Raw genomic sequence first — 57,671 nt, forward strand, 5'->3', positions numbered from 1 at the left:
AGTTGCAGGGATCACTCCGTTTAACTTCCCTGCCATGGTGCCATTATGGATGTATCCAATGGCTATTGTTTGCGGCAACTGTTTTGTCTTAAAACCATCTGAGCGTGATCCGAGCTCGACCTTATTTATTGCTCAGTTACTTAAAGAAGCGGGTTTACCAGATGGCGTAATGAACGTCGTTAATGGTGATAAAGAAGCGGTTGATACCTTATTGCATGATCCACGTATTCAAGCAGTAAGTTTTGTTGGATCAACCCCAATTGCTGAATATATTTACTCTACGGCGGCAGCTAACGGTAAACGTTGTCAAGCATTAGGCGGTGCGAAAAACCATGCGATCATTATGCCTGATGCGGATTTAGATAACGTGGTTAACTCGTTATTGGGCGCAGCTTTTGGATCTTCTGGCGAGCGTTGCATGGCATTATCGGTGGCGGTTGCAGTAGGTGATCAGGTTGCTGACGAGCTAATCGAGCGTATGCAGGTTGCGATGCAAGGCTTAAAAGTAGGTGTGTACTCAGAAACCAGTAATGATTTTGGTCCAGTAATTACCCAGCAGCATCAGCAAAAAGTGATTGGCTATATTGATAGTGCTGAGCAGCAGGGTGCAAAAATTGTGGTTGATGGGCGTAACTTGCAGCCAGCTGGTTATGAGCAAGGTTTCTTTGTCGGTGCAACCCTGATTGATCAGGTAACCCCAAAGATGACTAGCTACCAAGAAGAAATTTTTGGCCCAGTCCTACAAATTGTGCGCGTTAGCACCATGCAGCAAGCCATGCAGCTGATTAATGATCATGAGTACGGTAACGGTACTTGCATTTATACCCGCGATGGCGAAGCAGCACGTTACTTTACTGATCAAATTATGGTGGGCATGGTTGGCGTTAATGTACCGTTACCGGTGCCAGTGGCGTACCACAGCTTTGGTGGTTGGAAGCGTTCATTGTTTGGTGACTTATATGCTTACGGTCCGGATGGTGTACGTTTCTATACCCGTCGTAAAACTATTACTCAGCGTTGGCCGAGTGCTAACGTACGTGAAGGTGCGCAGTTCTCAATGCCTACCTTGAACTAAGGCTGGATTTAATAATTGCTCGCCAAGCTAAGCGAGCAATTATTTTTTAGTTTTCGTTGAAACTGCAGCTTTCTACCAGTAACTGGCTCAGTTCTTGAGCGGCTAGCTGTAACTGCGGAACAAATGCTTGTAAATCAGTTAATGACTTTCGAATCGTTGGCGCATGTGTGAACAAGCTAGCAAAATATTGTCCGTCAGGATTTAGAATGGGTACTGAACAAGCCACCATCCCAGCAATAAATTCTTCGTTATCAATTCCTACGCCAGATTCGGCAATTTTGCTCAGACTCGCTTCTAACTGATGCTTTTCAGTTAGCGTATTACCAGTCATCGCCTGTAATGGCATATTTTTTATTAGTCGCTGACGTTGCGCTTTTGGTAAAGAACTTAAATAAAGCTTGCCACTTGAAGTACACCAAACGGGTACATTTGCACCTATTGGTAAATAAATTTGTAGTGGCCAGTTACTTTGTACGCGATCGGTATACATCATCTCCAAGTTATGGGGGATAGCGATGCCGCAGGTTTCACCTATTTCAGTGGCTAGGCGTTGAAGAATTGATAGGCGTAAGCTTTCCAAAGTATTGCTGGTTAAAACACCGACTGCCGTTTTCACTAAACGCCCGCTAGGCACAATGAGACCTCGCCAATCCGTTTGTACAAAGCCATCTGCTTCTAGCTGTTGCAGGAGACGGTGAATACTCGGTTTGGGAATATCTAAGCTAATCGCAAGATCAGCTGGCGATAAGGGGCGCTCACTGATGGAGACTAGTTCAATGATTTCTAAGACTCGATTAATAGATGAGCCTTTGCTGCGTTTTACAGAAATGTTAGTCATGATTTGTTAGCTTGTTTGATTGCGGCAACTGCGTGAATAGCATTTTCGGCAAGGTGCTTGGGAGTAATGGTGCCTATCACCGCACTGGTAACGCCCGGCTGGTTAAAGATTAGTTCAAAGCTAGCACGTACTGGATCAATCGCAGGATCTAAGCAAATATGACCGCTCGCCAGGGCCTTTTTAATCAAAATGGCTTTGCCTTGCTTGGCTGCTTGTTCAATCACTGGCAGCTCGTGCTGTTCATTTAGGTTAAAGGTCACCATCGCACAGTCGCCTTGCTCAAGTGCCATTAAGCCTCCAGCAACGGTTTTTCCGGAGAAACCAAATTGACCAATTTTCCCCTCTTGCTTAAGCGCAGCAAGGGTTTGGTAAACCTCATGCTCTTGTAAAATAGCCAGATCATTGCCGTCAGAATGTACCAATACCATTTCTAAGTGATCGGTTTTGAGGCGTTGTAAGCTGCGCTCGACCGAAAAGCGCGTATGTTTAGCCGAGAAATCAAACCAAGATTTTCCCTGCTCAAACTCTTCGCCAACCTTGCTGACAATGACCCAGTCTTGACGTTGTCCTTGCAGTAATTGGCCTAAGCGCTGCTCACTGAGGCCGTAGGCAGGCGCTGTATCCAGTAGGTTAATGCCTAGATCTTGCGCTTGGGCTAAGAGGTTAAGCGCTTGCCGATCATCGGGAATGCGAAAACCATTGGGGTATTTAACGCCTTGATCGCGTCCTAGTTTTACGGTGCCTAAACCAAGAGCCGAAACCAAGGGGCCATCTTGGCCAAGTGGGCGATAAAAGTCATGTAGGCTACGAGTCAAAATAAAGTCTCCCAAGCAGGCTGCGCAACTACAGGGCGCGGTAAATCAGGATAAGTTTGCGCAGCCGTTGGCTGGATCGCGTGTTGCGTTAAATGATGCAATACGCGATCGCTCAGATCAGGTGCCAACGCCAGTTTAGTCGGCCAGCCTACTAATAGTCGATCGTGCTCGGCTAAAAAGGCATTATCCGGACGCACTAAGCCCGATTGAGCCGGTTCGGCACGATTAACCCTCAGGGTTTGCCAACTGAGTTGGGTTTGATCAAGCCAGGGTACTAACTCAGCTAATTCCTGTTGGGCGTGGCTAATTTGCTCGTCTGCTGAGCGTGAAACACCATCGGCTTCGGCGAGGTTACCACCTAAGTACCACACCCACTCACCATCAGTTGTAGGATGAGTAGTAATGGTGATCCGCGGTTTACTGCCGCCACCTAAACAGTGGGCATACAACGATTTTAGGGCTTGGCCTTTAACCAGCACCATATGTAATGGGCGCAGTTGTTGCTTGGGCTGCTGTAGTTGCAATGCGTTCAGGAGCTCGGCAGTGCCTTCACCCGCGCAGAGCACTACCCGTTGGGCTTGCACCAGGTAGTTATCAGCCTGCAGGCCGATCAGTTGTGCCTGATTGTTGTACAGCGGCTTCAGTTGCTTAGCTTGTAATAAGCTATCGCCGGCCAACTCAGCTAAGCGTTGAATCAAGCTGGGGACATTCAGCACTAGCTCAGCTAAGCGATAAACTCGGCCTTTAAATTGCGGATGTTGTAGCGCTGGGGGAAGTGCTGCGCCCTTAACTTGATCAACGCGGCCACGCATGGCTTTACTGGCAAAAAAGCTGGTGATGTTGCCGGCAATCGAACCAGGTGACCATAAGTAGTGGGCGTTAGATAAGAGTTCTACTCCTTGTAAGTCGAGCTCGCCGGTGCCATTGAGCGCGGCTCGCCAGCGCTCGGGCATGTTAGCAATGGCTTCAGAGGAGCCCGTCAGCGCGCCTTGGAGTGCATATTTAGTGCCACCGTGGATAATCCCTTGGGATTTAACTGTTTGTGCGCCACCTAGAGACTGCTGTTCGATGAGTAAGGTGTTATAGCCTTGTTGGCGTAAGCGCGCGTTGAGCCATAAGCCGGCAATCCCGCCGCCGACAATGAGCACATCCGTAGTTAATAATTGGGACATAGCAGCCTCTGGTAAAAAAACTACCGTTAGTATAGCTGACTCATGCTAAGGGCTGAATGTTATCGGTTAGCAGTTTTCTGCCCCTAAATCTGTCGATTGTCTTTATAATGCTGCGCCATCAGCTAAGCAGGTAACGCCTGACTTAGCACTCTTCCTTTATTGTGTCAGCGCTTAGGTGATCTCTAGGCTTGGCAAATATTATATTTTTCACTACAAAGTGAATGCTTTGAGGTCGTTATGGTGCAGTCAACTAACAGCGGGCACGCGCTCAGTTTATGGGCAAAATGGGTGCAAATAGATTTGTAGAAGAAGATCTTTATAGGTTTGGCCTTGGGGTTAGTGTTAGGGATTACCTTGAACCAAACGGGGTATACCGAGTATGCGGAAAAGATTAAGCCACTAGGCGACTTATTTATTAACGGGATCAAAATGCTGATTGTACCGTTAATTTTTGTTTCTTTAGTCAGCGGTATTACTTCGTTAAAAAGCATGGCCACCATGGGCCGCTACAGTGTCAAAACCATTATGTGGTATCTATTAACCACTGCCGTAGCGATTACCATTGGCTTGATTTTAGGAGCTATTTTTCAGCCCGGTGTCGGGGTAGATTTAGGCGCTGCAGCCGCGGCTACCGCGAAAGAGGCACCAAGCTTAGTTTCAACCATTGTGGCTATGGTACCGGTCCACCCTATTGCTTCAATGGCTGAGGGAAATATTCTGCAAGTAATTGTGTTTGCAGTTTTTTTTGGCGTATCCATCACCTTGGCAGGCGATGCAGCTAAACCGGTCAAAGATTTAATGGATGGCTTAGCAGAAGTGTTTTATAAGCTGACCAATATTATTATTTCCTTTGCCCCCTATGGTGTTTTTGCCTTGATTACTTGGGTGTCGGGCACCTACGGCTTAGATATGCTCATGCCGTTGGCTAAAGTCATTGGCGTGGTGTATTTAGGTTGCGTCATCCACGCGGTAGTTACTTATATGGGCTTGATTAAGTTTGTCGCTAAGCTCAATCCAGTTCGTTACGCGCAAGGTGTATTAGAGCCAGCAATTGTTGCCTTTAGTAGTGCGTCCAGCGCTGGCACCTTGCCAGTGACGATGATGTCTGCGGAGCGTAACTTAGGTGTTTCGCGTAGTGTCTCGAGCTTTGTATTACCATTGGGTACCACGATTAATATGGATGGTACGGCGCTCTACCAGGGCGTGTGCGTGCTGTTTATTGCCCAAGCCTATGGCATTGATTTATCAATGGCGCAGTACATCACGATTATTTTGACTGCGACTTTGGCTTCAATTGGTACCGCTGGGGTGCCTGGTGCTGGCTTAATTATGTTGTCGCTGGTGCTAACCTCGGTTGGTTTACCGTTAGAAGGGGTGGCGATTATTGCTGGAATTGATCGTATTCTAGATATGGCTCGCACCACTTTGAATATTACTGGCGATAGTGCGGTAGCAGTGCTGATAGCTAAGAGTGAAGGTCAGCTTGATCAAGCGCTTTATGATACGCCCCACGTGCTAAAAACTGTGGATATTCGCAATAGTTAAGCGGCTGTAGCCTCTTAATTGCTGCAACTGTTTATCGCCGCTCAATTGAGCGGCGATTTTTTTAGCGAATATTTTATCGTTTTTGGCGTCTGATACAGGGTAAAAGTTAAAAGATTAAGGGGTTGGCCGACTAACCCGCAGGAGCGCAAGATGACACCTGAGCAAAAAAATCAATGCCGTAAAATTATTCACTCATCAGCCGTGCTAGTGGGTGCAGGTAACTTAGTGCCAGTCCCTGGCTTAGGCTTTGCAGCCGATACAGCAGCTTTAACCACTATGGCGGTACGCCTGGCGGGCGTCTTTGGCAGCAGTCTAACTCGCAGCGCTGGAAAAGCGATGGCCTTAGCAGCGCTCAAGCGAGCGATGTTGCAACAGCCGATTAAGATGGTAGGTAAAGAGGTTTCTAAGTTGGTGCCGGTGTTGGGTCAATTAGTGGCACCAACCATTTCAGTGGCGATTTTAGAAACTACGGGGTGGGCACTGGCTGCTGAGCTGGCGGGAGAAGCCACGTTAGGCAGCTAATAGAGCTAAGATGAGGGGCAGACTGACAAACATGGCTCCTAGCACGGCAAGACACTAGAAGCCAATAATTGTGGTTTACTCAATGACTCCGGTAACCCGTACTCGGCGATCTGCCGCACTGGCTTCTGGTGTGCTTTGCACGCTGCGGGCAGCAATAAAATCATCAATCGCATTTTTTAGAGCGATTAATAAGCCCAGTACAATAAAAGCCCCTGGTGGCAAGATCGCCAATAAAAAACCTTGATAGTTAGGAAAAACCACCCAGCGCCATTGTTCCGCTTGGCCACCCAGTAGTAGGTGCATATTATCAAACAGCACGCCTGTTCCCAGTAACTCGCGGGTAGCGCCAATGATAATAAGCACTAGCCCAAAACCAACGCCCATAATAAAACCATCATAGCTAGCACTAAGCACATCATTTTTTGCGGCAAAAGCTTCAGCACGACCTAAAATAATGCAGTTGGTTGTAATCAGCGGAATAAAAATCCCTAAAATTTGGTACAGCTCATAGGTAAAGGCTTGCATCAATAATTCGATACAGGTGGTAAGTGCAGCAATAATCATCACAAAAGCAGGCAAGCGTACCGCAGGCGTTACCGAGTGGCGAATTAATGATACTGCAGCGTTAGAGAACATTAAAACTAGGGCAGTAGCAATCGCCAGTCCAAGGGCATTCACTGTTGAGTTGCTGGTGCCTAACAGCGGGCAAAGTCCTAGTAGTTGCACTAAGCCTGGGTTGTTATGCCATAGGCCGTTTAGCGTGAGCTGTTTAAAGTTGACGCTCATATTATTCCTCCTCAGGCACCCCTTGCTGGGCTAAATAGGTGTTGAAAATATCCTGTTGGCGCTGATCAAAAAACACTAGCGCTTGTTGGGTGGCCTTAACCACTGCACGTGGCGTAATGGTTGCACCGGCAAACTGATCAAATTCACCTTGATCTTTTTTAACGCCCCAGTGCTCGATAGCGGGCTGGGTGAGGCTTTTACCATTAAAGCTTAAAATCCATGGGCTTTTAGCTAACTCGATTTTATCCCCTAGGCCTGGCGTTTCTTTATGTTGAATGACCCGCACGCCACTGATTTGGCCGTTGGCCAGCACCGCAATCAGTAAACGAATCGAGCCGCTGTAACCATCTGGCGCAGTGGCATTAAACACCAAAGCACTAGGCTTACCGTTTAGGGTGGCGACATATAGGGGGGAGGGCTGAGTGTTGCTGAGCAGCGGATCATCCACCAATGTCATCGAATCGAGCAACGCATTATCGTATAGACTCGGTGGTAATACCTCAGCTAAGGCCAGCTCACGGGCTTGTTGGATGGATTGCTCGATACGCTCGGCAGTTGAAAGTTGGGTAAAAGCGACTACGGCCACGGTAATTGCGGCAAAGACAGCTAATACGCTGCTGTTTTTTAGCATAGAGCGGCTCAGTTCTGGCAACATTATTGCTCTCCTGAGGTGTTAAAGCTGCGCTTAGCTTGGGTGTGCCCGTAAGTGCGCGGCTTAGTAAAGTAATCAATGGTTGGAGCGCACATGTTCATTAAGAGTACGGCAAAAGCAAGGGCATCTGGATAACTGCCCCAGGCACGGATGATGTACAGCAAGATACCTACCCCAGCACCAAAGATAAGGCGACCTAAGTTGCTGGTAGCACCTGATACGGGGTCAGTAACAATAAAAAAAGCCCCGAGCATGGTGGCGCCGGTTAGTAGATGAAATAAAGGTGAGCCATGGGAAGCAGAGCCTGTTCCATTCCAGAACACTAAACTCATTAGGCTAAGGGCGGCTAGCATGGCGATGGGAGCCTGCCAACGAATAATATTTTTAGCCAGTAATAAAATACCACCGACTAAAAAAGCAAGGTTAACCCACTCACTGGCAACCCCACCCCAATGGCCAAAGGCTGAAGATTGTTGCTGAAGTTCAGCGATGGTTAGGCTTTGATTGGTTTTTAATACATCTAAGGCGGTGGCTTGGCTCCAGCCATCAATGACTGGGGCTAAGCCCAAGCTATAGGTAAGACCGCTGTGCCAATCACTGTTGCTGTGGGGCCAGGTGGTCATTTCAATCGGAAACGAGACCAGCACCACCACATAGCCCAACATCGCAGGGTTAAATGGGTTTTGACCAAGGCCGCCAAATAAATGTTTACCGATTAATAGCGCAAAACCTACCGCCACTAGTACCAGCCACCAAGGAGCGTAGGGGGGGAGTGCCAGCGCTAGCAGCAGTGCGGTGACTAGGGCGCTGCCGTCGGAGAGAAAAAATCGAATGGGTCGTTGCCGTATTGCTAATACCGTAGCTTCAAAAGCGAGCGCAAATACACTGGCGAACAGAAGATTAAGCAGTGGTCCAATGCCATAAAAATAACATAGGGTGAACAGCCCGGGTAAGGCAGCAGCTAGCACCCATAGCATCACGCGTTGGGTTCGGTTGCTGTTTTTAGCATGGGGTGAGGTGATTCGTGGCAAGGCCATTGAAACTCCAAAAATATCAAAAGCACCGTAAAGTCAGGGTGCAGCAGGCATTACGGTGTTAGCTCGGTTAAACGCCGTTCGGCCTGGGTTAGTTCTGTTTGTAATTGCGTTAACGTCTCGGCATCGGCTTGATTGCGTTCAGCTTTGCGCAGATTAGCCTTGGCCATGGCCATGGCAATTTTTGCTTGCTTGAGCGGATCGGCTGCTGAGGGCTTGCTAGCGGTGTCGGCACTAGGGGTTGTGTTGACTGGCGCACTGTGTCGCTTCAGTTCGGCCTCGGCTGTATTGAGTAATGTTTGCAGCCCAGTTATTTCTGCAGGATCTGCTTCGGCCCGCTCGGCTTTACGCAGATTGGCTTTAGCCATGGCGACTTCAATTTTGGCTTTTTTTAGGGCATCTGTTGTTGCATTGGTGGCCTTTGGCTGAGGTGTTGCCTCAGTGGTGGTCAGCGCCTTTACTTGCTGTTCGGCTGCTATAAGAGTTTGGCTTAAAGAATCAAGGGTAACTTGATCAGCGTTAGCGCGTTCAGCTTTGCGTAAGTTGGCTTTGGCCATTGCCAGATTAATTTTGGCTTTTTTCAAGGTCGCATCGTCTTGACTGGTAATGCTGGCTTTAGCTGTGGTAGCACTGGTGCTGGTCAGAGCGGCTAAGGCTTGCTCTGCTTGATCAAGTAGCTGTTGTAGTGGGACTAGCTCTTCTGCGGGCGCCTGATTGCGTTCGGCTTTGCGCAGATTGGCTTTGGCCATGGCTACATCGATTTTAGCTTTTTTCAACTCAGCATCTGACGGTGACTGGCTGCTGGGCGCTGCGCTTGGCTGTTTAGCCGCTGCTTGTTGATAAGCTGCTTGGGCCGCGCTGGCTACCTGTTCGAGCTGTTGCACTTGCGCCTGTAGCGCTTCGGTGCCATGTTCGGCAAGCTGTTTTTGCGCTTTAGTGAGAGCTACCCGAGCCATGCTGGCTTCAATTTTTAAGCGCTTAAGCTGCTCATCATGATCGGTGCTAGGTGCTTGACTGGCCGTGGGTGCCACTTTGCTGCTTGCCGCACGGGCTTGAGCGGCCCGTTCGGCACGGGCTTGGCGCTCAGCTTCTTTGCGCTCTTCTTCTAAGCGTAAGCGTTCTTGGCGCTGCTCAAAACGAATGCGGGCATGTTCGGCTTTTTGTAGTTTACGTTCGGCATCGCGAATCTCGGCTTTAGCTGCACGATAGTACTGCACCAAAGGAATGCTCGAGGGGCACATGTAGGCACAGGCTCCACACTCAATGCAATCAAAGAGATCATGGGCTTGCAGTTGTTCGTGGTCATTACCTAGTGCATAAAAATGTAGCTGCTGGGGCAAGAGGCTCACAGGGCACACCTGCGCACAGTCACCGCAACGAATACAAGGCATAGCAGGTGCAGGAGCAGGTAGTTCGTCAGCGGTAGCGGCCAGTAAACAGTTAGTGGTTTTAATGACTGGAGCCTGAGTATTAAGCAGTGTAAAGCCCATCATTGGGCCGCCCATGATCAAACGATGTAAACGTTGTTGATTTAAGCCGGCAAAGTTCAGCAGGTGCTCAATCGGGGTGCCGATTAAGGCTTCAACGTTGGTGGGGCTGTAAAAGGCGTCACCGGTTAAGGTAGTGATCCGCGAGATTAAGGGCTTGCCCTGATTGATCGCTTCAGCAATGGCGACCGCTGTTCCCACATTTTGACAGAGCACGCCAATATCCGCAGGCAGTTGACCATGGGGCACTTCTTGACCGAGCAGAATTTGAATCAGCTGTTTTTCTCCGCCGGATGGGTATTTAGTTGGAAAACTCACCACCTGTATGGGGCGCTCTGCCACGGCGGCGCGGACTGCAGCGATAGCCTCAGGCTTATTGTCTTCGATTCCCAACAGAATCTGCTGGGGCTCAATTAAATGGGCCAAAATCTCAATGCCTTGCACTAATAAGTCCGCACGCTCACGCATTAAGCGGTCATCCGCGGTAATGTAAGGTTCGCACTCAGCACCATTGATAATCAGGGTATGGATCGGCTGGCTACTGGCGACTTTAACGGCCGTAGGAAAGCCTGCACCACCCAAACCACTGATCCCGGCCCAACGGATTCGCTCAAGTAACTCGGCTTTATCGAGCCGCTGATAATTAGTAATAGGCTGTAACTCGGCCCACTGATCGTGGCCATCGGCATCCAACACAATGGCCAAGCTGTCCTCGCCAGAGGGATGTGGGTAAGGGCGCGCTTCAATGGCCTGAATTGTACCTGAGGTTGGCGCATGGGCGGCAGCACTGACTAAGCCATTGGGCGTGGCCAATAATTGACCTTTGAGTACTTTCTGACCAACGGTGACACAGGGTTTAGCCGGTGCACCGAGGGATTGCTGTAAAGGAATAATATAGTGTTTAGCCAAGGGTACCGGCTGAATGGGGGCATGATTGGACAGTGTTTTACGTTCGGGCGGATAAATGCCGCCGGTCAGGGGATACGTTTTCATTGAATTACTACTGGCTACACTCATAACACAGCCTTATCGGTCGCAATTAACTGACCGGGCGCTAAAGGTTGCTCCCATTTCCAAGAGTGCAGAGAAACACCCACTGGGATCATATCAATACAGTCGACCGGGCAAGGCTCGACACAGAGATCGCAGCCCGTGCATTCGCTGACAATCACGGTATGCATTTGCCGTGCTGCGCCCAAAATAGCGTCTACTGGACAGGCCTGAATACATTTCGTGCAACCAATACATTCCGCTTCACGAATATAAGCCACCATTTCGGGCTTTTCACCTTCAACTGCATCCAGAGGTTCAGGCTCTACGTCTAATAAATCGGCCAAGGCTTGAATGGTTGCTTCGCCGCCAGGGGGGCACTTGTTAATTTTATCGCCTGCGGCAATTGCTTCGGCATAGGGTTTGCAGCCAGGATAACCACACTGGCCACACTGGGTTTGTGGTAACAGGGCGTTGATCTGTTCAGCAATCGGATCGCCTTCGACTTTAAAGCGAACGGCAGCAAACCCTAGAATAGCGCCAAAGATCAGACATAGACCCACTAGGGCCAGCACTGCGATCAGTAACAAACTCATAGCTTAATTAACCCACTAAAGCCCATAAAAGCTAATGACATTAGGCCTGCTGTGATCATGCCGATCGCTGCCCCTTGGAAGGGTTTAGGCACATCGGCAATCGCAATTCGTTCACGCATCGCAGCAAATAACACTAACACCAGTGAGAAGCCTAAGCCTGCGGCAAAGCCATTTAGGGTGGCGGTAACGAAAGTGTATTCGCTGTGATTGGCATTTAATAAAGCGACCCCTAGCACAATGCAGTTGGTGGTAATCAGTGGTAAGAAAATACCGAGTACGCGATACAGCATCGGGCTGGTTTTGTTTACCACCATTTCGGTAAATTGCACTACCACGGCAATCACTAAAATAAAGCTAATGGTTCGTAAAAATTCGATATTCAAGGGCTTGAGCACGTACTGTTGTAGCAAGTAACTACTCATCGCCGCCAAGGTGAGCACAAAGGTAGTGGCAAGAGCTAAGCCAATCGCGGTTTCTACTTTTTTAGATACGCCCATAAAGGGGCAAAGACCTAAAAACTGCACCAGTACAAAGTTATTTACCAGAATGGCACTGATCATTATCAGAGCAAGTTCAGTCATGCTGCGCCTGTCTATCAAAGCAAAATTAAATAAAGAGTGGCCATTATCCTGCAGCCCTAGAAGGGGTACAAGGGATAAGCCGTGATTAAGCTATTTCTGTCAGTACTCATAACCACTGCCAAGGGCAACTGCTGTTGAAGCGAGTTAACAGGTGTAACAGATTGATACATTGGTCGCATTATTCGACCAAGGTCGGCTGCATCTAACCCTTGCAGGAATTACATTTGCAGCTTGTTACCTATACCCAGTGTTGCCCTAGTTTTAGTGGCGATAAATCTGTTTTCAGTTAAGGAGTACTGACCGACCCACAGCACATTTATTTCGCTTATCCAGCGATAACTCTAGCCATTAATAAAAAGCTGAATGCTGTTCACCGCAGCCTTATTCAGAAACAAAAGGCAATCGTTTGCTCATCATGGCAGACGAAGCCCCAAAAAGGGAAACATTGTTATGCAAAAAGACATTGTAGCAGAGGTGCTAAAACACCCTAAATATCACGAGCTAGTACAGAGACGCACTCGCCTAAGTAACCTGTTTTTTGGTATCGCGCTGGCGTTATATGCAAGCTTTATTTTAACGCTTGCCTATATGCCACATATGTTTGCACGCCCAGTGGCTGCAGGCTGGACCATGAGTATCGGGGTATTACTCGGTGTATTAATTATTGTGGTGGCAGTCATCATGATTGCGATTTATGTGTACTTCTCTAATAAGGTATTTGATCCTTTATTAGACCAGGTGGTGAGGGATGTAGAATGAAAAAATCTCTAGTGGTGACCAGTCTACTCGCCTTATTCTCGACACCTGTATGGGCTGAATCCGGCAGTGCGCAAGCTAACACTTCAGCCATTGTCATGTTTTTATTATTTATTGCCGGAACCATGGTTATTACTTGGTGGGCCGCCCGTAAAACTCAAACTACGTCGGATTTCTATACGGCCGGTGGCGGTATTTCGGGCTTCCAAAACGGCTTAGCGATTGCTGGTGACTATATCTCGGCGGCTTCGTTCTTAGGAATTGCCGGTATGGTCTACGTCAGTGGTTTTGATGGCGTAATTTATGCGATTGGCTTCTTGTTTGGTTGGCCAGTGGTTATGTTCTTGGTCGCAGAGCGGCTACGTAACCTGGGACGTTTTAACTTTGCGGATGTAACGGCATTCCGTTTAAAGCAAACCCCGATGCGCATTTTAGCTGCCAGTGCTTCGTTGCTGATTATTGCCCTGTACTTAATTGCGCAGATGGTAGGTGCCGGTAAATTGATCGTGCTGCTGTTTGGTATTGAGTACAAGATGGCAGTAGTGATTATCGGCGCGCTGATGATGATTTATGTATTCTTTGGCGGTATGACAGCGACTACTTGGGTACAAATCATTAAAGCGGTACTGATGCTGTTTGGTGCTACCTTACTGTCAGCGCTGGTGCTCTACGCCTTTAACTGGAGTCCAGATGCCATGTTGGCGGAAGCGGTGCGAGTACACCCAACCCATAGCGAACTAATGGCCCCTGGTGCGGCGGTGAGTAGCAATCCTTTGAATGCTTTGTCATTAGGTATTGCCTTAGCCTTCGGTACAGCAGGTTTGCCGCACATCTTAATGCGCTTCTTCACCGTATCCAGCGCGCAAGAAGCACGTAAGTCGGTAATTTGGGCGAGTGGTTTCATTGGTTACTTCTATGTACTTACTTTTATTATTGGTTTCGGTGCGATTGCGTTATTAGTACGTCACCCTGAGTACTTCCATACCGGCCCTGATGGTTCTTTTGATCTGATCAACGGCTTGATTGGTGGAACCAACATGGCGGCCGTACACTTATCCAACGCGGTGGGTGGTAGCTTGTTATTAGGCTTCTTAGCGGCTGTTACTTTCGCTACCATTGTTGCAGTAGTCGCTGGGTTAGCCTTGGCTGGTGCGGCAACTATTGCCCATGACCTGTATGCCAACGTGATTGCCCGTGGTCGTTCAACTGAAGCGCAAGAAATGCGGATTTCTAAAATCTCGATTCTGGTGTTAGGTGGATTAGCCATTTTGTTAGGTATCGTGTTTGAAAACCAAAACGTTGCCTTCATGGTGGGCTTAGCCTTTGCTATTGCTGCAAGTGCTAACTTCCCAGTGCTGGTGCTGTCGATCTCATGGCGCGGTTGTACGACTCGTGGAGCCACTATCGGCGGTTTCTTAGGCTTAATTTTCGCTACCGTATGGGTAGTATTAAGTAAAACCGTGTGGGTGGATGTATTTGGTAATGCTGAGCCAATCGCACCTTTCCCGAATCCTGGTATCTTTTCGATTCCATTAGCTTTCTTAGCTATTTGGTTCTTCTCAGTAACTGATAAAGGTAAGAGTGCCCAAGCCGAGCGTGATGCCTTTGATGCACTGACCGTGCGTAGTCAAACTGGTATTGGCCGAACTGGAGCGGTTGATCATTAATCATCAGTAACTTAAACCGTAAAAGGGCGATCCATGGGTCGCCCTTTTTTATGGGCACTATTTATTAGCGAATCTAATTAAGATTGGTTTGCATTTGTAATTAACTGCTGGTAGATTTTGTCGGGTAAATTATTCTTATTCACAAGTAGGACTTGTTATGAAAAAAATGCTTAATACTGCAGTGCTCGCAGCAGGTTTAATGATGGGTGCAGGTGCCGTGGTTGCAGATGATCGCGTGGATCATTTTAAAGGTGAGCCATCACCTACCTTAGAAGCTGCAGTAAAGAACTTCTCTGAGTACAACAATCGCCTAGAAGCTATCGTTAAAAAAGGTGAGTACACAGATGAAGATCTAGTGCAAATTCATCAGTTAACCTACACCTTAGAAGTGGCTTTAGAGAAAATGGAAGAAGAGCTGGATGATCTAGCTGATGTATTAGAAGAAGTGCACGTTGCTTCTGAAACCTTCGACCGTGAAAAGCTGAAAAAGAACGCGCCTTTGTACTTAGAAACTTCGCGTAAAATCGTTAAGTAAGTTTTAGGCTTGCGAGCTTATTACTGCGCGTTTAACAAAGCCCTGGTAGGTGACTATCAGGGCTTTGTGCATTTTGCAGCAGGTATTAACCTGGCTGTTTGGGTGCAGATAAAGTGTTAGGTGGGTGTAATTACCTGCTAAATATGGTAAAACGCACAGCGAACTGTTAACAGTTCAAACGTTCTCAGGGCGGGGTGTAAGTCCCCACCGGCGGTAAAGTCTTAGACTCAGCCCGCGAGCGCTTGCTTCCCCAGCAAGGTCAGCAGATTTGGTGAAAAGCCAAAGCCGACGGTTATAGTCCGGATGAGAGAGAGCGGGAAAAATCAGCAAGGTGTGCTTAACCAGTGCTGCCGGTTGATGCCAGCAGTGAAGGGTGAGTAGAGCCGAGCGAATTTCCCTTTCGATCCAATTTTGCCCTGTTTTATTAAACAGGAGATCGATAGATGTTTACTGGAATAATTGAGGCCGTTGGCCAAATACGTAGCATTACGCCGAAAGGTGGAGACGTGCGTGTAGAAGTCGCCACAGGAAAGCTTGATTTATCAGATGTGAAGCTTGGCGATAGCATTGCGGTAAATGGGATTTGCTTAACAGCGGTCGCGTTACCAGGTGATGGTTTTGCCGCTGATGTAAGCCGCGAAACCTTAGAGCGCACAGGCTTTGTTAATCTTAAGCAAGGCAGCCAAGTCAATTTAGAAAAAGCCCTAACTCCCACCACTCGTTTAGGGGGACACTTAGTCAGTGGCCACGTCGATGGTGTGGGTGAAATTATTAGCCGTGAAGACAATGCGCGCGCGATCCAGTTTAAGGTACGGGCACCCAAAGAACTGGCGCGTTATATCGCGATGAAAGGCTCGATTACTGTCGATGGTGTGAGCTTAACGGTGAATGCAGTCGATGGCGCTGAATTTGAGCTGACGATAGTGCCCCATACCTTGCAAGAAACCATTATGGGCGAATACCGCAGTGGCAGCTTGGTTAATCTAGAGATTGACCTGATTGCTCGCTACCTTGAGCGGTTATTATTGGGTGATAAAGCTGCAGAGCCTGCAGGCTCTAGTACTTTATCCCAAGCTTTTTTGGCTGAGCATGGATTTTTGTAGCGCACCTAGGCAGTTTAGGTTCACTAAGTGTTAATTTTATTTGAGTAATTGAGAGCATTTCATGGCGTTACATAAACCAGAAGAAATTATTGAAGATATTCGTCAAGGCAAAATGGTGATCTTGATGGATGACGAAGATCGTGAAAATGAAGGCGATATTATTATTGCCTCGGAATTTGTCACCGCAGAACACATTAACTTTATGATCAAGCATGCCCGCGGCTTAGTGTGTATGCCGATGACCCGCGAGCGCTGTGAAACCCTAGAGTTGCCGTTAATGGCGCAACGTAATGGTTCAGGTTTTGGGACTAACTTTACCGTCTCGATTGAAGCTGCTGAAGGCGTCTCGACGGGGATTTCTGCAGAAGACCGCGCCCGCACAGTACAAGCGGCAGTAGCTAAAGATGCAGTGGCAGCCGATATTGTTAGCCCTGGCCATATTTTTCCATTGATGGCGCACCCAGGTGGCGTGCTAGCGCGAGCAGGTCATACTGAAGCGGCCTGTGATTTAGCGCGCTTAGCAGGTTGTGAGCCGAGTGGGGTGATTTGCGAGATTATCAATGATGATGGCAGCATGGCACGCCGTCCTGAGTTAGAAGTGTTTGCCGAGCAGCATGGCTTAAAAATTGGCACCATTGCGGATTTAATTCATTATCGCTTGATTCATGAGCGTACGGTTTCGCGCGTTTCTGAACAGCCATTAGACAGTGAGTTGGGTCAGTTTAATATGGTGACCTACCGTGACTCGGTGGATGGTGATGTGCATTTAGCCATTACCTTAGGTGAGTTTGAAGCTGATGAACCCGTTTTGGTTCGTGTGCACAATATGGATCCATTACGCGATTTACTGTTGCTCAAACAAAGTGAGCGTTGGAGCTTACGTGCTGCCATGGCGGAAGTCGCCAAGGCAGGTAAAGGAGTTGTGCTGCTGTTAGGCAACGCCGTGACCGGTTCAGAACTACTGAATCAAATTGAATTACAACTCAATCCAGAAGAAACCCGTAAGCCCAAAGCCCCAGGTACTTACAGCATTGTAGGCGCCGGTTCGCAGATTTTGCGTGACCTAGGTGTACGTAAAATGCGCTTAATGAGTAAGCCGATGCGCTTTAATGCTATATCCGGTTTCGACTTAGAAGTTGTAGAATACATTTCCCCACAAGCCTAGCTTGGGTGGCGAGCGATTAATTGCTCGCCATCGCTCTTTATTTTTAGGACGGTTTCATGACAATTAAATCCATCGAAGGCACCTTTATCGCATCGGCTGGCAAGTACGCACTGGTAGTTGGTCGTTTCAATAGCTTTGTAGTTGAAAGCTTAGTGAGTGGTGCGATTGATGCCTTAGTACGTCACGGCGTACAAGAAGACGATATTACGATTATTCGTGCGCCGGGTGCTTTTGAGTTGCCTTTAGTGGCACAAAAAGTAGCGCAGCGTGATGAGTTTGACGCCATTATTGCTTTAGGTGCGGTGATCCGTGGCGGTACGCCACACTTTGAGTATGTGGCGGGCGAGTGCACCAAAGGTTTAGCACAGGTGTCCATGAGCTATGATGTGCCAGTATCTTTTGGTGTGTTAACCGTAGACTCGATTGAGCAAGCCATTGAGCGCTCAGGCACTAAAGCCGGTAACAAAGGTGCAGAAGCTGCACTGTCTGCCTTGGAAATGGTTAGCCTGCTGGCGCAGTTGGAGGCCAAGTGAGCTTAAATCATGACGATTGTGGTGATGAGTTACCACCGTTAGCAAAAGGTAAAATTGCCAAACGCCGCGTGGCTCGTACCTTAGCTATGCAAGCGCTGTATCAGTGGAGCGTAGCTGAGCAATCGATGGCAGCGATTGAGGCACAATTTCGCGTAGATAATAATTTTGATGGGGTTGATGGGCCTTACTTTCACGATATTTTGCACGGCGTGGCCAGTCAAAAAGCGGACTTGACCGATAAGTTAGTGCCTTATCTTGATCGTGCGGTAGAGGAGCTAGACCCTGTTGAGTTAGCTATTTTACGTTTAGCCGCTTGGGAGTTAAGCAACCGAGTGGATGTGCCTTACAAAGTGGTAATCAATGAAGCGGTTGAGTTAGCCAAAGTATTTGGGGCAACTGATGGGCACAAGTTTGTAAATGGGGTGCTTGATAAATTAGCACCGCATTTACGCGGTCCTGAAGTGCGTGCTGAACGTTTAGGCAAACAACAGTAACTGAGCTATCAGATGGATGAATTTAAACTGATTCATCACTACTTCGCTACTGCGGGCTGTGCTCGCGGTGGCGAATCTATTGCCTTAGGGATAGGCGATGACTGTGCCTTGTTGCAGCCTAGCCCTAACCATCAATTAGCCATTTCAACCGACAGTTTGGTTGAAAGGGTACACTTTCCTGTGCAGGCCGATCCCGCGCTATTAGCACAGCGAGCTTTAGCGGTGAACCTGAGCGATTTGGCGGCAATGGGTGCTGAACCGCTAGGTTTTACTCTAGCCTTAACCTTACCCAGCGCTGATCAACAGTGGCTCACGGCTTTTGCTGAGGGACTTAATCAAGCCGCCTTACAGCATGCTATTAGTTTGATCGGTGGCGATACCACTCGCGGACCTTTAAGCCTCACTCTGACGGTGTTGGGACAGGTACCGGTCGGGCAGGCGTTAGTACGTAGTGGCGCCCAAGTAGGGGATCTGCTGTGTGTCAGCGGCGTGTTAGGCGCGGCAAACTTAGCTTTGCCCTGGGTATTGCAGCCCTCTACCGCTGAGTCGGCGCAGACTTCGCAGTTGTTAACTGCTTACTGGCAACCCCAGCCACAATTAGCATTGGGCCGAGCGCTGCGACAGCGGGCTACGGCTGCGCTAGATATTTCTGATGGCTTGCTAGCGGATGCAGGGCATCTGGCTAAAGCATCTGGGGTCGGTCTAGTGATTGATGCCCATTTAGTGCCCTGTGTAGTGGATCTTCCATTAGCGCAGGCATTACCTGCCGCCTTAACCGGTGGCGACGACTATCATTTGGTATTCACCTTACCGCCGCAGCACTTAGCAATTATTCAAAGCGCCTTTCCCAATGTTCGAGCGATTGGTCAGGTGGTCGCCGGAGCAGGAGTGGAGTTGATCAATTTTGCGGCTGCAACGGATGTTAAGGTGCAGCCAGGGTACACACATTTTTAGGAGTTCCTATGTCCAGTGCCAACCCAAGAGTCTGGCGTAACCTATGGCATTTTCTAGCCTTTGGCTTCGGCTCAGGTTTGGCGCCTAAGGCTCAAGGTACTTGGGGTACGGTGGTAGGTTTACTCTTTGTGCCAGTGCTGTCTCAGCTATCTTTGACTTGGTTAGCCATTTTTTTGCTTGCCGCAACGCTCTTTGGCTGCTGGCTGTGCGGCAAGGTGGCTAAGGACTTAGGCGTGCATGACCACAATGGCATCGTCTGGGATGAGTTTGTTGGAATATGGATTACTTTTTTTGCTGTGCCCCTCACCTGGTATTGGTTAGTGCTGGGTTTTGTATTATTTCGTGTGTTTGATATAGCCAAACCTTGGCCAGTGAGTTGGGCGGATCAAAAGGTTGGTGGCGGGGTCGGAATTATGCTGGACGATATTCTTGCTGGAATAATGGCAGCAGGCGTTCTACAGCTGGTGTTATTTATTGTGGCGGTGTAGCACGCCAAGCAATCTAAAAGGAGTGAGCCCAATGAAATTAGGATTTAAAGCACTGGGATTAGTGTTAACCATGAGCCTAGTCGGCTGCCAAACCGTTAATACCACCAGTGGCGACAGTGTCGGTGTGCAGCGTAAACAGTATATGTTTAGCCTGTTGAGTACCGAGCAAATTAACCAAAGTTCGGCTTTGCAGTATCAAGAAATGATTCAAGCTGCAGCCAGTAAGGGCATGGTTGAGCGCAATACCCCCAATGCGCGGCGTTTAGAGGTGATTGGCCAGCGCTTAATTAAGCAGGCACCTTATTACCGCGCTGATGCAGCAAGCTGGCCGTGGGAAGTTAACCTGATTAAATCGCCTGAGCTAAATGCTAGCTGCATGCCTGGTGGTAAAATTATTTTCTTTAGCGGTATTATCGAAAAACTGCAGCTCACGGATGATGAAATCGCGGCAATTATGGGCCATGAAATTGCCCATGCTTTACGTGAGCATAGCCGTGAGGCGATGTCTAAAGCCTATGCCTTAGAAGTGGGTAAATTAGGTTTGGTTACCTTGCTGGGTTTGGGCGAGCAGGGTATGCAGTTGACCAATGCGGCAGTGGAATATGGTTTAACTTTACCTAATAGCCGCAGCGCTGAAACCGAGGCTGATCTACTGGGGATTGAGTTGGCCGCGAGAGCCGGTTATAACCCACAAGCGGCAGTGACGCTTTGGCAAAAAATGGCCCAGGCCAGTAGTGGTGCGCCTCCTGAGTTCTTAAGTACGCACCCTGCTTCCACATCACGGATTAACACCTTGCAAGCTGTAGTACCTAAAGTGCTGCCAATTTATCAGCAAGCAAAAAATCGTTATTAATCTGGCTAGCTGGCGCTGAGGCGGTCAGTTTGCCGCTTAATTAACAATTAGACGGCTAAATCTGGTACCTTAAGCGCCTTTTTAACGCACCACACTCTTTTAAATGACGAGTGCCATTAACTTAAACAGCCATTGGAGCAGTCATGTGCGACGCTATTGCTAACAACTACCGCGAGATTCTTCAGCAATTAGGAGAAGACCCTGAGCGGGAAGGATTACTAGATACCCCCCAACGTGCCGCGAAAGCGATGCAGTATCTATGCAACGGCTATGGTAAAACCTTAGACGAGGTAGTTAATGGTGCGCTGTTTGAGTCAGATAGCGATGAAATGGTAATTGTCCGTAACATTGAGCTGTACTCTTTATGCGAGCACCATATTCTGCCGTTTATTGGTAAGGCGCATGTGGCCTATATTCCTACCGGTAAAGTGATTGGCTTATCCAAGGTCGCACGGATTGTCGATATGTTTGCTCGGCGGTTACAGATTCAAGAAAACCTCACTCGACAAATTGCCGATGCGATTCAAGATGTTACCCAAGCGGCGGGTGTTGCTGTGGTGATTGAAGCGCAGCACATGTGCATGATGATGCGTGGGGTGGAAAAGCAAAACTCAGTGATGACTTCCTCAGCAATGTTAGGTGCGTTCCGTAATTCCGGTACCACCCGCCAAGAGTTTTTGCAGTTGATCCGTGACTAACCTCTTGGGTTAACCTGTGCGCTACTCACTGAAAGGTGTTAGGACGTCCTAGCACCTTTTTTATTGCCGCTGATTAATGGGCTGTCTTACGGCAACTAGCAACTAGTTGCGCGGTTTAGCCCGTGCCGTTGGCTCAGCGAGTAAAGGATTATCCGGCCAATAATGCTTAGGGTAGCGACCTTTTAAATCTTTTTTTACCTCGTGGTAGGTGGTTTGCCAAAAGCTGGCTAAGTCCATCGTTACCTGTACTGGGCGTTGGGCCGGTGACAACAAGTGTAATTTAAGTGGCTGTAACCCTTTTGCTAATTTCGGCGTTTGCGCTAAACCAAATAACTCTTGTAAGCGTACGGCAAGTACTGGGGGGCGCTCGAGGTAATCAATCCGTTTATTAGAACCAGAGGGTACTTGAATGTGAGAGGGACAGAGCTGATTGAGTTGCTGTTGTTGCTCCCAGGAAAGAAGCGAGTGCAGGGCATGGCCCAGCTCGATTTTGGCTAGTTGCGCTTGACGCTGAACACCTTGCACAAAAGGCAGCAGCCAATGTTCCAGTGAATTGATTAGCGCGGCTTGGCTTACATCGGGCCATTTTTCTTCGCTAGTTAGTTGCCCTTGTTGCTGTAAATCATGCAGCAACTGAACCCGCGCCAACCATTGTTGGTGTTCCGGTGTCCAGGGTAAACAGCTGAGTTGTTGCTGGCGTATATAACTGATTAAGGTTTGTGCAATTAACGACTGATCAATGGCGGCATGGGCTTGCGTACTTAACGTCAGTGCTCCGACCTTAACCCGCTGTTGAGCAATAAAACCACCGGCATCAGCTTGCCATGCACATTCACTCACGGTGTCCACCAGTGAGGCTAGACAGCCAGCAAATAATGCCGCGGATAAAGGTAGGGCACGTTGAATAATATCGTGGCTGCGACCTTGCACCGAACCCAGCTCAGCAATAACTAGCCACTCTGACTGTTGCAACGAGTCGGGCTGATAAAATTGCGCGGCGCGGCCATTGGCTAGCTTGTAGCTTTGTTGGTTGGTGCGCTGGGCAATTCGCTCGGGAAAAGCCAGGGCTAGGGCTGCGGCCAAGGCCAGATCAGGGCTTGGCATCTCGCCCACCCTAAGCGGCTGCTTAGGTAGTAACTGATGGTAGCGTTTAGCTTGTTGCTTAATGCGCTGGGCACGTCCTTGCTGAGAGCGTTCAATTTGGTAATCGCCTTGTAACGCCTCAATACGCAGGGATAAATCAGCGCCTTGTTCTGGCAAAATATCACGCTCGCCTAATAGGGCCGCTAATAAACAGGCGGTCTCTGTGGCGTTAAACGCTTGTCCGTAGAGTAATAAACAGGCAATTCGTGGCTCAACCGGAAGCTGTAGCATCGCCTGACCTTGTGCGGTTAAACGTCTTTGCTGATCAATCGCACCTAGTTGCTGTAATCCTATTAAGGCCTGCTGGTAGGCGCTGGGTTTAGGCGGATCGAGCCAAAATAACTCATCAGGCTCTGTCCCCCATTGTACTAACTGCAGTGCTAACGAGGATAAATCCGCTTGGCTGATAGCGGGGGTGGAAAAAGCAGGTAATTGTTGATGCTGCTGCTCTGACCATAATCGATAACAGCGCCCAGGTTCGATACGGCCGGCTCGGCCTGCACGCTGTGCGGCAGAGGCTTGGCTAATGCGCTGGGTGGTTAGTCGCTGGGTCTGAGTGGTTAAATCAAATAAGGGCACTCGCTCTAACCCGCTATCAATCACCTCGGTAATGCCTTCAATAGTAATACTCGACTCGGCAATATTAGTGGCTAAGACGATTTTTCGTAGCCCAGCAGGAGGTGGCTGGATTGCTCGTTGTTGTTGCTCAAGGGATAGCTCGCCATACAGGGGAGCGATCAGCGTATCTGCCAGTTGCGCTTGGTTAAGGGCCTGCAACAGTTGTTGAATTGCCTGTTGTCCCGGTAAAAATACCAGCAGATTGCCGCTTGATTTCCTCCAGCAGTGTAGTGTGGTTTGTAGCAGACTCGGCAGCAAAGGCTCATTTAACTTGCGCGGCTCCCCCCAATGAATAGTGACTGGAAACTGGCGACCTTGGCTTTCAATAAAGGGCGCTTGGGGAAACTGTTGGCGTAAGCGCTGGCTGGGCAAAGTCGCCGACATAATTAACAGGCGCAGTGGAGTATCTCGCAGTAATTCACGGCCATTGAGCATTAAGGCAAGGGCCAGATCGCTGTCTAGGCTGCGCTCATGAAACTCATCAAAGATGACTAGTCCCACACCTTCTAGGCTAGGATCTTGTTGCAACATGCGTAAAAAAACGCCTTCGGTCACGACTTCAATTTGGCTGGCAGCGCTTACTTTAGTTGCCATACGCATGCGATATCCCACACGTTGACCAACGGTTTGTCCTAGTTGCGCAGCTAAGCGTTCAGCTGCATTGCGTACCGCTAAGCGTCTTGGCTCAAGGAGGATGATTTTTTGGCCGGCCAGCCAAGGTTGATCTAGCAGGTATAGCGGCACCTGAGTCGTTTTACCTGCGCCGGGTGCTGCTTGCAAAATAACTTCGGTATGTTCACGCAGCGCTTGGAGTAGGGGTTGATAAACCGCATAAATCGGCAAGTCAGTAGCAAACACGAGGGAATTCCATTGAAAGGCAAGTGCGCACTGTAGCAGATTTTATTTGATCGCTGTTAGCCGCAGTCTGACTGGAAAAAAAGCCCTTTTACTGTATACTTATACACCTTTGTTACCCAGCTTAATTTAAGGTTGTTACGTGCGGAACCAGAAAAAAACGCCCTACGGTGTGCGCAAACGTCGTTCGTGGTGGTGGCTGCCCTATTCCTTGAGTCAGTGGCACTTTATTGTTGGCAGTACTTTATTAATCGGCGCACTGGGTTTGTATCAACATTATCTGGGTTACCTGATATTTATTGATGGCTGGCAACCGTTATATCCCTTGTACTTTGTTGATTTTCAGCAGCTCAAAGCCGAGTTGGGATTTAATTTAGCTTATTTAAGCCAGTTGTATGTTTTTCCACAGCTGGCATTAGGCTTATTGCTGGGGCCGTTTAAGCGCTTTAAGCGTACCCAGGTCGCCCGTAAAGTGGCGAGTGCTCGTTCGGCAAAAAAAGCCTTGCAGGGCTTAAGTTGGCAGGAATTTGAAGTGCTCACCGCCGAAATTTTCCGCGAACAAGGCTACAGCGTTGAAAACACCGTGGAAGGAGCTGACGGTGGTGTGGATGTTATTGCGAAAAAGAAAGGCGAAATCTATGTGATCCAGTGTAAGCATTGGAATAGTCGAGTAGGGGTCGCTATTATTCGCGAAATGGCCGGTATTGTAGCTGCCAGTGGCGCGGCTAAAGGTTATGTTGTGGCCTCAGGTGGTTTTACCTTAGATGCGATTGATTTTGCCCGTAGCGCCGGTGTTGAGCTAATGGCTGCCGAAGATATTCTGCACGCCCTGGGGCGTTAACAGGCCTGCTACAAGTAATAGCTGTAGCAGGCTCTACATAGCGTGGTTAAATAATCCCCACTGCAATAACAGGGAATAAATAGACCAAGACTAAGGCTAAAAACATCACAAAGAAGAAGGGAATGACCCCTTTAGAGACTTCGGCCAATGAGCCTTTGCCAACGGCTTGGATTACAAAAAGATTCATGCCAACCGGCGGAGTGATAAGAGCAAACTCAATCAAGATCGCAAATAAAATACCAAACCAGATGCGGTCAATGCCCATGGCATTCAGTGCAGGTAACAGGATTGGCATCATCAGCATCAGTAGCGAAACAGACTCTAAGAACAATCCCATGATCAACACAATGACACCGACGACCAATAAAAAGCCAGTGGGAGTGGAGAAGGTGTGGACAATGGCCGCAGTAATAACTTGGGGAATATCATAGAGTGCAACCGCGTGGCTAAAGAGTTTAGCGCCAACAATAATCAAAAATAAGGTTACCGTAGTGCGTAGACTGTCCATACAGGCCAGTTTAAAGTCGCTCCAGGAAAGGCGCTTCATCAGCAGTACTATGGCTAAGGCCGCCACCGTACCAACACCGGCGGCTTCGGTGGGGGTAAAAGCACCCGAGTAAATGCCGCTGATAATCAGTAATGCCAGTGCCATTGAAGGCAGTGCACGTAGACTCAAGCGTAGGCGCTGCTGGCGCGAGGCTTTAGCTACTGGGACGGTGTGCTGATCAAACAGTGCATGGATAAAGCAGTAAGCGACAAATAGAGCAGTCAGTAACAGTCCTGGAAGTAAACCGGCTAAGAAGAGATCTACGATCGAGTCTTCAGTAATTGAGCTGTAAATAATTAGCGGAATCGAAGGCGGGATTAAGATGCCTAAGGTACCGCCGGCGGCTAATAAGCCAAATACAAAGCGGCGCTGGTAACCGCGCGAGGTCATTTCATGGATCGCCACGTTGCCAATGGTGGCAGAGGTGGCCACAGATGAACCGCAAATAGCGGAAAACAGCGCGCAGGATAAAATGGTGGCAATTCCTAAGCCACCTTTCCAGTGCCCAACCCAACTTTGCATGGCAGCAAATAAATCGCGGCCAATGCCACCTTTAAGCAAAATATTCGACATTAATAAAAATAAAGGTACCGATAACAAAATAAAGTTATCTACCCCGCTAATCAGCTGAATCGGCACTGCCGCTAAGGGAATGTCGATATACCACAGCATAGCCATGGCCACTGCGGTAAAACTAAAAGCAATCGGCACTCCGACTAACAGTAGTACCCACAACAGTGCAAGAATAATTAAACTACTGGTCATGGACGCGGCTCCGCGGTGATCGGCTGCTTAACTAGTTGCAGCATGTGTAACAGGGCTTGTACTAACAATAAAGAAAAGCCAATCGGTAACGACAACTCGACCAGCCAACTGGGTAACACTAATAAGCTGGCGGATGCTCGCTGCTGGGCTAAGCTTTCTAACAGCGACTCAACTGACAATACAATAATCAGCAGCGCACAAGCAGCAATCACGATTAAGCCTAACCATTCGCTGATTTGCTGGCCGAGCCGACCAAAGCGTTCAGCGACTAACTCAATGCGCAGCATAGCGCGGCTTTGCAGCACATAGGCCATGCCTAAATAGGTGGCCCAGACTTGCGCCAATAAGCTCAACTCTTCCACCCAGATTGACGGTGAACCCAGCAAATAACGAGAAATAACTTCATATAGGATTGCAAACGCAACCAGCACAAACAGCGCAGCACCTAGCTTGGCGGCGGCTTGACTGAGGATGGTAACCAGTGCTGGAGAAGAGGGTTGATTAGTTGGCATGCTGCGCCTCACGGATCTGTTGGTTAACTTGGTCGACGGCGGTTAACAGCTGTTGGCCGAGTTCCCCCGTGCGCTGTAAAAAAGCTTCGCGTACTGGCGCGGCAGCAATGCGCCAGCTGTCGCGCTCGGCATCGCTCAGTTCAATTACTCGGGTATTGGGTTGCGCGGCAACAAAGGCTTCAGCTTCGCGTTCTAGACGTGGAATATCATGCCGCAGTTGGTTTTCGGCATATTGCGCTGCTTGGCGTAAAATAGCTTGTTGCTGTTCGGTTAAAGTCTGCCAGCGCTGCTCATTAACTAGCGAAACAAACTCAACATCTGCATGGCGAGTGAGGGTAATAGACGGCATCAGCTGATACAGTTTGCGTGATTTGATGGCTAGAATCCCGCTCAATCCGGCATCGACTGTTCCCCGCTGATAAGCGAGATATTGTTCGGCACCCGACAGCAGTGTGGGCCCCGCACCGACTGCGCTAATAAACTCGCCCACGGTTTTACCAAACACACGCACCTTGCGCCCGGCTAAATCTTTAGGGGTGCGGACTTCATGGTGCGACATAATGACCGTGCTGCCATAGGGTTGCCACCACATCACCCGGGTTCCAGTCTGGCGCATTGCCTCATCTAAGGGCGCGCGTACTGGGCTGTTGGGGGCAATTGCGGCAAGCACTGCCTGTTGATTATCAAATAAAAACGGCAGATAAAATAGGTCTACCGCTGGTAGGGTGCCGGCAAACTGGGTGAGTGAAACAATGCCCATATCCACTGCTCCCACGGCAATCGCCTTGGGCATTTCTTTATCGCTATACAGCTGCGAAGCCGGATAGATTTTAATTTTAAGTTGGCCTTGGCTTAAGCGCTGCACTTCATCGGCAAAGAGGTGCAGGTTTTCACCTAGGGCATGTTTGTCGGGTAGCTGTGAGGCAAGACGTAATTCAGTTACCGCCCAGCAGTTTAAAGCAACACTGCATAGCAGTAGCGCGGTTAATTGTCGTAGAAAAAACATAGCTCAATGGAGTGTTCACAAAGGTAGGAAGGGTAATTTTCCTACCTAAGCTAAGCAAATATCAAACTTCAGCCAATATCCGCAAGAACTCCAATACTTTAGCCTTAACGCTAGGTTTAGCTTGTGTTTTTAATGGTTTTTTAGCCAATTGTTGCTCAGCTTGTTGCCTCTTTAAGGACCGATTTTACTTGGTAGTGAGCGAACCTAGCCCTTGGCACAATGGTATTTATTGTGCCTTCTAGGTAGGCTGCAACGTCTGAATTTTTGTGCGGGCTACGCCAGTGCTCAAGTCATCGAGTACTCGCTAGCCTAATTTTTTGTTGTTAGGTGACTGATTAGTCTGCTTATGGTTGATGGTTCAGGCAGATGTGGTGACCAATCTCTGGAAAAATAACATGATCGGTATTAAAAGCATTGCAAGTTATATCCCACCGGGGCGCATTGATAATGTGGCACAGGCCGCTGAATTTGAGCGGGATGCAGCCTTTGTTGATGCCAAATTAGGCACCCGCACGTTGTCAGTGAAAAGCGATGCTGAAGAGACTTCCGATTTATGTGTGCAGGCAGTACAGCACTTATTAGCAAAAAATCCAGCGCTTAAACCAGAAGCGATTGAGGCCCTGATTGTGGTTACCCAAAACGGTGATGCCGAAGGTTTACCGCATACCTCGGCTATTGCCCAAGACAAACTGGGTTTACATAAGCAGATTGCATGCTTTGATGTGGGTCTTGGTTGCTCTGGTTATGTCTATGGTTTAGCCATTGCTCAAGGCTTTATGCAGGCAGCGGGGCTGCGTAATGCGGTATTGGTGACCGCTGATCCTTATTCAAAAATCATGGATCGTAGTGATCGCTTAACGACCTTATTGTTTGGCGATGCCGCTACCGCCACCTGGCTTGGTCAACAGCCACAGTGGGTATTAACAGCCAGCAGTTATGGCACCGATGGTGCTGGGGCTGAGTACTTGGTCACCAAAGACGGTCATTTTCATATGAATGGCCGCCAAGTGTTTAACTTTGCTAGCTTAAAAATTATCCCCCATATGCAAGAAGTCTTAGCTAAAGCGGGAGTGGATTTTGCCGAGGTAGATGCAATTTGCTTACATCAAGGCAGCGCAGCGATTGTCGATGCTATTGCCAAGCGCCTAGGTGAACATGGCGACAAAGTGCTCAAGGATATGTTTGGTGCAGGTAATACGGTGTCTTCCTCCATTCCGCTGTTACTTGAGCACTATGTGCTAGATAGCGACTATCAACAGGTACTCATGAGTGGATTTGGTGTGGGCTTATCCTGGGCGTCGGGGTTATTAAGTCGTGTCTAACGACTAGCGCCGCAGTGCACTAAAGACTGTGTTTAAAAGCGCTTACTGATCAGGCTAAGGTCTGGTTGGGTAGCGCTTTTTTTGTGGAAAAAATATCTCTGGCCCAATTTTCTAGACACTTAACAGCTAAGACCTTGGTTGAATAATTGTTAACACTTAAGCTTTTGTGTTGACAGTTATGGCGATTAAAACTAGCTTTACAGCTATTAATTTAATTAAGTGTTGACAATATATGGGTGTAATTACTGACTTAATGGTCACTGAGGAAGCCGACTCAGCGACTTTATCGGAACAAGTGTTTCGGACTTTGCAGGCTGCTATTGTGGCCGGTGAGCTACGGCCGGGCTGTAAAATTTCCGAGCCAGAGTTAGCGCGGACCTATGGCATCAGTCGCGGCCCATTGCGCGAGGCTTTGCACCGTTTAGAGGGGCAGCGTTTATTAGTGCGAGTCCCCCATGTGGGGGCTCGGGTCGTATCGTTGACGCCCGATGAGCTAATTGAACTCTATGAAGTACGGGAGTCGCTCGAGGGCATGGCCTGTCGTTTAGCCGCTGAGCGGATGAGCGAGGCAGAGATTGCCGAGTTACGTCAAGTATTGGCAACCCATGAGCAAGATGAATCGTTTCAAGCAGGTGTGGGCTATTACCAGCAAGAGGGCGACTTTGATTTTCATTACAAAATCATCCAAGGCAGTGGCAATAAAACCCTTGCTAAATTGCTATGCGATGAGTTGTATCAATTGGTGCGGATGTACCGTATTCGCTTTTCTACTACGCCCAATCGTCCCACTCAAGCCTTTACTGAGCATCACCGAATTCTAGAAGCCATTGCTAATCGTGATGGTGAGCTAGCAGAACTACTGATGCGCCGACACATCGCTGCATCACGTCGCAATATTGAGCGCCATTATGCCGGCGCAAATGCATTAACTAACCCCAATCGAGGTGCGTCATGAGTAAAAAAACTCCAGGTCAGCTATTCCGTGATGCGGTTGCCGCTGAGCATCCGCTACAAGTGGTCGGTGCGATCAATGCCAACCACGCATTGCTCGCTAAGCGTGCAGGCTTTAAAGCGATTTATTTATCCGGCGGCGGTGTTGCGGCTGGCTCATTGGGCTTACCCGATTTAGGTATTAGCGGCTTAGATGACGTACTCACTGATGTGCGGCGTATTACCGATGTGTGTGATCTGCCGTTATTGGTCGATGTGGATACCGGTTTTGGTTCATCGGCTTTTAACGTGGCGCGTACCGTGAAATCGATGATTAAGTTTGGCGCAGCGGCGATGCACATTGAAGACCAAGTGGGTGCTAAGCGCTGTGGTCACCGCCCCAATAAAGAAATTGTCTCGCAACAAGAAATGGTTGACCGCATTAAAGCCGCGGTTGATGCCCGCACCGATGACAGCTTTGTGATTATGGCGCGTACTGATGCGCTTGCAGTGGAAGGCTTAAACTCAGCGCTCGATCGTGCAGCGGCCTGTATTGAGGCAGGGGCCGATATGGTATTTCCCGAAGCCATTACAGAGCTAGAAATGTATAAAACCTTTGCCGATCGGATTAAGGCGCCTATTTTAGCCAACATTACCGAGTTTGGTGCCACCCCGCTGTACACCACCGATGAGTTGGCGGCAGTGGATGTATCCTTGGTGCTATACCCCTTATCCGCGTTCCGTGCAATGAACAAAGCAGCGGAAAATGTCTACAACGCCATTCGCCAAGATGGCACTCAGAAAAATGTGATCGACACCATGCAAACACGAATGGAGCTGTACGATCGCATTAACTATCACCAGTTTGAGCAGTATTTAGATAACTTATTTGCGCAGCAAAAAAACAAATAATGACTTAGCAAATACCGTTATAACTAGCGCTAAAGCAGTAACAAGCGTTCTAAAAATACAAAAATAACAACAGTTGTCATCGCTAATAAGAGGAATACAACAATGGCGGATGCAAAGAACAAAGTACTGAGTGGAGCAGGCTTACGTGGCCAAATCGCAGGACAAACCGCTTTATCTACCGTGGGTAAAGAGGGGGCTGGCTTAACTTATCGTGGCTATGATGTGCGTGAGCTAGCTCGCTGTGGAAAGTTTGAGGAAGTGGCGTATTTACTCCTGTACGGCGAGCTGCCAACGGCTGCTCAGTTACAGGCATATATTGAGCGGTTGCAGGCGTTAAGTGATATTCCCGATACCTTAAAAGAGGTATTAGAGCGAATTCCAGCTGATGCGCACCCGATGGATGTGATGCGGATTGGGGTGTCGATGCTAGGCACCTTAGAGCCAGAAGAATCCTTTGCTCAACAACATGATGTGACCGACCGTTTGCTCGCCACGTTACCCGCCATGCTAATTTATTGGTATCGCTTTAGCCATGAAGGGGTGCGCATTGATTGCGTCACCCAAGAGAAAGACTTAGGGGGCCACTTCTTAGCCCTATTGCATGGTAAATCACCGAGTGAGTTACATCGTGAAGTGATGAACGTGTCGTTGATTTTATACGCAGAGCACGAGTTTAACGCCTCAACTTTTACTGGTCGGGTGTGTGCTTCTACGTTATCGGATCTGTATTCCTGCGTTACCGGTGCCATTGGTTCGCTACGTGGTCCGCTGCATGGCGGTGCTAACGAGGCGGCGATGGATTTAATTGATCGCTTTAATTCGCCTGAAGAAGCGTTAGAAGAATTAAGGCAGATGGTCGAGCGTAAGGAATTGATCATGGGCTTTGGCCATGCGATTTATCGTGACTCAGATCCGCGTAATGAAGTGATTAAGGCGTATGCCAAGCAGCTAGCAGATGAAGTAGGGGACACGGTGATTTACCCGGTCTCTGAGGCAATTGAGAAGTTTATGTGGGATGAAAAACGCTTATTTCCTAATGCGGACTTCTTCCATGCATCGGCCTATCGCTTTATGGGGATTCCAACCAAGCTGTTTACCCCCATTTTTGTTTGCTCCCGCTTAACCGGTTGGGCCGCGCATATTTTTGAGCAGCGTGCCAATAACCGCATTATTCGCCCCAGTGCCGAATATATCGGTGAGGAACAACGCGCTGTAACACCTATTAGCGAGCGTTAATGCTAAAACCAGTGCTGCTGTCAGCGGCACTGAATCAACCGCTCCGTTGACCTGATGGATTGATTTGAGATGAATACCCAATACCGTAAAAATTTGCCTGGCACCGCGCTGGATTATTATGACGCGCGTGAGGCGGTAAACGCCATTGAACCAGGCGCCTATGAAAAGTTGCCATACACCTCGCGGGTCTTGGCAGAAAACTTAGTGCACCGCTGCGAGCCAGAGCAGTTAACGGACTCGCTCAAGCAATTAATTCAACGTAAACGTGATCTGGACTTTCCTTGGTATCCAGCACGGGTGGTCTGTCATGATATTTTAGGTCAAACCGCGCTGGTTGATTTAGCCGGTTTGCGTGACGCTATTGCTGAGCAAGGCGGTGACCCCTCGCAAGTAAATCCGGTTGTTCCTACCCAGTTAATTGTTGACCACTCACTGGCAGTGGAATGCGGTGGCTATGATCCTGACGCCTTTGCTAAAAACCGAGCAATCGAAGATCGTCGTAACGAAGACCGTTTTCACTTTATTGAGTGGACTAAAACTGCCTTTAAAAATGTTGATGTGATTCCGGCTGGTAACGGCATCATGCACCAAATCAACCTAGAAAAAATGTCGCCAGTGATTCAGGTGCGTAACGGTGTGGCGTTCCCTGATACTTGTGTCGGTACGGATAGTCATACCCCGCACGTGGACGCACTTGGGGTAATTGCTATTGGTGTGGGCGGTTTAGAAGCAGAAACCGTCATGCTCGGTTTACCTTCGATGATGCGCTTACCGGATATTGTCGGGGTGGAGTTGGTAGGTGAGCGTCAGCCGGGGATTACCGCCACCGATATTGTATTGGCATTAACGGAGTTCTTGCGTAAAGAGCGGGTCGTTGGTGCTTATCTTGAGTTCTTTGGTGAGGGCGCGGATAAACTCAGTATTGGTGACCGTGCAACTATTTCCAACATGACGCCAGAATATGGCGCAACCGCGGCAATGTTCTACATTGACCAGCAAACCATTGACTACCTCAAGCTGACTGGGCGCGAGGCGCAGCAGGTTGAGTTAGTTGAAAATTACGCCAAGTTAACCGGTTTGTGGGCAGACAGCCTAAAAACAGCCGAGTACGAGCGGGTACTGAAATTTGATATCTCGACCGTTGGCCGCAATATGGCAGGCCCATCAAACCCGCATGCACGTGTTTCCACCAGCGACTTAGCGGCTAAAGGCATTGCCGGTGAGTGGGTTGAGGAAGAAGGTTTAATGCCCGATGGCGCAGTGATTATTGCAGCGATTACCAGCTGTACTAATACCAGTAACCCGCGCAACGTAGTGGCGGCTGGACTGATTGCCCGTAAAGCCAACGAGCTAGGTTTAACCCGTAAACCATGGGTAAAAACCTCCTTTGCGCCAGGCTCTAAAGTGGCTGAGCTGTACCTTAATGAAGCCAATTTGCTTGGTGAGCTAGAGCAGTTAGGTTTTGGGATTGTCGGCTTTGCTTGTACTACCTGTAACGGGATGAGCGGTGCTTTAGATCCAGTGATTCAGCAAGAAATTATTGACCGCGATTTATACGCCACCGCAGTATTATCCGGCAACCGTAACTTTGATGGGCGTATTCATCCTTATGCCAAGCAAGCCTTCTTAGCATCGCCACCTTTAGTGGTAGCCTACGCCATTGCCGGAACGATTCGCTTTGATATTGAAAAGGATGCCTTAGGGTATGACGCTGAAGGCAACCCAATTACCCTGAAAGATATCTGGCCATCGGACGCAGAAATTGATGCGATCGTAGCCGAGAGCGTAAAACCTGAGCAGTTCCGCGAAGTGTATATCCCGATGTTTGATTTGGGCGAAATTGAGCAAGCGCCGAGCCCGCTCTATGATTGGCGGCCGATGAGCACCTATATTCGTCGCCCACCTTATTGGGAAGGCGCCTTAGCTGGCGAACGCACCCTCAAAGGAATGCGGCCATTAGCGTTGTTGGGGGATAACATTACCACTGACCACTTATCGCCCTCTAACGCTATTTTAGCCAGCAGCGCGGCGGGTGAGTATTTGGCAAAGATGGGTGTGCCAGAAGAAGACTTTAACTCCTACGCTACTCACCGTGGTGACCACTTAACCGCACAGCGCGCAACCTTTGCTAACCCGAAACTGTTTAATGAAATGGTGAAAGATGCAAACGGTGAAGTTAAACAAGGTTCGCTGGCGCGGATTGAGCCAGAAGGACAGGTTACGCGCATGTGGGAAGCGATTGAAACCTACATGGAGCGCAAACAACCGCTGATCATTGTGGCCGGTGCTGACTATGGTCAAGGTTCATCCCGTGACTGGGCAGCTAAAGGTGTGCGCCTAGCAGGTGTCGAAGTGATTGCTGCCGAAGGCTTTGAGCGTATTCACCGCACTAACTTAATTGGCATGGGTGTATTGCCGTTGCAGTTTGCAGCAGGTACTACGCGCAAAACTTTAGGCTTAGATGGCACTGAAACCTATGATGTGGAAGGCGAGCTGCAGCCGGGTAATACCATGACCTTGGTGATTAATCGTCAAAATGGCGAGCAGTTACGGGTACCGATGCTGAGCCGCTTAGATACCGCCGCCGAGGTTGAGGTTTATCAAGCAGGCGGAGTGTTACAGCGTTTTGCCCAAGAGTTCTTAGCATCCAACGTCGGTGCCTAACCAGTGCACCTGTTAAGGTAATTTACAACCCGCTAAGCGACGCTGTTTAGCGGGTTGTTATGTTTAAGCCACAGTATTCGTCGGCAGCAGGTATTGATTGGCCAAGTAAATAGGCGGGAGAGCAGAGATGAGTCAGGTTCCACAAATTAAAATTCCAGCCACTTATATGCGTGGCGGTACCAGTAAAGGGGTATTTTTTAAAGTTGAGGACTTACCCGAGCGCGCTCAGCAGCCAGGAGCTGCCCGAGATGCATTATTATTGCGGGTCATTGGTAGTCCAGACCCTTATGGCAAACAAACTGATGGCATGGGCGGTGCGACCTCCAGCACCAGTAAAACCGTATTGCTCGCCAAGAGCACCCAGCCTGAGCACGATGTAGATTATTTATTTGGGCAGGTTTCGATTGATCAGCCCTTTGTCGATTGGAGTGGCAACTGCGGCAACCTCACAGCAGCGGTAGGTTCGTTTGCTATCAGTAATGGCTTAGTTGCGGCAGATAAAATTCCACACAATGGCATTTGCACGGTGCGTATTTGGCAGGTGAATATTCAAAAGACCATTATCGCCCATGTCCCTATCACTAACGGTGAAGTGCAAGAAACCGGTGATTTTGAATTAGACGGCGTGACCTTTCCTGCCGCCGAAGTACAGATTGAGTTTTTAGACCCAGCCGATGGTGACGGCGATGACGCGGTGATGTTCCCGACAGGTAACCTAGTCGATCAGCTGGAGGTGCCAGGCTTAGGTAGGTTGTCAGCTACCCTAATTAACGCTGGGATTCCAACCATCTTCGTTAATGCGGCGGATATTGGTTACCACGGCACTGAGCTGCAATCAGCAATTAATAGCGACACCGAAGCTCTGGCTAAATTTGAGTTGATTCGCGCCCATGGCGCACTAAAAATGGGTTTGATTAAGGATCTCGCCGAGGCGGAAACGCGTCAGCACACGCCCAAAGTGGCCTTTGTTGCTCCACCCGCTGCCTATACTGCTTCCAGTGGCAAGCAGATTAAGCAGCAAGATATCGATGTGTTGGTCCGCGCATTATCCATGGGGCAGTTGCACCATGCGATGATGGGTACGGCAGCCGTGGCAATCGGCATGGCTGCAGCCATTCCTGGTACGTTAGTTAATTTGGCAGCTGGAGGCGGTGAGCGCCAAGCGGTACGTTTTGGGCATCCTTCAGGTACCTTACGCGTAGGCGCTGAAGCAATTGAGGAACAGGGGCAATGGCAGGTGAAAAAAGCCATTATGAGCCGTAGTGCTCGGGTGTTAATGGAGGGCTGGGTGCGAGTGCCGGGTGATTCATTTTAGCTAAACACACAATATTAAAGCGCTCGTCACGGGCGCTTTTTTGTTTGTCTAAGCCTTTATCGCTACACTGAGGCGCCTGATTAGGTGCATAGCACCAGATCAGACTTATTAATCGCTACTAATAATAGGTGCGCTGGTTGTTTAAAGACTTACTATTTGAAGAAGGGTTTACCAAGATTGACGCTGAACTCGATGTGATCTTTGTTCCCACCGATGAGCTAGTAGTAGAGGCCATGTTAAAAATGGCTGATGTTCAACAGCAAGATGTGCTGTATGACTTGGGTTGTGGTGATGGACGCATTGCAGTGGCGGCAGCCATGGAGCGTGGTGCTAGAGCGGTAGGCATTGATATGGATCCGCGGCGCATCGCCGAAGCTAACCAACTGGCGGCCACCGTTGGCGTGGAAGATCGTGTTAGTTTTATTCAAGGTGATCTATTAACTGCAGATTTTAGTCAAGCCAGCGTGCTGACCCTGTATCTACTGCCTACGCTCAATCTACAACTTCGAGCGCGAATTTTACAAGAGCTCAAGCCCGGTACTCGCGTGATTGGTCATGCATTTAATATGGGTGATTGGCAGGCGGATGCGCGGCAAGCCATGGGTGGAGTGTATCTTTACAAATGGTATGTGCCAGCTCCCTTGGCCGGAACCTGGGAGTGGCTCAGTGCCAGTGGGCAATTGTATCGGGTACAACTAGCACAGCAGTTTCAAAAGCTTACAGGGCAAGCTTGGGTTGGCAGCGAGTTGGTGGGTTTAGCGCCTGCAGAGTTGTTAGAGGCTAAGCTGTTAGGTGATCGAGTGCGTTTGAGTATTTTGCCCGCTGGCGAAAGTGCGCCCCTCGTTTTTGATTCGCTCTATCAGCAGGGTTATTTACTACCGGCGGTCAATAGTCCCCAAGTCTCTTTAGGCATACGCCTAACTGAGGCTGAAGAGTCCTAGTTAGGCGTGTAGCTGCTAGGGAATGTTAGCTGTATTGAGCGTGGCGTTTTAACCAAGTAAAACGCCACGCAGCTAAACTGCCGAGGATTAACACTAAGGCCAGTAAGGTATTAAAAGCGGGGGCCATTTCGCTAAGGCTCGCGCCAGCTGAGTTAATTTGGGTAAAGCCTACCACCATCGTGGTTGAAGGAAAGGGCATTAAGCTCCAAATAATCCAGTCGGGAATCATATACTGCGGAAACGAAGCACCAGTGACTAAAAATAGCAAAATCGAAATTCCAGCATAGATTTGCATCACTCGGCTCATTCGATCAATCACGCTGCCCAGCAACATACCCAGCGCTGCGGTAGCAGCGGCAAAGGGTGGGATAAAAGCCAACAGGGTGCTGAGATTGCCGCCGCGCGGATAGTCTTGCAGCCAGAAGGTATAGCCAAACATTAGCAGTGAGGTGAAGCAGCCAATCAAGCTTAAGGCAAGCCAGGTACCTAGAAACTCACTTAGCTGTAGGCCGCGAATTTGATGCTCGCGGCGAAAACCAATCAACATGGCGCTACCAAACAGTAAGGTTTGCTGAACAATCAAGGTGGCAATGGCTGGCACTACAAAACTACCGTAGCCTTCGGTGGTATCAAACATAGGCCATTGCTCAATATTGACTTCAGGGCGCGAAAACTGTGTACGTTCTAATCGTGTACTGGGGGTTGCCATAGCGGCTTCTAACGAGGAGCTAACGGCATTACCTACTTCAGCGGCACGGACTAAGTAAGCAGCCGTTAAATAGATGCCTAGTCCTCCATGGCCGTGCAATGCTTTACGCATAAAGTTGTGATCTAAAATAATCACCCCATCCACTTGTCGGTTACGCAGCAAAGTTAAGGCTTGTTGAGGAGAGGCTGGACGCTCAGTAATGTTAATGCTACGAGTGGCTTGTAAGTTACGGATTAAACTGCGCGATAGGCTCGAGTCGTCTAGATCAACCACGGCAATGGGTAATTTAATCGAGACCTGTGACTTATAAGCAGCTGGATAATAAAAGCTATATAACACTACCGCCAAAGCGATGGTAGAAAAAATGGGTTTGGTTTTAACAACGCTACTGAGGGTGCTAAAAAACGCTTCGCGTCCCCCAGAAAACGCCAAGTCAGGTATTGGGCTGAGTTTTAGTTCTTTTTTATTGGCCTTAGCCAAGCCTTTAGCGATCAGCAGTCCACCGACAATATACAGGCTTAAAACAACGAGGTGCAGCCCACTAACCGCAGCATCACTGGCTAAGCTGACTTGTTCAATTTGTAACCGATAGTAATGGGTATAGGGCTGAATATTGGCCCAAAACTGAGCCCAGCCACTGGCATTTAACACAGGTAAGGTGCCATCTGAGTAAGTGACGGCACCACTGGCATAGATCGTGGATAAAGAAAACGCACTGTGAATATCGCGTGTGATGGCCACTAAAGCTGCGCCAATGGCAGCAGTAGCCATGCATAGCCAGATAATGCCCAGTACCAATAGTCCGGCCGAGCCATTAATCGGCCAGCCCCGCCCGGCTACCATCCAGAGCCAAAACACTAGATGCCAAGCGGTAAAAATTAACACATAAGGCAGTAATTGACTGATTAGACTCAGTAAATTAGGACGTGCGGGGGCTTTTAAGTGACGAGCAATAGTAGCCACAATCGCACAGCTAAGTAACAGGTTAAGAATTGCTGGCAAGACTAAGGGTGTTAAAAAGCGCTCAAAACTTTGCTGGGCATTGCCCACAGTAGTCACCTGCACTTGTGGCAAACTCAATTCAATATTTTCCAGTCCACCCATGCCGCGGCGTACGCGGCCTTCTTGTTTGAGCGCCACTTCAATCGCTTGGCTTAGGGCTGACGAGGCTTGAGAGCCAATGGTACGCAATTGTGCGTTGTAGTGAATGACGATCGAACGTAGATCAGGGTAGACCGTGGCTGATGAGGCTTGACTGGGGATTTCGACAATCGCATAGATTTTATTTTGCCGCACTAAAGCTAAGGCTTGTTGCATATCCTCTGGCATCGCGGCTAACTGAATTTTCGGGTTAGCCTTGATGTTGCTAATAATGCGTCGGCTAAGGGAGGAGTGATCGGCGTCGACAATGGCAATCGGCGTGTGCTGCACCACGCCGGCTGATAAAAGATGGCTAACCATAATCAGCATGATGCAGGGTAGCAGCAGCACCACGATTAATTGATAAGGCGAACGGGCAATACGCTGTAGCTCATCGAGTAGGCTGGGGAACAGCCCGCGCGCAGGCGCTGCTAGATTCATGGTTGTGGCCAAGCAAACAAGACGCTCATGCCAGGACGCAGTCCTTCCACCTGCTGCGTGGCGGTTAAGCGTACCTCAAAACTGCGTACATCATAGCCGCTGGATTGGCGGGTGGCGCGCCAGGTGGCAAAGTTGGCTTGGGGATTAATAAAGCTCACCTTGAAGGTAACTATTTGATGGTCAAGCGCCGGTACGCTACCGGTTAATTTATCGCCCATTTTCAATGAGTGAAATTGATTTTCGCGCAGATTTACGGTGACCCATAAATCGTCTAAATCAATCAGGCTGTAAATCGGTAAGCCAGCTGGTACCAGTTCACCGACGTTGGCGAAGCGTTTGGCAATTTCACCGTTAATCGGTGCGGTGAGCTGAATTTCATCTTGCATCGAGCGGGTAACAAAGACTCCCGCTTCGGCAATCTTGACTTGAGAGTCGGCCACTTGCAGGTCTTCCTCGCGCTCCCCATTCAGTGCCCGCTGATACTGTGCTTTGGTCAGCGCCTCATGTTGGTTGGCAGAGTCGCGTGCGGCGCGAGCTTCATCACGACGTTGGGCCGCAATAACGCCTTCGGCATAGAGGTTTTCGGCGCGGCGGGCAGAGACTTTGGCTAAATCAGCTTGGGCTTTAGCTGCACGCCATGAGGCTTCAAGGGCGGCTAAATCTTCCTCTCTTGCGCCTGTGTGCGAGCGTTGTTGAATGGCTTGGGCACTGGCTAAATGCGCCAAGGCTTCTTGCTCTTTAGCTTCTACTTCAGGGCTACTCATGCGCACTAACAGTTGCCCAGTTTGCACTGTTTGGCCTTCTTTCACCTCTAGCGCTAGCACTCGGCTGGTGACCTTACTGGAAATATTAATATTGTCGGTATCGACCATGCCTTCCAATTGTGCCGGAATGGGGCGATTAGCAAGCCACAGCCCCATCACCAACAGCGTCAAAATAATTAGCAAAATGAGTACCGTGAGTAATGGACGGCGCTTAGCTGGCGCAGCAGTGGCTTGCTCATTGGAAGTTAGGGATTGAGAGTCGTTCACGGCATCACCTTAGCATCAGCACGAAGAATATAGTCATTGAAGCGCGCGCCTTGACCACTGGCGGTCAGTAGCGCAGAGAGGGCAGTGTCATATTGAAAAGCGGCGACGGCTCGCTGTAGTTGCGCACGACTGAGGGCATTGCGTGCGTCAATGATCGCCGTCGCGGTGGCTTCACCTTCACGAAACGCCACCTGTTGTACCCGCAGATTCTCTTCGGCGGCATTTAGACTGCTTTGTAAGGTGAAAAACTCACTACGAGCGGTGTTCATTGAGTTATAGGCCCGAATCACCGCTGACCGAACCTCGCTTTGCGCCTGTTGTTTGGAGTGTTCCGCTGCAGCCAAACGTAAGTTAGCGGCGGTAACGGCACGATTGCGGTTAGTACTGGCATTGAGGGTGTAACTGAGGCCCACGCCGACCACCCAGTCGGGCTGTGTGAGTAGCTGATCATTGCGATCAAGGGCATAGGCACCCATGGCAAAGAGTTTGGGTAAGCGCTCAGACTTTGCTAGAGCCACCTGTTGTTCGGCGATTTTATAGCCAGCATCTGCCTGTTGCAGTAATGGCTGTTGCTGTAAGGCAACCTGCACATAGTGCTCAACGGATTCTAGGTTATGTAAGTTCACGAATAACGGTGTTTGTGTGGCAATTGGTGTGTGCTGCTCGAGCAGTGAAGACAGCTCATCACTCGCGGTAAGTAAGTCATGATAGGCCCGCTGATTGGCAATTAACGCAGTATCACGGGCAACGATCACTTCAAGCGTGCGGGAATGGGGATCATGCCTTCACGTTCAAGAATCTGTGCCTCTTTTAAATGTTGTTCAAAGCCAGCTAGATGAGCTTGGGTGACATTAAAGTGCTGCTGCGCGAGGACCTGAGCAAAATAAGTCGTGACTAAATTAAACCGTTGCTTATCTTGTACGCCAAGTTCTTGAGCTTGCACGAGTTCTGCGGCAGACTTAGCCGCTTTTTGCGCCGCTACAATTGCACCACCGGCATATAAGGGCTGAATCACATTAACCGTGGCACTAAACACATTGTCACGTTTACGAATTCTGGCGTCATGGGGCAGGCTATTAGCCAAATGCTCTACAGCCTTTTCTGCATCGGTACCGAGCGCGGTGTTGAGTTGCAGTAGATCACTTTTAACTCCATTTAACGGCACCTCTAAGGACTTTTGGTAGCGCAGCGCTTGGGATTCGAGCGTGACTACTGGTTGCCAAAGGTTGGCATTGGCTTCGGCCTCGGCTTGGGCGGCTTGGGTTGAGTAAGCGGCACTTTTTAGCGCGTTAGAGGCTTGACTGAGCTGCTGCTGGGCTTCATCGCCACGGGAGCTAAGGTTTGCGCATCAGCTGCTGGGCTATTGACCAGCAGTAAGCCGCCCGTCATTAGGCTTAGCCCCAAGTTGCGGATAGAAAAAGTAAATACAGTCATAACAAATTAGGCGGCGGCCTTTGCAGTCAAGTGTGCGAGTAATAAGTGCTCAGCCAGTGAGCAGCCTCGTTGGCAGCTGCTAGTTTAACGGTAATTGTAGGCTTAAACAGCATTAAAACCGGTGACTGGGCAGACAGATGAGGTTTAAGCGTGAGTACTGTCTAGCTGTTTATTGAGTGCAAAGACGCCAGCCATGGGCTGCTCACTCGATCCTGAGTGCTCAGCCCAAGCTGTTAGATTAGCTGTAGTGGTTGCGTAGCTCTCGTTTAAGCAGTTTGCCGGCACTATTTTTGGGCAGTTGTTCGACAAAGTGGATGTGTTTAGGCACCTTAAAGTGTGCTAGATATTGCTTGGCATGGCGTAGCAGTTCAGCAGCGTCAGCCTGCTGTTCTGACTTAACGACGACTACGGCGGTGACTGCTTCAATCCAGCGTTCATCGGGCACACCAATCACGGCCACTTCTGCCACCATGGGGTGGCTATAAAGTACTTCTTCCACATCACGGCTAGCAATCAATACCCCACCACTATTCACTACATCATTAATTCTATCAACGATATAGAGATAGCCCTGTTCATCTTGATAGCCTAGATCGCCTGAATGGAACCAGCCTTGGCGAAAGGCCTTACTGGTGGCTTCTGGATTGTCCCAATAGCCTTGCATCAGTTGAGCTGATTGATGAACGATTTCACCTTGTTCATTGGCCGCGCAAGGCTCACCAGTTTGTGGATTTATCACCCGTGTACGTACTGAAAGTAAAGGTTGTCCAGCAGAAGTGGGGCGCTCGGCGTGTTCTTCGGGGCGTAACACGCTGGCTAAAGGAGCAATTTCACTTTGCCCATAGCAGTTGTATAAACCAGCCTTTGGTAGCCGTTCACTTAATTCCTGAACAATTGCCGCGGGCATAATTGAGGCGCCGTAATACAGCTTGGTTAATTGTTGCAGTTGGCGCTCATCAAAGGCTGGGTGGCGCAGTAAGTTAATCCATACCGTAGGCGGGGCAAAAAACGCATTCAGCTGCTCTGCTTTAATCAGTGGCAGCAGTTTATCGGCTGACACCGCATCCATAATCCAGCTGCTACCACCTATTAGTAAGGTGGGCATGGTAAATACATGCATTTGCGCCGAGTGATACAAGGGCAGCGCAGCTAGGGCTAAATCATTAGCGACTATGTCTAAATGCTGCCAGCAACTGCGGTATTCGGTGAGTAATGAGCTATGAGTATGCATTGCTCCCTTAGGGTCTGAGGTGGTGCCAGAGGTGTAGAGAATTTGTACTACATCGTGCTCATCAAGGATCAAATCCAGCGGGCTGCTATCAGTATCGGCTAGGGCCCAGTGTAATACTTGATGAGGTTTAGTGTTGGAGTGATCACGCAGCGTGCCTTGTATTTCTAAACTATCAGGCACTTGAATGGCTGCTACGTGCTGATGTAAGTCAAGATCCATAAATAGGGCGCGGGCACCGGACTGATTTAACAGGAAGGTTAGCTCGCGTTCGACTAAGGAGAAATTCAACGGCACATGGATTAGGCCGGCTTTAGTGCAGGCTAACCATAAAATTAAATAAGCATCGGAGTTTTTACCGTAGGCAGCTACCCGGTCACCTTTGGTGAGCCCTAGTGCTAGTAGTTGCCGAGCCACACGATTACTGGCTTGATCCAGTTGGCTAAAACTCCAGTGTCGGTCTTGGAAACTAATTGCAGTTTTTTGCCCATAGCGTTCGCTAATTCGTGTCAGTGCTGCGCCAATGGTGTTGCAGCGGGCTTGTTGTAGATCAGTGTTTAAAGTTGCACTTGAGCAAGCATTCATAGCGAATCCCTCATTGTTATTGTTGTGAGTGGAATACAACTGATTGCAGCAATAAAACTGCTCGGCAAGGCGTTGCCGAGCAGTGGTGTTACCTTAGGCTTGTGGACGCTCAATAATTAAAGCAATCCCTTGGCCACCACCAATGCACATAGTGACCATGCCGTAGCGGCCATTAATTCGCTCCAGCTCATACAGCACTTTGACGGTTAAGATAGCGCCAGTGGCGCCTACAGGGTGCCCCATAGCAATCGCACCGCCATTGGGGTTAGTTTTCTCATTGGCTAAGCCAAGGTCTTTAGCTACTGCTAGAGCTTGGGCAGCAAAGGCTTCGTTAGATTCGATCAGGTCTAAGTCAGCAATGGTTAAGTTGGCTTTAGCCAGCGCTTCTTTAACCGCAGGAATTGGGCCTAACCCCATTACATTCGGCGCTACCCCAGCGAAGGCGTAGCTCACCACACGGCCTAAAACCTTAAGCTGTTGCTCAGCTGCAGTTTTAGCGTTAGTCATAACCACTGCTGCCGCGCCATCGTTCAGTCCTGAAGCATTACCTGCAGTGACCACGCCACCTTTTTTAAATACTGGCTTCAGGCTGGCCAGCGACTCAAGGGTCGTATCACCACGCACATGCTCATCATGGTCAAGCGCAATGGTTTTACGGCCTTGTTCTACAGCAACCGGAACAATTTGCTCACTGAAAACACCCTCGGCTTGGGCTTTGGCTGCACGTTGCTGACTTTGCACTGCGAAGGCGTCGAGCTGTTCACGGGTTAAACCATATTGCTCGGCGATATTTTCAGCGGTGACACCCATGTGGCCGCTATCAAAGGGGTCACTAAGGGTACCTAAAGTGAGGTCTAATACGGGGGCATGGCCCATGCGTAAGCCATCGCGCACTTTAGGCAGTAGGTAGCCGCCTTGGCTCATGCTTTCGGCACCGCCGGCTAATACCATGTGGCTGTCGCCGAGTTTAATCAGCTGTGCAGCACTGATAATAGACTGCACCGAAGAGCCGCATAAACGGTTAACGTTAAACGCGGCACTAGAGTCTTTGAGGCCACAGTTTAAAGCCACGTTGCGTGCTAAATAAGCATCAGCTGGACCGGTAGGAATAATGTGACCAAACACGGCGTGATCAATAGTGCTAGGGTCAACTTGTGCGCGCTCAATCGCTGCTTTGGCCGCAATAGTACCTAGCTCGGCGGGCGTTAAGCTGCTCAGGCTGCCAGAAAAACGGCCAATTGGGGTGCGCGCAGCACCGACAAAAACGACATCATCATTAGTAAAGGGTTGGCTCATGCAAAGAATCCTTGAAGTGGGGCTGCCCTGTGTAAAGCACGGCAGCTAAGTCAATACTAGGGTTAGTTATACGGCTTAAGCAGGCTTGACCGGAATGACCTTTAGGGTCAGATTATTTGCCTTTAACGGCCATTACGGGTGAGTAAATCTAATGCAAAAGCGCTACATTACGCCCCATTATTTAGCGGTATGCCTGCAAACCGCACAGCAGAACGGATTAAATCCAGAGTGGATTTTAGCAGAGGCGCGGATCAATCTCAGTGCCGAGGCGCAAGAGCTGCCGAGTATTACCGCCCGCGAGCTGCATGATTTATTTTTTGCCTTGTGGCAAGGCACCCAAGATGAATTTATGGGGCTTGCACCAACCTCCTGTGGCTTGGGGACTTTTGCTTTAATGATGGAGTACGCCAGTCAAGCGCAAACCTTAGGGGCTTGGTTGAAAAAAAGTGCTTACTTTTATCAGGTGGTACAGCCACAGTTAAGTACGCATCTGTTATTGCCAAATGTTGAACAAAATACGGTGAGCTTTTGTGTGACTTTGAAGCAAACCGATCAAGATCCTCAGCATCTCCTACAAGAATTTTTACTCTTACTTTGGCAGCGAGTAGCGTGCTGGCTGGTGGGAAAACATATTCCGGTATTGAGTACCCAGTTTGCCTATGCTGAACCGCTGCACGCCACTGCTTATCAGCAGATGTATTTAGGCGAGTTTGAGTTTAATAGTCAGCGTTCGGGCTTTAGTTTTCATGAGCAATGTTTGCTTTGGCCGATTGTGCGCTCGGCATCAGAAATAGAATTATTTATTAGCCAAGTGCCTGAATTGATTTTTCAAAGCCCAACCACTGATACTCGGTTAGCCACTAAAGTCAAAACATTGCTGCAAGATTATCCTTTAACTGCTCTACCTGAGTTGCCGGAGCTGGCGCAGCAATTGTGTTTGTCACCGCGCACCTTAAGGAGACGGTTAGCCCAAGAGGGCATTACGCTGCGTGAACTGAAGCAGCAGTTACGTCAAAGTATGGCATTGCACTTGCTCAGTGAGGAGCATTTAAGCATGGCAGATATCGCCGAGCGCTTAGGCTTTTCTGAGCAAGCAGCTTTTTGTCGTGCCTTTAAGCGCTGGACCGGGGTAGCGCCTAGTCAGTGGCAGAGCAGTTATCCGGATTAAGCAGCGATCCCGCTTAATGGATTTTCAGTTTACTAAGCGCCTGCTCTAAGCGGATGGCACGTGCTTTGCGGCCTAAATTCATCACCACTTTATCGCGTTTCCATTCAGCCAGTAACGGGCTTTGGTGCTTCAGCATAGCAGCGCTTAGCTCAAACTCTAAATCATCAAACTGCATAAAGGCTGACTCCAGCACAACATGCGCCATATGATCTTGGACGCCGAGGGCGAGTCCCTCTTTTAACGAAGCAATAATCCCTAGAAAACTAATGATTAGCGTATCGGGCCAATGTTCTATAATCGCTGCTTGGTAAAGCCAAGCTACGGTGGCGGTCAGCACATAGGCATCTTCTAGGGTACGAAAAACTTTACTGTAATCAGTCCAGCCGTCTCCGGGCAGCACTTGGCCTTGGGCTTGTGCAAACTTGACTTGGCCATGGGGTAAATCGGGCATAAAGGCGAGTGGCGGATTAGCGATAAACTCAACTGCGTTGGCGCTTTGTTCGGCGCGCTGGATCAGCACAGCTTTAATTGGAATGCGCTGGCTGTCTGCTTGCATGGCATTGGCTTGCTGAGCAATAACCAGTAACCATTGCGCCCACTCACCGGCAGTGACAAAGCGTTTATGGCCGCTTAAACCTTGGGGTTGCCACTGGGTTTGTAGTTGGCTGGGGCTATTGCCATTGGTTTCTGACAAGCAAAAAGCGCCTAACCCTAAAGGAGCCTTCGGAATCAACGCCCGTAGCGCAGCTTGATAACCGGCTAAAAAAGCATGGCTAAAGCTTGGACTAGTACGCCCTCCAATAATGGCTAAAGAAAATGGATCGGTGCTGGTTGTTGCTTGCTGTAACTCGCGATACCACGTGGGTAAATCAGCACTGGAGGTGGTATGAGCAATAGGAGATGATAAGAGCTGTGACCAAGTCATAGATGATCCTTGGAAATGACACTTAAAAATAAAGGGTTAAGTAAAGGCTAAGTTCGCCAATTAGCATTAAATGTTAGGCAGTTCACTATAAAGCTTTTGCCGGTTTATTGATGCTTATCAGCTGGAATAGAGATAACGGCAGGGCCTGAGTGAACTGGCTAGAAAAGGCTGAATAGGCGCTGCAATGGGCAACTAATGATTAATTTTTGCGCTAATCCACCAGAAAATATCGGCTATAGCAGTAACAGCACAATGCTTGGCCTGAAATTGAACAGGGCGAGCGTCATAGCATGGTTTATCATGACTAATTTTTTAGAGTGATTTAAGCCATGCCCCATGCAGTTGCCCAGCTTCGCGCCCAGCGTTTAGCGCAAAGCCAACGCCCATTTAAAGCGCGGGGCATTAAGTTAGTGCGTTGTGAACGCTGTCGAGTTGCCAGACAATTTTGTATCTGTGCTTGGCAACCTCAAGCTAGCAGTGAAGTAGGGGTGTGCTTGTTGATGCATGATATTGAGCCACTTAAGCCGAGTAATACGGGCTGGCTTATTGCCGATGTGGTGCAGCATACTTTTGCCTTTACTTGGTCGCGTACTCAAGTTGAGCCCAAGTTATTGGCGTTACTGGCAGATCCACAGTGGCAACCGTTGGTGGTATTTCCTGAGGAGTACGCCACGCCGGAGCAGCAGGTGGTGCATCAACTAATGCCCTTAACTGCGGACAAAAAACCGCTGTTTATTATTTTGGATGCGACCTGGATGCAGGCGCGGAAAATGTTTAGAAAGTCGGCCTATTTAGCCAATTTACCCGTGCTTAGTTTTCAGCCCGAACAACTATCGAGCTATTTGCTGCGGCGCTCAACCCGTGACGATCATTTATGTACTGCTGAAGTTGCCGTGTTGTGTTTGAAGTTGGCGCAACAACTCACTGCAGCAGAACAGTTGCATCGTTGGCTAGAGCGTTTTACCGAGCATTACTTAGCAGCTAAAACACCGCCCCCAGCGGCGCAGTTAGGGCGTTATCAGGCGGGCAGTAAAATCTTAGCTAAAGAAAGCGTAAAGCGTGATAAATGTTCGGTGTAGACTGTTGAGCAAGTTGTTATACTTAGGTACAAGTACTAGGTATGGTTAGCGTAGATTGCCGTTAGGTAATACTGGAAATGGAAGCTTAGTTTTCCGGCTAATCGGTGCATAATGCGCTCCACTCATGACAGATTAGGATAATTTAAATGGCTGCTTTTGACATACTCATTGCTGATGATCACCCCTTATTTCGTAGCGCCTTGCAACAAGCGTTAACCATTGGTTTAGGTGGTGATGTGCGTTTAGTTGAGGCGGCGAGCATCGCAGAACTTGAAGCCCGTTTAGCTGAAAAATCTGACTGGGATTTAGTGCTGCTTGATTTAAATATGCCAGGCGCCCATGGCTTTTCTGGTTTAGTGTTACTGCGTGGACAGTATCCGCAATTACCAGTGGTGATGGTTTCGGCGCAAGAAGAAGCGGCGATTATGGCCCGCGCCCGCGAGTTTGGTGCCAGTGGCTTTATTCCTAAATCCAGCCCGTTAGAAGAAATTCAGCAGGCAGTTAAAACGGTATTAGACGGTGACGTGTGGTGGCCGGCACAAACTGCGGCGAACCCGATGTTAACCGCCGAACAAAAAGCAGCGAGCGAAGGCTTAGCCAGCTTAACGCCGCAACAGTTTCGGGTGCTAACCATGGTGTGTGATGGTTTACTGAATAAGCAAATTGCTTACGAGTTGAATGTTTCAGAAGCCACCGTTAAAGCTCACGTCACCGCTATTTTCCGCAAACTCAATGTGCGCACCCGCACTCAAGCTGCTCTTCTGCTGCAGCAGATGGAGTCTATTCCAAACGCTTAAGTGACTTCGCGATTAATAATTGAATAGTTAAAGCCTCTTTGGGTGTGGTACTCGAAGAGGCTTTTTTTTACGGTAATTTTTACTGTGGAGCGATCATGGAGCACAACACATCACCCTTTAAAGGAAAAACAGGGATTAAGCGTATTTTGAACGCAGCCGGCTACTCATTAGCAGGGTTAACGGCGGCTTATCGAGGAGAAGCTGCATTTCGTCAATTAGTCTGGGCCAATCTTGTACTCATTCCATTGAATTTTTGCTTTGATCTGGAGCCAGTTGAGCATGCCTTGTTGGTTGCCGTGTGCCTGTTGTCCTTGATTGTAGAGTTATTTAATTCGGCGATTGAGGCTGTAGTGGATCGTATTTCGTTAGAGCGGCATCCGTTGTCAAAAAATGCCAAAGATATGGGTAGCGCCGCGCAAATGATTGCCATGTTAATGATTGCCGTGGTGTGGGGAATTATCTTAATTGGCTGAGGATGTTAGTAGCGCCGCGTGCGTTAGCTATAGTCATATAAGCAAAGCTCATAACTAAGATGAATGTAGTTCATGGAAAGGGTTATAACCATGGGTGCTATGTCTTGACCCCGCGTCTTTGGCTGGGCATGCTGGAAACATATTTAAACTAAGGAAAAGTCACAATCATGAAACCTGAAACAATCGCAATTCACGCTGGTTATAGTTCTGATCCAACGACCCGTTCAGCGGCTGTGCCGATTTACCAAACTACCTCTTACACCTTTGATGATACGCAGCATGGCGCTGACTTATTTGACCTTAAGGTGCCAGGTAATATTTACACTCGCATCATGAACCCGACCAATGATGTACTAGAGCAGCGGGTAGCCGCCTTAGAGGGTGGGGTTGCAGCCTTGACTTTTGCTTCGGGGATGGCGGCAATTACAGCAGCGATTCAGACCTTAGCGGAAGCGGGCGACAATATTGTATCGGTGGGTAAGTTATATGGTGGTACCTATAACTTATTTGCCCATACTTTACCGCGCCAAGGACTAGAAGTCCGTTTTGGACCCCATGATGATATTGCTGCGCTAGAGCAGTTAATCGATGAAAAAACTAAAGCAGTTTTTTGTGAGTCTATCGGTAACCCTGCTGGTAACATTGTGGACTTAAAAGCCTTAGCCGATGCAGCACATCGCCATGGCGTGCCGTTGATTGTGGATAACACCGTAGCGACTCCTGCGTTGTGCCGTCCTTTTGAACATGGCGCAGATATCGTGGTGCACTCACTGACTAAATATATGGGTGGCCATGGTACAACGGTAGCAGGAGCAGTGGTTGATTCTGGGAAATTCCCTTGGGCTGAGCATAAAGAGCGCTTCCCGCTATTAAATACGCCAGATGTGTCTTATCACGGCGTGGTCTATACCGAAGCTTTTGGTCCTGCAGCCTTCATTGGTCGTTGCCGTGTAGTGCCATTACGCAACATGGGCGCGGCATTATCGCCTTTTAATGCCTTTATGATTTTGCAGGGTTTAGAAACCCTCGCACTGCGCATGGAGCGCCATTGCGATAACGCACAACAGGTTGCTGAGTTTTTAGCTGCACACCCGCAAGTGGCTTGGGTGCAATACGCGGGTTTACCAAGCCATCCTGAGCATGACTTGGCTAAAACCTATATGGGCGGTAAACCGGCAGCAATTCTGTGCTTTGGTATTAAAGGTGGGCAAGCCGCTGGCGCTAAATTCATTGATGCCTTAAAAATGATTTATCGCTTAGTTAATATCGGTGATGCGAAAACGTTGGCCTGCCACCCTGCAACCACTACGCACCGTCAGTTAAATGAAGAGGAAATGCAAAAAGCTGGGGTAAGTGCGGATTTGATTCGTCTTTCAATTGGCATTGAACACATTGATGACATTCTGGCTGATTTAAGCCAAGCGTTAGAGGCAGCTAAGTAAAGTTTGGCCTAGAATCTAGTGCAATAAAAAGCGAAGCGCGCTCTAGGGCGCGCTTTTTATTGGGCTTAATAATTGAAGCAGCCGTAGTACACTGGGCGCAGTAAATGGAGACCTACATGCTTAAACAGATAATGATTGCCCACGACTTATCCCCTGCGGCTGAGGTTGCCTTAGCCCGTGCAGCTCAGCTAGCCCAGCAGCATCAGGCACGTTTAATCGTTACCCACTGCCTAAGTGCGCCAAGCAACAGTGCCACTAGCCATGATCTAGCTGCAATTAAGCAGCAGATTACTCAGCGCTTACAAGCACAGTTAACTCAGCTGGCGAGCCATCCAGCTACCGTTGAATGGGTCGTTAAAGCCGGTCAGCCGAGCATTAAGTTAGCTGAGCTGGTGCGAGCCTATAGTGTGGATTTATTAGTGGTCGGGCAGCATCACCAAGAATCTCCAGAAGGATTTTCGGGCACGACCTTGGAGCATTTGTTGCAGAAAATAAAAGTTCCTGTGTTATTAGCTGTGGAGCCAGTAAGTGATAATTATCAGCGTAGTTTGATTGCGATGGATTTTTCGCAAACTGCTAGTCGAGCACTGCAGCAATTGATCAAGTTGATTTCTGCTGATACGCAGGTGACGGCCTTGCATATTTGTGAAATGGCCGAGCAGCAGCTTACAGCCGAGGCGCGCAGTGAGTTGGAGTGGCAACAGCAATTATTTGCTCAGGTGATTAAAGATGAATGCGTTGGGTTAGCTTTAGCTCCCACGCGCATTGAGCAGCGAGTGGTTCAGGGCGAGTTGTTTAATTGTTTAGAGCAGGCGTTGCAGCAGATTCAACCACAGCTATTAGCCCTTGGCCGACACGGACGAGGGGAGATGGCTGATGCCTTATTAGGCAGTTTGACGCATTCATTATTGGCTGCTCCACCCTGTGATCTATTGGTCGTAAGCTAAGCGTAAGACCAGCTGTTGAAGGAAAAATATGAGTTACCAGACGTTGCAAATGCCCCGTGCGGCTCCAATAAAAATGTGGATTCAGGGAGTGCCGGTTGAGCAGGCTGCCAAACAGCAGTTGATTAATGCGGCGCGGATGCCCTTTATTTTTAAACATTTAGCCGTAATGCCTGATGTGCATGTGGGTAAAGGCTCTACCATTGGCAGTGTTATACCGACCAAAGGCGCCATTATTCCGGCAGCCGTAGGGGTGGATATTGGCTGTGGCATGATGGCAGTGCGTACTTCATTAATGGCTGATGATTTGCCGGATAATTTATTTGCTATTCGCAGCGCTATTGAACGTGCAGTTCCCCATGGGCGCACGCTAGGTAAGGGCAAGCGTGATGTGGGGGCTTGGCAAAAAACTCCGGCCCAAGTCGATGCGGCATGGAAAATGCTCCAGCCCGATTTTCAGCTATTGGTGGAGAAATACCCGCGCTTAGCTAAAACCAATAACCATCATCACTTAGGCACCCTAGGCACGGGTAACCACTTTGTTGAGCTGTGTCTAGATGAGCTAAATCGAGTTTGGGTGATGTTGCACAGTGGCTCCCGTGGGGTAGGCAACGCCATTGGTACGCACTTTATTCAATTGGCAAAGCAGGATATGCAGCAGCATTTGGGCCATCTACCGGATCAAGATTTAGCTTATTTTAGTGAGGGCAGCCGCTACTATGAGGATTATTTAGTAGCGGTGGAGTGGGCCCAGCGCTATGCTCAGGTTAATCGGGAGGTGATGATGAATCATACCTTGGCTGCTGTAGCGCAAGTATTAAATCAGCCCTTTACCAGTGTGCAAGAGGCAGTCAATTGTCATCATAATTATGTGCAGCAAGAAACCCATTTTGCTGAGCAAATATTAGTCACGCGTAAGGGTGCTGTCTCGGCGCAAAAAGGCCAGCTCGGTATTATTCCAGGTTCAATGGGGGCTAAAAGCTTTATTGTGCGTGGGCTGGGGAATGCCGAGAGCTTTTGTTCTTGCAGCCATGGAGCGGGTCGAGTGATGAGTCGCACCCAAGCCAAAAAACTCGTCAGTTTAGCGCAACATCAGCAAGCCACCGCCCATGTTGAGTGCCGTAAAGACTTAGGTGTATTAGATGAAACACCAGCGGCCTATAAAGATATTGATGCAGTGATGGCCGCTCAAGCAGACTTGGTGGAAATTGTGCATACTTTACGGCAAATAGTCTGTGTTAAAGGCTAAAGCTTTTATCTAGCGCTCTGGTTAAACTGAGCGCATGCTAGTTGATTAATACTCGGTAAAAATTATTTTTAAAACATCCGTGATGCCGCTAAGAGCGGTGCTGAAGAGGCCATTATGAGCAACAACGATCGCGTTATTATTTTTGATACGACCTTACGTGACGGCGAACAGAGTCCTGGCGCCTCCATGACGAAAGAAGAAAAAATTCGTATTGCTAAAGCCCTTGAGCGTCTGCGAGTCGATGTGATTGAGGCTGGATTTGCGATTGCCAGTCCTGGAGACTTTGACTCAGTTAAAACCATCGCAGAAACCATTAAAGACAGTACTGTTTGTAGTCTTGCACGGGCGATTGATGCGGATATTGAGCGTGCTGGTGAGGCGTTAGCTAAGGCTAACTCGGGGCGAATCCATACCTTTATTGCCACCAGCCCGATTCACATGCAATACAAGTTGCGGATGCAGCCAGAGCAGGTGATTGAGCAAGCGGTGCGTGCAATTTCTAAAGCCCGTAGTTTATGTGCCGATGTTGAGTTTTCTTGTGAAGATGCTAGTCGCTCAGAAATTGATTTCCTGTGTCGTGTGGTTGAGGCAGCGATTGATGCTGGTGCTACCACCATTAACCTGCCAGACACCGTAGGTTATGCGATTCCTGAACACTATGCAGCCTTAGTTCGTGAGCTACGCAACCGTGTGCCTAATGCTGATAAAGCAATTTTCTCGGTGCACTGCCATAACGATTTAGGTTTAGCGGTGGCTAACTCATTGGCAGCGATTGATGCCGGAGCGCGTCAGATTGAGTGTACGATTAACGGTTTAGGTGAGCGTGCTGGTAATGCGGCGCTAGAAGAAATCGTCATGGCGATTAAAACCCGTCAAGATGTGCTGGGTGTCCACACTCGGATTGATACACCGCATATTCTCAGCACCTCGCGCATGGTTTCTGGGATTACCGGTTTCCCAGTACAGCCAAACAAGGCCATTGTTGGGGCTAATGCGTTTGCCCATGAGTCAGGGATTCACCAAGATGGCGTGCTTAAGCACCGTGAAACCTACGAAATTATGACAGCGCAAGACGTGGGCTGGAACACCAATAAAATGGTACTGGGTAAGCATTCGGGGCGTAATGCGTTCCGTAGCCGTTTAGATGAGCTGGGCATTGTGTTACCGAGCGAGTCAGATTTGAATGCAGCATTCGCCCGCTTTAAAGACTTAGCTGATAAAAAGCATGAAGTGTTTGATGAGGATATTCAGGCGCTAGTCTCTGATGCAATTAGCGAAGAGGCAACTGAGTACTACAAATTAGTGAGCATGGAAGTGGCCAGTAAAACCGGTGAAGTGCCTGTAGCGCATCTTGTACTGAGTATTGATGGACAAGAACATCATGTCGAGTCCGATGGTTCGGGACCAGTTGATGCCACCTTTAAAGCCATTGAGTCGGTGGCGCAGTCGGGGGCGACTTTACAATTGTTCTCGGTGAATGCTATCACTCAAGGAACTGACTCACAAGGAGAGGTGACCGTGCGTTTAGAGCTAGGTGGTCGCGTGATTAATGGTAACGGTGCAGATACTGATATTGTCATGGCATCTGCTAGAGCCTATCTCAATGCTTTGAACTTGTTACGTGAAGGCCAAGCCAAGGCGCATCCACAAGCGGCTTTAGTGTGATTGATTCTGCACTGTTTGCGCAACAAGAAGCACGGCGCCGAGCAATGCTTGGCGCTATGCAAATTGAGGTGTGGTTGCCGCGGCAAACCTTACCTTTTGCAGCTGCCTCGAATCCGCAGTTATTAGCTTTTACTGCTGAGCCACAGCTCAAGCAAGATCAAGGTACAGCGGACGCGCCAGAGGTTAAGATAAACGTAGAGCCAGCACGTGAAAGTGCTGCGCTTGGGCAGCTGTTGCAACAACTTAAGGCTGGCGCTGCGCCGGAAACTAGCGCCAGTGCTGGGTTAATGCAAGCGGAGGAAGTGGCTGAGTCTGAGCCAGCATCTAGTCTAGAGCCTACGGCTATTCCCCACTTTAATTTGCAGTTGTTCCGCGCTGATAATTGCTTGTTTTTAGTGGATTTGCGGATGGCTGAAGGTTATCAGCAATCTGATCCAGATTATCGCTTGCTGCGTGATTTGTTACGTGCTGCAGGCATTACTCAGGCACCAACCGTCGAGCGGGCAGGCGCACCAATTCAGTGGCCGATGCTACAAGCGGGTTTGTTAGCTGCTGATCAGGGCGCAGAAACCGCTTTGCAAACGGTGCAGTATTTATTGCAGCTAGAGTTACATAAACAACCGGCGCAGTGTGTTTGGCTTATTGGTCGCTCGGCGATGAGCTTTGCCGCTGGCTTAGACGAGTCAGCCTATTACAGCGCACAGCAGCACCCCGTATTGGGTTCGGTGTGGGCGATACCTAGCCTTGAGCTACTTATTGAGCAGCCCGAGCGTAAGGCTGAGGTATGGCGCAGTATGCAAGCGAACTGGCAGCTGTGGCGCAACTAAGGAATGATCTATGGATGAATTAAGCTATCGACCGATGCAACCACAGGACCTTGCAAAAGTGGTGGCACTTGAGCAACAGGCATTTAGTCATCCTTGGAGTTTGTCGCTCTATCAAGATGCACTCACTAGTTATCACTGCTGGGTCTTAGAGCAGCAACAACAGCATGTTGGGCATGGGGTTATTCAAGTGATTTTAGATGAAGCTCACTTGCTTAACATTGCTGTGGATAAACGTCTGCAAGGTCAAGGCTTAGGCAGTCAGTTGCTGGCGTTTTTAATGCAGCAGGCAGAGCAATTAGGTGCTACGCAATGCTTTTTAGAGCTACGCGCATCGAATCAAGCGGCTTATCATGTGTATGAGTCTTATGGCTTTAATGAAATTGCTCGACGTAAAAATTACTATCCTGCCGAGCAGGGAATGGAAGATGCACTGATCATGGCGTGTTTATTAGGCGACTAGCAGTTGCCGCACGCTAAAATGAAAATTATTCACTGTGACCAGATGGCCATTAGTTGAGTCAAATAAACGATTTAACCAACAAAAAACGAGGAAACTATGCCTGAATTACAGCAGTTATTTGATAATAACGTCGAGTGGTCTGAATCAATTAAACAGGAAGATCCCACGTTTTTTGAGAAGCTAGCCAAGCAGCAAGCACCTGAGTACTTATGGATTGGTTGCTCTGATGCACGGGTGCCAGCCAACGAGATTGTTGGTATGTTACCTGGTGATTTATTTGTCCACCGTAACGTGGGTAACGTCGTGATCCATACCGACTTAAACTGTTTATCGGTATTACAGTACGCAGTGGATGTGTTAAAAGTGAAGCATATTTTAGTCACCGGCCATTATGGCTGTGGCGGTGTACGTGCGGCAATGCAAGATAAGCAGTTGGGTTTAATTGATGGTTGGCTGCGTACCATTCGTGATCTGTACTATGAGAACTATGATGATCTAGCCGCTATTAAAAATGAAGAAGAGCGAGTGGATCGTCTATGCGAGCTGAACGTGATTCAGCAAGTGTCTAACGTTTGTCATACGGCAATTATTCAAAATGCTTGGCACCGTGGACAAAAACTATCGGTCTATGGCTGTATCTACGGAATTAAAGACGGTTTATGGAAAAATTTAAACGTAACGGTGAAAGGCATTGATCAAATTCCAGCGCAGTATCGTTTACGTCCACTAGACTAACCTAGTTTCAGCTCACTCTAGAAAGAGTTCCTTGCCCAAGGAGCAATGCGTTAGAATGGCTCGCACTATCTTCTAACGCATTGTGAATTGGAGACCGCTCATGCAAGAGCCAGAAGTAAATTTCCTGCCTTATATCACCACCGCTATTGTGACCATTATCATTTCCGTCGGTACCTTGTGGTATTACGGCTATCTGCATTTTGCAAAGCCACAAGATGCGTTGTTGTTGGCTGATTACACCATGATTAAAACTGTGCCTGGCGAAGACTATAAAATATCGGCGAATGCTGCCGAGCAAACTGCTGCCTGTATTGACGGTGTTTTAGTCTTGCGTGATAACACTAATCCTGCATTAACGGGGGTCTTGGTCGACAATAAAAAGCGTGCTATCCACTGCCTAAAAACGTTTGAATAATTAATTAAATGGGTAGTTAGCGACCTAGTTCCTATGGATTTAGGTCGCTGATTGAGTGCTATAGGTGGATGATTAAATGTTTAGGGTTTTCTAACAGTTTTTTCCAATAGGCTACAAAGCGCGCTAAGGTTGCCCCATCAATAATGCGGTGATCTGCAGAGCCACTCAAGGTTAACAGTAAGCGTTTTTCTACTTGATCCTCTGCATTAAAACGCGGCAGATATTGAGCTTTTCCTAGAGCGAAAATAGCCACTTCAGGTTTGCTAATAATAGGTGTAGCAACGGTGCCGCCAATCGTTCCAATATTAGATAAGCTAATGGTGCCGCCTTGTAACTGTTCGCTGGTCAGCTTACCGGTTTTAGCTTGCTCGGTTAGTTGCGCCAACTCTTGAGTAATTTCAACAATGCTCTTTAGCTGCACATTTTTAATATTAGGCACTAACAAGCCTTGTGGCGTATCCACTGCCAGCCCGATATTGATTGCATCAAAATAAGTGATCTCCGTGGCTGGCTCATTGAGCTGGGCATTTAGAATTGGAAACTGCTTCAAACTTACAGCTAAGGTTTTAATAAAAAATGGCAGCAGGGTTAAGCGTAATTCTTGGGCAGAAAAATCAGGTTTCAGCGCTTGTCGTAACTGTTCAAGCTCGGTTAAGTCAAACTCTTCAGCATAGGTAAAATG

Annotated in this window: 55 protein-coding genes and 1 riboswitch (2 of these 56 cut by a window edge); of the genes, 34 read left to right on the forward strand and 21 right to left on the reverse strand. The window is 48.8% G+C overall.

All coding sequences use genetic code 11. The features are described 5' to 3' along the window. Positions 1 to 1,075: the 3' portion of a CoA-acylating methylmalonate-semialdehyde dehydrogenase gene (locus AC2T15_RS01415; protein WP_486778541.1), read on the forward strand. Its footprint begins 422 nt before the window's first position; 1,075 of the gene's 1,497 nt are visible here — the last part of the coding sequence; the start codon falls outside the window, past its left edge; its stop codon occupies positions 1,073 to 1,075. 46 nt (positions 1,076 to 1,121) lie between these two features. Here the strand turns inward: AC2T15_RS01415 and AC2T15_RS01420 are convergent, their stop codons facing one another. From AC2T15_RS01420 to AC2T15_RS01430, 3 genes are read right to left on the reverse strand one after another with little or no spacing between them, the layout of a single operon-like run. Next, positions 1,122 to 1,913, reverse strand: coding sequence for an IclR family transcriptional regulator (locus AC2T15_RS01420; protein ID WP_053101051.1), 792 nt, complete (start codon positions 1,911 to 1,913; stop codon positions 1,122 to 1,124). Next, positions 1,910 to 2,728 carry an aldo/keto reductase gene (locus AC2T15_RS01425; RefSeq protein WP_486778542.1) on the reverse strand — a complete coding sequence of 273 codons (819 nt, stop codon included), beginning with the start codon at positions 2,726 to 2,728 and terminating at the stop codon, positions 1,910 to 1,912. Before AC2T15_RS01425 ends, AC2T15_RS01420 begins: the two co-directional genes overlap by 4 nt. Continuing rightward, the gene (locus AC2T15_RS01430) at positions 2,725 to 3,900 is read right to left on the reverse strand and encodes an FAD-dependent oxidoreductase (protein WP_486778543.1); all 1,176 of its coding nucleotides are present in this window, start codon (positions 3,898 to 3,900) and stop codon (positions 2,725 to 2,727) included. Before AC2T15_RS01430 ends, AC2T15_RS01425 begins: the two co-directional genes overlap by 4 nt. A 312-nt stretch (positions 3,901 to 4,212) precedes the next feature. Here AC2T15_RS01430 and AC2T15_RS01435 point away from each other — a divergent pair, with 312 nt between their 5' ends. Both AC2T15_RS01435 and AC2T15_RS01440 read left to right on the forward strand, forming a co-directional pair. Further along, positions 4,213 to 5,445 (forward strand): dicarboxylate/amino acid:cation symporter, encoded by a 1,233-nt coding sequence (locus tag AC2T15_RS01435; RefSeq protein ID WP_486778997.1) that lies wholly within the window; start codon positions 4,213 to 4,215, stop codon positions 5,443 to 5,445. A gap of 150 nt (positions 5,446 to 5,595) precedes the next feature. Beyond that, entirely contained in the window at positions 5,596 to 5,967 is a 372-nt protein-coding gene (locus AC2T15_RS01440; RefSeq protein ID WP_486778544.1) for a hypothetical protein, read from the forward strand. Between the two features lie 75 nt (positions 5,968 to 6,042). Here the strand turns inward: AC2T15_RS01440 and AC2T15_RS01445 are convergent, their stop codons facing one another. The 6 genes from AC2T15_RS01445 to rsxA are packed head-to-tail and all read right to left on the reverse strand — an operon-like array spanning position 6,043 to position 12,093. Then, positions 6,043 to 6,753, reverse strand: a complete 711-nt coding sequence (locus AC2T15_RS01445; RefSeq protein ID WP_053101055.1) for an electron transport complex subunit E — start codon at positions 6,751 to 6,753, stop codon at positions 6,043 to 6,045. Position 6,754: 1 nt separating this feature from the next. Continuing rightward, positions 6,755 to 7,408 carry an electron transport complex subunit RsxG gene (rsxG, locus tag AC2T15_RS01450; protein ID WP_231692543.1) on the reverse strand — a complete coding sequence of 218 codons (654 nt, stop codon included), beginning with the start codon at positions 7,406 to 7,408 and terminating at the stop codon, positions 6,755 to 6,757. Continuing rightward, complete coding sequence (locus AC2T15_RS01455; protein ID WP_053101057.1) at positions 7,408 to 8,442, reverse strand: RnfABCDGE type electron transport complex subunit D; 1,035 nt, start codon at positions 8,440 to 8,442, stop codon at positions 7,408 to 7,410. The genes rsxG and AC2T15_RS01455 overlap by 1 nt, the downstream gene beginning before the upstream one ends. Positions 8,443 to 8,492: 50 nt before the next feature. Beyond that, positions 8,493 to 10,943 (reverse strand): electron transport complex subunit RsxC, encoded by a 2,451-nt coding sequence (rsxC, locus tag AC2T15_RS01460; protein ID WP_486778545.1) that lies wholly within the window; start codon positions 10,941 to 10,943, stop codon positions 8,493 to 8,495. Continuing rightward, entirely contained in the window at positions 10,940 to 11,512 is a 573-nt protein-coding gene (gene rsxB, locus AC2T15_RS01465; RefSeq protein WP_053101059.1) for an electron transport complex subunit RsxB, read from the reverse strand. The genes rsxC and rsxB overlap by 4 nt, the downstream gene beginning before the upstream one ends. Then, positions 11,509 to 12,093, reverse strand: coding sequence for an electron transport complex subunit RsxA (gene rsxA / locus AC2T15_RS01470; RefSeq protein WP_053101060.1), 585 nt, complete (start codon positions 12,091 to 12,093; stop codon positions 11,509 to 11,511). The genes rsxB and rsxA overlap by 4 nt, the downstream gene beginning before the upstream one ends. Positions 12,094 to 12,543: 450 nt before the next feature. Here rsxA and AC2T15_RS01475 point away from each other — a divergent pair, with 450 nt between their 5' ends. From AC2T15_RS01475 to folE, 11 genes are all read left to right on the forward strand, one after another. After that, the gene (locus AC2T15_RS01475; protein WP_486778546.1) at positions 12,544 to 12,852 is read left to right on the forward strand and encodes a DUF485 domain-containing protein; all 309 of its coding nucleotides are present in this window, start codon (positions 12,544 to 12,546) and stop codon (positions 12,850 to 12,852) included. Next, entirely contained in the window at positions 12,849 to 14,516 is a 1,668-nt protein-coding gene (gene actP / locus AC2T15_RS01480; RefSeq protein ID WP_486778547.1) for a cation/acetate symporter ActP, read from the forward strand. Before AC2T15_RS01475 ends, actP begins: the two co-directional genes overlap by 4 nt. 157 nt (positions 14,517 to 14,673) lie before the next feature. After that, positions 14,674 to 15,051 carry a DUF6746 family protein gene (locus AC2T15_RS01485; protein WP_199532711.1) on the forward strand — a complete coding sequence of 126 codons (378 nt, stop codon included), beginning with the start codon at positions 14,674 to 14,676 and terminating at the stop codon, positions 15,049 to 15,051. 176 nt (positions 15,052 to 15,227) lie between these two features. Further along, a riboswitch (FMN riboswitch) is annotated at positions 15,228 to 15,370 on the forward strand. Positions 15,371 to 15,494: 124 nt separating this feature from the next. Beyond that, entirely contained in the window at positions 15,495 to 16,154 is a 660-nt protein-coding gene (locus AC2T15_RS01490) for a riboflavin synthase (RefSeq protein ID WP_053101062.1), read from the forward strand. A gap of 61 nt (positions 16,155 to 16,215) precedes the next feature. Continuing rightward, positions 16,216 to 17,319 (forward strand): bifunctional 3,4-dihydroxy-2-butanone-4-phosphate synthase/GTP cyclohydrolase II, encoded by a 1,104-nt coding sequence (gene ribBA, locus AC2T15_RS01495; RefSeq protein WP_053103376.1) that lies wholly within the window; start codon positions 16,216 to 16,218, stop codon positions 17,317 to 17,319. Between the two features lie 56 nt (positions 17,320 to 17,375). After that, a complete protein-coding gene (gene ribH / locus AC2T15_RS01500; RefSeq protein WP_486778548.1) occupies positions 17,376 to 17,852 on the forward strand; it encodes a 6,7-dimethyl-8-ribityllumazine synthase in 477 nt (158 codons plus the stop codon). Further along, the gene (gene nusB, locus AC2T15_RS01505) at positions 17,849 to 18,346 is read left to right on the forward strand and encodes a transcription antitermination factor NusB (RefSeq protein ID WP_053105073.1); all 498 of its coding nucleotides are present in this window, start codon (positions 17,849 to 17,851) and stop codon (positions 18,344 to 18,346) included. The genes ribH and nusB overlap by 4 nt, the downstream gene beginning before the upstream one ends. Positions 18,347 to 18,358: 12 nt before the next feature. Then, positions 18,359 to 19,300: a thiamine-phosphate kinase gene (gene thiL / locus AC2T15_RS01510; protein ID WP_286638620.1), complete on the forward strand. Its 942-nt coding sequence runs from the start codon at positions 18,359 to 18,361 to the stop codon at positions 19,298 to 19,300. Positions 19,301 to 19,308: 8 nt separating this feature from the next. Next, complete coding sequence (locus AC2T15_RS01515; protein WP_486778549.1) at positions 19,309 to 19,788, forward strand: phosphatidylglycerophosphatase A family protein; 480 nt, start codon at positions 19,309 to 19,311, stop codon at positions 19,786 to 19,788. A gap of 31 nt (positions 19,789 to 19,819) precedes the next feature. Next, on the forward strand, positions 19,820 to 20,641 hold the full coding sequence (locus tag AC2T15_RS01520; protein ID WP_486778550.1) for a M48 family metallopeptidase: 822 nt from the start codon (positions 19,820 to 19,822) through the stop codon (positions 20,639 to 20,641). Between the two features lie 143 nt (positions 20,642 to 20,784). Continuing rightward, complete coding sequence (gene folE, locus AC2T15_RS01525) at positions 20,785 to 21,339, forward strand: GTP cyclohydrolase I FolE (protein WP_053101069.1); 555 nt, start codon at positions 20,785 to 20,787, stop codon at positions 21,337 to 21,339. A gap of 102 nt (positions 21,340 to 21,441) precedes the next feature. Here the strand turns inward: folE and hrpB are convergent, their stop codons facing one another. Then, positions 21,442 to 23,958 carry an ATP-dependent helicase HrpB gene (hrpB, locus tag AC2T15_RS01530; RefSeq protein WP_486778551.1) on the reverse strand — a complete coding sequence of 839 codons (2,517 nt, stop codon included), beginning with the start codon at positions 23,956 to 23,958 and terminating at the stop codon, positions 21,442 to 21,444. Positions 23,959 to 24,097: 139 nt separating this feature from the next. Here hrpB and AC2T15_RS01535 point away from each other — a divergent pair, with 139 nt between their 5' ends. Next, positions 24,098 to 24,796 carry a restriction endonuclease gene (locus AC2T15_RS01535; RefSeq protein ID WP_286596579.1) on the forward strand — a complete coding sequence of 233 codons (699 nt, stop codon included), beginning with the start codon at positions 24,098 to 24,100 and terminating at the stop codon, positions 24,794 to 24,796. A gap of 46 nt (positions 24,797 to 24,842) precedes the next feature. Here the strand turns inward: AC2T15_RS01535 and AC2T15_RS01540 are convergent, their stop codons facing one another. From AC2T15_RS01540 to dctP, 3 genes are read right to left on the reverse strand one after another with little or no spacing between them, the layout of a single operon-like run. Then, a complete protein-coding gene (locus AC2T15_RS01540) occupies positions 24,843 to 26,108 on the reverse strand; it encodes a TRAP transporter large permease (protein WP_053103382.1) in 1,266 nt (421 codons plus the stop codon). Beyond that, the gene (locus tag AC2T15_RS01545) at positions 26,105 to 26,620 is read right to left on the reverse strand and encodes a TRAP transporter small permease (protein WP_486778552.1); all 516 of its coding nucleotides are present in this window, start codon (positions 26,618 to 26,620) and stop codon (positions 26,105 to 26,107) included. Before AC2T15_RS01545 ends, AC2T15_RS01540 begins: the two co-directional genes overlap by 4 nt. Beyond that, positions 26,610 to 27,626, reverse strand: a complete 1,017-nt coding sequence (dctP, locus tag AC2T15_RS01550) for a TRAP transporter substrate-binding protein DctP (protein ID WP_053105079.1) — start codon at positions 27,624 to 27,626, stop codon at positions 26,610 to 26,612. Before dctP ends, AC2T15_RS01545 begins: the two co-directional genes overlap by 11 nt. Positions 27,627 to 28,021: 395 nt before the next feature. On the opposite strand from dctP, the gene AC2T15_RS01555 reads away from it, so the two are divergent. From AC2T15_RS01555 to AC2T15_RS01585, 7 genes are all read left to right on the forward strand, one after another. Next, positions 28,022 to 28,948: a ketoacyl-ACP synthase III gene (locus AC2T15_RS01555; RefSeq protein WP_486778553.1), complete on the forward strand. Its 927-nt coding sequence runs from the start codon at positions 28,022 to 28,024 to the stop codon at positions 28,946 to 28,948. Positions 28,949 to 29,180: 232 nt separating this feature from the next. Then, positions 29,181 to 29,903, forward strand: coding sequence for a GntR family transcriptional regulator (locus AC2T15_RS01560; RefSeq protein WP_486778554.1), 723 nt, complete (start codon positions 29,181 to 29,183; stop codon positions 29,901 to 29,903). Further along, complete coding sequence (gene prpB, locus AC2T15_RS01565) at positions 29,900 to 30,790, forward strand: methylisocitrate lyase (RefSeq protein WP_486778555.1); 891 nt, start codon at positions 29,900 to 29,902, stop codon at positions 30,788 to 30,790. The genes AC2T15_RS01560 and prpB overlap by 4 nt, the downstream gene beginning before the upstream one ends. Positions 30,791 to 30,892: 102 nt before the next feature. Next, entirely contained in the window at positions 30,893 to 32,026 is a 1,134-nt protein-coding gene (gene prpC, locus AC2T15_RS01570; protein ID WP_053101077.1) for a bifunctional 2-methylcitrate synthase/citrate synthase, read from the forward strand. 69 nt (positions 32,027 to 32,095) lie between these two features. Then, positions 32,096 to 34,690: a Fe/S-dependent 2-methylisocitrate dehydratase AcnD gene (gene acnD / locus AC2T15_RS01575; protein WP_486778556.1), complete on the forward strand. Its 2,595-nt coding sequence runs from the start codon at positions 32,096 to 32,098 to the stop codon at positions 34,688 to 34,690. A gap of 127 nt (positions 34,691 to 34,817) precedes the next feature. After that, the gene (gene prpF / locus AC2T15_RS01580) at positions 34,818 to 36,005 is read left to right on the forward strand and encodes a 2-methylaconitate cis-trans isomerase PrpF (RefSeq protein ID WP_486778557.1); all 1,188 of its coding nucleotides are present in this window, start codon (positions 34,818 to 34,820) and stop codon (positions 36,003 to 36,005) included. A gap of 137 nt (positions 36,006 to 36,142) precedes the next feature. Further along, positions 36,143 to 36,946 (forward strand): class I SAM-dependent methyltransferase, encoded by an 804-nt coding sequence (locus tag AC2T15_RS01585; protein WP_053101080.1) that lies wholly within the window; start codon positions 36,143 to 36,145, stop codon positions 36,944 to 36,946. A gap of 25 nt (positions 36,947 to 36,971) precedes the next feature. Here the strand turns inward: AC2T15_RS01585 and AC2T15_RS01590 are convergent, their stop codons facing one another. The 6 genes from AC2T15_RS01590 to bktB form a co-directional block, all read right to left on the reverse strand. Further along, positions 36,972 to 39,236, reverse strand: a complete 2,265-nt coding sequence (locus AC2T15_RS01590; RefSeq protein WP_486778558.1) for an ABC transporter permease — start codon at positions 39,234 to 39,236, stop codon at positions 36,972 to 36,974. Further along, positions 39,233 to 40,267, reverse strand: coding sequence for an HlyD family secretion protein (locus AC2T15_RS01595; RefSeq protein ID WP_486778559.1), 1,035 nt, complete (start codon positions 40,265 to 40,267; stop codon positions 39,233 to 39,235). The genes AC2T15_RS01590 and AC2T15_RS01595 overlap by 4 nt, the downstream gene beginning before the upstream one ends. Continuing rightward, complete coding sequence (locus AC2T15_RS01600) at positions 40,264 to 41,022, reverse strand: TolC family protein (protein WP_486778560.1); 759 nt, start codon at positions 41,020 to 41,022, stop codon at positions 40,264 to 40,266. Before AC2T15_RS01600 ends, AC2T15_RS01595 begins: the two co-directional genes overlap by 4 nt. Beyond that, positions 41,019 to 41,432 carry a hypothetical protein gene (locus AC2T15_RS01605; protein WP_486778561.1) on the reverse strand — a complete coding sequence of 138 codons (414 nt, stop codon included), beginning with the start codon at positions 41,430 to 41,432 and terminating at the stop codon, positions 41,019 to 41,021. Before AC2T15_RS01605 ends, AC2T15_RS01600 begins: the two co-directional genes overlap by 4 nt. A gap of 507 nt (positions 41,433 to 41,939) precedes the next feature. Continuing rightward, a complete protein-coding gene (locus AC2T15_RS01610) occupies positions 41,940 to 43,514 on the reverse strand; it encodes a fatty acyl-CoA synthetase (protein ID WP_486778562.1) in 1,575 nt (524 codons plus the stop codon). A 93-nt stretch (positions 43,515 to 43,607) separates the two neighbouring features. After that, positions 43,608 to 44,810: a beta-ketothiolase BktB gene (gene bktB / locus AC2T15_RS01615; protein WP_486778563.1), complete on the reverse strand. Its 1,203-nt coding sequence runs from the start codon at positions 44,808 to 44,810 to the stop codon at positions 43,608 to 43,610. A 151-nt stretch (positions 44,811 to 44,961) separates the two neighbouring features. On the opposite strand from bktB, the gene AC2T15_RS01620 reads away from it, so the two are divergent. Beyond that, on the forward strand, positions 44,962 to 45,978 hold the full coding sequence (locus tag AC2T15_RS01620) for an AraC family transcriptional regulator (protein WP_286593044.1): 1,017 nt from the start codon (positions 44,962 to 44,964) through the stop codon (positions 45,976 to 45,978). Between the two features lie 13 nt (positions 45,979 to 45,991). On the opposite strand, the gene AC2T15_RS01625 is transcribed toward AC2T15_RS01620, so the two are convergent. Further along, on the reverse strand, positions 45,992 to 46,903 hold the full coding sequence (locus AC2T15_RS01625) for an acyl-CoA dehydrogenase middle domain-containing protein (protein ID WP_486778564.1): 912 nt from the start codon (positions 46,901 to 46,903) through the stop codon (positions 45,992 to 45,994). 329 nt (positions 46,904 to 47,232) lie between these two features. On the opposite strand from AC2T15_RS01625, the gene AC2T15_RS01630 reads away from it, so the two are divergent. From AC2T15_RS01630 to AC2T15_RS01680, 11 genes are all read left to right on the forward strand, one after another. Then, positions 47,233 to 47,982, forward strand: a complete 750-nt coding sequence (locus AC2T15_RS01630) for a tRNA-uridine aminocarboxypropyltransferase (RefSeq protein WP_486778565.1) — start codon at positions 47,233 to 47,235, stop codon at positions 47,980 to 47,982. Positions 47,983 to 48,128: 146 nt separating this feature from the next. Then, the gene (erdR, locus tag AC2T15_RS01635) at positions 48,129 to 48,779 is read left to right on the forward strand and encodes a response regulator transcription factor ErdR (protein ID WP_053101088.1); all 651 of its coding nucleotides are present in this window, start codon (positions 48,129 to 48,131) and stop codon (positions 48,777 to 48,779) included. A gap of 95 nt (positions 48,780 to 48,874) precedes the next feature. Further along, positions 48,875 to 49,252 carry a diacylglycerol kinase gene (locus AC2T15_RS01640; protein WP_486778566.1) on the forward strand — a complete coding sequence of 126 codons (378 nt, stop codon included), beginning with the start codon at positions 48,875 to 48,877 and terminating at the stop codon, positions 49,250 to 49,252. Positions 49,253 to 49,419: 167 nt separating this feature from the next. Next, complete coding sequence (locus AC2T15_RS01645) at positions 49,420 to 50,694, forward strand: bifunctional O-acetylhomoserine aminocarboxypropyltransferase/cysteine synthase (RefSeq protein WP_053101090.1); 1,275 nt, start codon at positions 49,420 to 49,422, stop codon at positions 50,692 to 50,694. A 116-nt stretch (positions 50,695 to 50,810) separates the two neighbouring features. After that, on the forward strand, positions 50,811 to 51,641 hold the full coding sequence (locus tag AC2T15_RS01650; RefSeq protein WP_486778567.1) for a universal stress protein: 831 nt from the start codon (positions 50,811 to 50,813) through the stop codon (positions 51,639 to 51,641). Positions 51,642 to 51,669: 28 nt separating this feature from the next. Then, complete coding sequence (locus AC2T15_RS01655) at positions 51,670 to 52,887, forward strand: RtcB family protein (RefSeq protein WP_486778568.1); 1,218 nt, start codon at positions 51,670 to 51,672, stop codon at positions 52,885 to 52,887. 114 nt (positions 52,888 to 53,001) lie between these two features. Further along, the gene (locus AC2T15_RS01660; protein WP_053101093.1) at positions 53,002 to 54,552 is read left to right on the forward strand and encodes a 2-isopropylmalate synthase; all 1,551 of its coding nucleotides are present in this window, start codon (positions 53,002 to 53,004) and stop codon (positions 54,550 to 54,552) included. Continuing rightward, positions 54,549 to 55,379, forward strand: coding sequence for an energy transducer TonB (locus AC2T15_RS01665; protein WP_486778569.1), 831 nt, complete (start codon positions 54,549 to 54,551; stop codon positions 55,377 to 55,379). The genes AC2T15_RS01660 and AC2T15_RS01665 overlap by 4 nt, the downstream gene beginning before the upstream one ends. A gap of 10 nt (positions 55,380 to 55,389) precedes the next feature. Then, positions 55,390 to 55,839 (forward strand): ribosomal protein S18-alanine N-acetyltransferase, encoded by a 450-nt coding sequence (gene rimI / locus AC2T15_RS01670; protein ID WP_053101095.1) that lies wholly within the window; start codon positions 55,390 to 55,392, stop codon positions 55,837 to 55,839. A 96-nt stretch (positions 55,840 to 55,935) separates the two neighbouring features. Continuing rightward, entirely contained in the window at positions 55,936 to 56,574 is a 639-nt protein-coding gene (gene can / locus AC2T15_RS01675; protein WP_053101096.1) for a carbonate dehydratase, read from the forward strand. 100 nt (positions 56,575 to 56,674) lie between these two features. Further along, positions 56,675 to 56,989, forward strand: a complete 315-nt coding sequence (locus AC2T15_RS01680) for a PA3694 family proteiin (RefSeq protein WP_053101097.1) — start codon at positions 56,675 to 56,677, stop codon at positions 56,987 to 56,989. Between the two features lie 58 nt (positions 56,990 to 57,047). Here the strand turns inward: AC2T15_RS01680 and AC2T15_RS01685 are convergent, their stop codons facing one another. Further along, positions 57,048 to 57,671 carry the final stretch of a 2-oxo acid dehydrogenase subunit E2 gene (locus AC2T15_RS01685; protein ID WP_486778570.1) on the reverse strand. It continues 669 nt past the right edge of the window, so 624 of the gene's 1,293 nt are visible here — the last part of the coding sequence; its start codon lies off the right edge, out of view; its stop codon occupies positions 57,048 to 57,050.

It is taken from the genome of Thiopseudomonas sp. SA1F2-1K (genome assembly GCF_057443035.1).

Coding starts and splice junctions, on each gene's coding strand:
- acnD (WP_486778556.1), top strand. CDS start 32,096: ATGAATACCCAATACCGTAAAAATTTGCCTGGCACCGCGCTGGATTAT.
- AC2T15_RS01625 (WP_486778564.1), bottom strand. CDS start 46,903: ATGACTTGGTCACAGCTCTTATCATCTCCTATTGCTCATACCACCTCC.
- AC2T15_RS01555 (WP_486778553.1), top strand. CDS start 28,022: ATGATCGGTATTAAAAGCATTGCAAGTTATATCCCACCGGGGCGCATT.
- AC2T15_RS01440 (WP_486778544.1), top strand. CDS start 5,596: ATGACACCTGAGCAAAAAAATCAATGCCGTAAAATTATTCACTCATCA.
- thiL (WP_286638620.1), top strand. CDS start 18,359: ATGGATGAATTTAAACTGATTCATCACTACTTCGCTACTGCGGGCTGT.
- AC2T15_RS01655 (WP_486778568.1), top strand. CDS start 51,670: ATGAGTTACCAGACGTTGCAAATGCCCCGTGCGGCTCCAATAAAAATG.
- AC2T15_RS01520 (WP_486778550.1), top strand. CDS start 19,820: ATGAAATTAGGATTTAAAGCACTGGGATTAGTGTTAACCATGAGCCTA.
- AC2T15_RS01590 (WP_486778558.1), bottom strand. CDS start 39,236: ATGAATCTAGCAGCGCCTGCGCGCGGGCTGTTCCCCAGCCTACTCGAT.
- AC2T15_RS01420 (WP_053101051.1), bottom strand. CDS start 1,913: ATGACTAACATTTCTGTAAAACGCAGCAAAGGCTCATCTATTAATCGA.
- prpC (WP_053101077.1), top strand. CDS start 30,893: ATGGCGGATGCAAAGAACAAAGTACTGAGTGGAGCAGGCTTACGTGGC.
- AC2T15_RS01515 (WP_486778549.1), top strand. CDS start 19,309: ATGTCCAGTGCCAACCCAAGAGTCTGGCGTAACCTATGGCATTTTCTA.
- AC2T15_RS01680 (WP_053101097.1), top strand. CDS start 56,675: ATGCAAGAGCCAGAAGTAAATTTCCTGCCTTATATCACCACCGCTATT.
- AC2T15_RS01650 (WP_486778567.1), top strand. CDS start 50,811: ATGCTTAAACAGATAATGATTGCCCACGACTTATCCCCTGCGGCTGAG.
- ribBA (WP_053103376.1), top strand. CDS start 16,216: ATGGCGTTACATAAACCAGAAGAAATTATTGAAGATATTCGTCAAGGC.
- AC2T15_RS01430 (WP_486778543.1), bottom strand. CDS start 3,900: ATGTCCCAATTATTAACTACGGATGTGCTCATTGTCGGCGGCGGGATT.
- rimI (WP_053101095.1), top strand. CDS start 55,390: ATGGATGAATTAAGCTATCGACCGATGCAACCACAGGACCTTGCAAAA.
- AC2T15_RS01640 (WP_486778566.1), top strand. CDS start 48,875: ATGGAGCACAACACATCACCCTTTAAAGGAAAAACAGGGATTAAGCGT.
- AC2T15_RS01445 (WP_053101055.1), bottom strand. CDS start 6,753: ATGAGCGTCAACTTTAAACAGCTCACGCTAAACGGCCTATGGCATAAC.
- prpB (WP_486778555.1), top strand. CDS start 29,900: ATGAGTAAAAAAACTCCAGGTCAGCTATTCCGTGATGCGGTTGCCGCT.
- AC2T15_RS01455 (WP_053101057.1), bottom strand. CDS start 8,442: ATGGCCTTGCCACGAATCACCTCACCCCATGCTAAAAACAGCAACCGA.
- ribH (WP_486778548.1), top strand. CDS start 17,376: ATGACAATTAAATCCATCGAAGGCACCTTTATCGCATCGGCTGGCAAG.
- AC2T15_RS01475 (WP_486778546.1), top strand. CDS start 12,544: ATGCAAAAAGACATTGTAGCAGAGGTGCTAAAACACCCTAAATATCAC.
- erdR (WP_053101088.1), top strand. CDS start 48,129: ATGGCTGCTTTTGACATACTCATTGCTGATGATCACCCCTTATTTCGT.
- AC2T15_RS01620 (WP_286593044.1), top strand. CDS start 44,962: ATGCAAAAGCGCTACATTACGCCCCATTATTTAGCGGTATGCCTGCAA.
- dctP (WP_053105079.1), bottom strand. CDS start 27,626: ATGTTTTTTCTACGACAATTAACCGCGCTACTGCTATGCAGTGTTGCT.
- bktB (WP_486778563.1), bottom strand. CDS start 44,810: ATGAGCCAACCCTTTACTAATGATGATGTCGTTTTTGTCGGTGCTGCG.
- AC2T15_RS01560 (WP_486778554.1), top strand. CDS start 29,181: ATGGGTGTAATTACTGACTTAATGGTCACTGAGGAAGCCGACTCAGCG.
- AC2T15_RS01630 (WP_486778565.1), top strand. CDS start 47,233: ATGCCCCATGCAGTTGCCCAGCTTCGCGCCCAGCGTTTAGCGCAAAGC.
- actP (WP_486778547.1), top strand. CDS start 12,849: ATGAAAAAATCTCTAGTGGTGACCAGTCTACTCGCCTTATTCTCGACA.
- AC2T15_RS01610 (WP_486778562.1), bottom strand. CDS start 43,514: ATGAATGCTTGCTCAAGTGCAACTTTAAACACTGATCTACAACAAGCC.
- AC2T15_RS01485 (WP_199532711.1), top strand. CDS start 14,674: ATGAAAAAAATGCTTAATACTGCAGTGCTCGCAGCAGGTTTAATGATG.
- folE (WP_053101069.1), top strand. CDS start 20,785: ATGTGCGACGCTATTGCTAACAACTACCGCGAGATTCTTCAGCAATTA.
- AC2T15_RS01645 (WP_053101090.1), top strand. CDS start 49,420: ATGAAACCTGAAACAATCGCAATTCACGCTGGTTATAGTTCTGATCCA.
- rsxG (WP_231692543.1), bottom strand. CDS start 7,408: ATGTTGCCAGAACTGAGCCGCTCTATGCTAAAAAACAGCAGCGTATTA.
- rsxB (WP_053101059.1), bottom strand. CDS start 11,512: ATGAGTTTGTTACTGATCGCAGTGCTGGCCCTAGTGGGTCTATGTCTG.
- AC2T15_RS01490 (WP_053101062.1), top strand. CDS start 15,495: ATGTTTACTGGAATAATTGAGGCCGTTGGCCAAATACGTAGCATTACG.
- AC2T15_RS01540 (WP_053103382.1), bottom strand. CDS start 26,108: ATGACCAGTAGTTTAATTATTCTTGCACTGTTGTGGGTACTACTGTTA.
- AC2T15_RS01660 (WP_053101093.1), top strand. CDS start 53,002: ATGAGCAACAACGATCGCGTTATTATTTTTGATACGACCTTACGTGAC.
- AC2T15_RS01545 (WP_486778552.1), bottom strand. CDS start 26,620: ATGCCAACTAATCAACCCTCTTCTCCAGCACTGGTTACCATCCTCAGT.
- prpF (WP_486778557.1), top strand. CDS start 34,818: ATGAGTCAGGTTCCACAAATTAAAATTCCAGCCACTTATATGCGTGGC.
- rsxA (WP_053101060.1), bottom strand. CDS start 12,093: ATGACTGAACTTGCTCTGATAATGATCAGTGCCATTCTGGTAAATAAC.
- rsxC (WP_486778545.1), bottom strand. CDS start 10,943: ATGAGTGTAGCCAGTAGTAATTCAATGAAAACGTATCCCCTGACCGGC.
- can (WP_053101096.1), top strand. CDS start 55,936: ATGCCTGAATTACAGCAGTTATTTGATAATAACGTCGAGTGGTCTGAA.